At 33.7% G+C, this 57671-nt stretch carries 41 protein-coding genes and 3 pseudogenes (2 of these 44 only partly in view); 13 read left to right on the top strand and 31 right to left on the bottom strand.

Features of this window, described 5'->3' with window-relative positions:
• Nucleotides 1–405, top strand: partial view of a DUF1398 domain-containing protein gene (locus ACQQ6V_RS14575; protein WP_228407594.1) — the 3' portion only. 87 nt of this gene lie to the left of the window's left edge; only the last 405 of its 492 coding nucleotides appear in the window; its start codon lies off the left edge, out of view; the stop codon is at nucleotides 403–405.
• A 133-nt stretch (nucleotides 406–538) separates the two neighbouring features.
• The gene (locus ACQQ6V_RS14570) at nucleotides 539–1105 is read left to right on the top strand and encodes a hypothetical protein (RefSeq protein ID WP_068941790.1); all 567 of its coding nucleotides are present in this window, start codon (nucleotides 539–541) and stop codon (nucleotides 1103–1105) included.
• On the opposite strand, the gene ACQQ6V_RS14565 is transcribed toward ACQQ6V_RS14570, so the two are convergent.
• Nucleotides 1079–1279, bottom strand: a complete 201-nt coding sequence (locus ACQQ6V_RS14565; RefSeq protein WP_068941788.1) for a hypothetical protein — start codon at nucleotides 1277–1279, stop codon at nucleotides 1079–1081. The genes ACQQ6V_RS14570 and ACQQ6V_RS14565 overlap by 27 nt on opposite strands.
• Nucleotides 1280–1737: 458 nt before the next feature.
• Here ACQQ6V_RS14565 and ACQQ6V_RS14560 point away from each other — a divergent pair, with 458 nt between their 5' ends.
• Both ACQQ6V_RS14560 and ACQQ6V_RS14555 read left to right on the top strand, forming a co-directional pair.
• The gene (locus ACQQ6V_RS14560) at nucleotides 1738–2544 is read left to right on the top strand and encodes a Hachiman antiphage defense system protein HamA (RefSeq protein WP_448846155.1); all 807 of its coding nucleotides are present in this window, start codon (nucleotides 1738–1740) and stop codon (nucleotides 2542–2544) included.
• A 29-nt stretch (nucleotides 2545–2573) separates the two neighbouring features.
• Nucleotides 2574–5699, top strand: a complete 3126-nt coding sequence (locus tag ACQQ6V_RS14555; RefSeq protein ID WP_068941785.1) for a DEAD/DEAH box helicase — start codon at nucleotides 2574–2576, stop codon at nucleotides 5697–5699.
• A gap of 557 nt (nucleotides 5700–6256) precedes the next feature.
• On the opposite strand, the gene ACQQ6V_RS14550 is transcribed toward ACQQ6V_RS14555, so the two are convergent.
• From ACQQ6V_RS14550 to ACQQ6V_RS14510, 9 genes are all read right to left on the bottom strand, one after another.
• Nucleotides 6257–12094 (bottom strand): ATP-binding protein, encoded by a 5838-nt coding sequence (locus ACQQ6V_RS14550; RefSeq protein WP_068941783.1) that lies wholly within the window; start codon nucleotides 12092–12094, stop codon nucleotides 6257–6259.
• A 13-nt stretch (nucleotides 12095–12107) separates the two neighbouring features.
• On the bottom strand, nucleotides 12108–14051 hold the full coding sequence (locus tag ACQQ6V_RS14545; protein WP_068941781.1) for a hypothetical protein: 1944 nt from the start codon (nucleotides 14049–14051) through the stop codon (nucleotides 12108–12110).
• Entirely contained in the window at nucleotides 14038–15153 is a 1116-nt protein-coding gene (locus ACQQ6V_RS14540; RefSeq protein WP_068941779.1) for a hypothetical protein, read from the bottom strand. Before ACQQ6V_RS14540 ends, ACQQ6V_RS14545 begins: the two co-directional genes overlap by 14 nt.
• Nucleotides 15154–15349: 196 nt before the next feature.
• Nucleotides 15350–16105, bottom strand: a complete 756-nt coding sequence (gene istB, locus ACQQ6V_RS14535) for an IS21-like element helper ATPase IstB (protein ID WP_448843740.1) — start codon at nucleotides 16103–16105, stop codon at nucleotides 15350–15352.
• A 21-nt stretch (nucleotides 16106–16126) separates the two neighbouring features.
• On the bottom strand, nucleotides 16127–17695 hold the full coding sequence (gene istA / locus ACQQ6V_RS14530) for an IS21 family transposase (RefSeq protein WP_448843739.1): 1569 nt from the start codon (nucleotides 17693–17695) through the stop codon (nucleotides 16127–16129).
• Nucleotides 17696–18004: 309 nt separating this feature from the next.
• Entirely contained in the window at nucleotides 18005–18643 is a 639-nt protein-coding gene (locus ACQQ6V_RS14525; RefSeq protein WP_068941777.1) for an AbiU2 domain-containing protein, read from the bottom strand.
• A gap of 35 nt (nucleotides 18644–18678) precedes the next feature.
• A complete protein-coding gene (locus ACQQ6V_RS14520; RefSeq protein WP_068941775.1) occupies nucleotides 18679–21948 on the bottom strand; it encodes an SMEK domain-containing protein in 3270 nt (1089 codons plus the stop codon).
• Between the two features lie 43 nt (nucleotides 21949–21991).
• The gene (locus tag ACQQ6V_RS14515; RefSeq protein ID WP_448846154.1) at nucleotides 21992–22594 is read right to left on the bottom strand and encodes an alpha-ketoglutarate-dependent dioxygenase AlkB family protein; all 603 of its coding nucleotides are present in this window, start codon (nucleotides 22592–22594) and stop codon (nucleotides 21992–21994) included.
• Between the two features lie 95 nt (nucleotides 22595–22689).
• A complete protein-coding gene (locus ACQQ6V_RS14510) occupies nucleotides 22690–23475 on the bottom strand; it encodes an XRE family transcriptional regulator (protein ID WP_068941771.1) in 786 nt (261 codons plus the stop codon).
• Between the two features lie 55 nt (nucleotides 23476–23530).
• Between ACQQ6V_RS14510 and dinB the strand changes: the two genes are divergently transcribed.
• The 7 genes and pseudogenes from dinB (at nucleotide 23531) to ACQQ6V_RS14475 (ending at nucleotide 32116) form a co-directional block, all read left to right on the top strand.
• The gene (gene dinB, locus ACQQ6V_RS14505; RefSeq protein ID WP_068941769.1) at nucleotides 23531–24673 is read left to right on the top strand and encodes a DNA polymerase IV; all 1143 of its coding nucleotides are present in this window, start codon (nucleotides 23531–23533) and stop codon (nucleotides 24671–24673) included.
• 10 nt (nucleotides 24674–24683) lie between these two features.
• A pseudogene (gene dnaE, locus ACQQ6V_RS14500) lies at nucleotides 24684–26939 on the top strand (DNA polymerase III subunit alpha); the annotation flags it as partial.
• A 102-nt stretch (nucleotides 26940–27041) separates the two neighbouring features.
• The gene (locus ACQQ6V_RS14495; RefSeq protein ID WP_448843791.1) at nucleotides 27042–27953 is read left to right on the top strand and encodes an IS982 family transposase; all 912 of its coding nucleotides are present in this window, start codon (nucleotides 27042–27044) and stop codon (nucleotides 27951–27953) included.
• A 13-nt stretch (nucleotides 27954–27966) separates the two neighbouring features.
• Nucleotides 27967–28797, top strand: a pseudogene (locus tag ACQQ6V_RS14490) (helix-hairpin-helix domain-containing protein); the annotation flags it as partial.
• A 153-nt stretch (nucleotides 28798–28950) separates the two neighbouring features.
• Nucleotides 28951–29544, top strand: coding sequence for a hypothetical protein (locus ACQQ6V_RS14485; protein WP_068941765.1), 594 nt, complete (start codon nucleotides 28951–28953; stop codon nucleotides 29542–29544).
• 75 nt (nucleotides 29545–29619) lie between these two features.
• The gene (locus ACQQ6V_RS14480; RefSeq protein WP_068941763.1) at nucleotides 29620–30216 is read left to right on the top strand and encodes a hypothetical protein; all 597 of its coding nucleotides are present in this window, start codon (nucleotides 29620–29622) and stop codon (nucleotides 30214–30216) included.
• Between the two features lie 67 nt (nucleotides 30217–30283).
• Complete coding sequence (locus tag ACQQ6V_RS14475) at nucleotides 30284–32116, top strand: hypothetical protein (protein ID WP_068941761.1); 1833 nt, start codon at nucleotides 30284–30286, stop codon at nucleotides 32114–32116.
• 220 nt (nucleotides 32117–32336) lie between these two features.
• On the opposite strand, the pseudogene ACQQ6V_RS14470 reads toward ACQQ6V_RS14475, so the two are convergent.
• The 5 genes and pseudogenes from ACQQ6V_RS14470 to ACQQ6V_RS14450 form a co-directional block, all read right to left on the bottom strand.
• Nucleotides 32337–36296, bottom strand: a pseudogene (locus ACQQ6V_RS14470) (helicase-like domain-containing protein); the annotation flags it as partial.
• 68 nt (nucleotides 36297–36364) lie between these two features.
• Nucleotides 36365–37123, bottom strand: a complete 759-nt coding sequence (locus ACQQ6V_RS14465) for a Rossmann-fold NAD(P)-binding domain-containing protein (RefSeq protein WP_448846153.1) — start codon at nucleotides 37121–37123, stop codon at nucleotides 36365–36367.
• A 104-nt stretch (nucleotides 37124–37227) separates the two neighbouring features.
• Nucleotides 37228–38571, bottom strand: a complete 1344-nt coding sequence (locus ACQQ6V_RS14460) for an alpha-amylase family glycosyl hydrolase (RefSeq protein WP_448846152.1) — start codon at nucleotides 38569–38571, stop codon at nucleotides 37228–37230.
• A 414-nt stretch (nucleotides 38572–38985) separates the two neighbouring features.
• Nucleotides 38986–40587, bottom strand: coding sequence for an ice-binding family protein (locus ACQQ6V_RS14455; RefSeq protein WP_448846151.1), 1602 nt, complete (start codon nucleotides 40585–40587; stop codon nucleotides 38986–38988).
• A gap of 190 nt (nucleotides 40588–40777) precedes the next feature.
• A protein-coding gene (locus ACQQ6V_RS14450) for an IS3 family transposase (protein WP_394369357.1) occupies nucleotides 40778–42138 on the bottom strand; the annotation gives its coding sequence in 2 pieces (ribosomal slippage) (nucleotides 40778–41797 and nucleotides 41800–42138; 1359 coding nt in all).
• Nucleotides 42139–42259: 121 nt separating this feature from the next.
• On the opposite strand from ACQQ6V_RS14450, the gene ACQQ6V_RS14445 reads away from it, so the two are divergent.
• Both ACQQ6V_RS14445 and ACQQ6V_RS14440 read left to right on the top strand, forming a co-directional pair.
• Complete coding sequence (locus tag ACQQ6V_RS14445; RefSeq protein ID WP_448846150.1) at nucleotides 42260–43396, top strand: TonB-dependent siderophore receptor; 1137 nt, start codon at nucleotides 42260–42262, stop codon at nucleotides 43394–43396.
• Nucleotides 43397–43412: 16 nt separating this feature from the next.
• Nucleotides 43413–44126: a DUF4198 domain-containing protein gene (locus ACQQ6V_RS14440; RefSeq protein ID WP_273139962.1), complete on the top strand. Its 714-nt coding sequence runs from the start codon at nucleotides 43413–43415 to the stop codon at nucleotides 44124–44126.
• A gap of 62 nt (nucleotides 44127–44188) precedes the next feature.
• Here ACQQ6V_RS14440 and ACQQ6V_RS14435 read toward each other — a convergent pair whose 3' ends face one another.
• From ACQQ6V_RS14435 to ACQQ6V_RS14360, 16 genes are all read right to left on the bottom strand, one after another.
• The gene (locus ACQQ6V_RS14435; RefSeq protein ID WP_448846149.1) at nucleotides 44189–44605 is read right to left on the bottom strand and encodes an EamA family transporter; all 417 of its coding nucleotides are present in this window, start codon (nucleotides 44603–44605) and stop codon (nucleotides 44189–44191) included.
• Between the two features lie 10 nt (nucleotides 44606–44615).
• On the bottom strand, nucleotides 44616–45410 hold the full coding sequence (locus ACQQ6V_RS14430) for a phosphatase PAP2 family protein (RefSeq protein ID WP_273139960.1): 795 nt from the start codon (nucleotides 45408–45410) through the stop codon (nucleotides 44616–44618).
• 56 nt (nucleotides 45411–45466) lie between these two features.
• A complete protein-coding gene (gene traM, locus ACQQ6V_RS14425; RefSeq protein WP_448846148.1) occupies nucleotides 45467–46582 on the bottom strand; it encodes a conjugative transposon protein TraM in 1116 nt (371 codons plus the stop codon).
• Nucleotides 46572–46925 carry a hypothetical protein gene (locus ACQQ6V_RS14420; RefSeq protein ID WP_068941747.1) on the bottom strand — a complete coding sequence of 118 codons (354 nt, stop codon included), beginning with the start codon at nucleotides 46923–46925 and terminating at the stop codon, nucleotides 46572–46574. The genes traM and ACQQ6V_RS14420 overlap by 11 nt, the downstream gene beginning before the upstream one ends.
• Nucleotide 46926: 1 nt before the next feature.
• The gene (gene traK / locus ACQQ6V_RS14415; protein ID WP_034676585.1) at nucleotides 46927–47541 is read right to left on the bottom strand and encodes a conjugative transposon protein TraK; all 615 of its coding nucleotides are present in this window, start codon (nucleotides 47539–47541) and stop codon (nucleotides 46927–46929) included.
• A gap of 20 nt (nucleotides 47542–47561) precedes the next feature.
• Nucleotides 47562–48644, bottom strand: a complete 1083-nt coding sequence (locus ACQQ6V_RS14410; RefSeq protein ID WP_448846147.1) for a TraJ family protein — start codon at nucleotides 48642–48644, stop codon at nucleotides 47562–47564.
• A 166-nt stretch (nucleotides 48645–48810) separates the two neighbouring features.
• A complete protein-coding gene (locus tag ACQQ6V_RS14405; RefSeq protein WP_068941743.1) occupies nucleotides 48811–49641 on the bottom strand; it encodes a hypothetical protein in 831 nt (276 codons plus the stop codon).
• Between the two features lie 4 nt (nucleotides 49642–49645).
• Nucleotides 49646–50311 carry a hypothetical protein gene (locus tag ACQQ6V_RS14400; RefSeq protein ID WP_068941741.1) on the bottom strand — a complete coding sequence of 222 codons (666 nt, stop codon included), beginning with the start codon at nucleotides 50309–50311 and terminating at the stop codon, nucleotides 49646–49648.
• Between the two features lies 1 nt (nucleotide 50312).
• Nucleotides 50313–50993, bottom strand: coding sequence for a hypothetical protein (locus ACQQ6V_RS14395; RefSeq protein ID WP_068941738.1), 681 nt, complete (start codon nucleotides 50991–50993; stop codon nucleotides 50313–50315).
• A 10-nt stretch (nucleotides 50994–51003) separates the two neighbouring features.
• Entirely contained in the window at nucleotides 51004–51657 is a 654-nt protein-coding gene (locus tag ACQQ6V_RS14390) for a hypothetical protein (protein WP_068941736.1), read from the bottom strand.
• A complete protein-coding gene (locus ACQQ6V_RS14385; protein ID WP_185124654.1) occupies nucleotides 51644–54715 on the bottom strand; it encodes a TraG family conjugative transposon ATPase in 3072 nt (1023 codons plus the stop codon). The genes ACQQ6V_RS14390 and ACQQ6V_RS14385 overlap by 14 nt, the downstream gene beginning before the upstream one ends.
• Nucleotides 54687–55001: a DUF4133 domain-containing protein gene (locus ACQQ6V_RS14380; protein WP_068941734.1), complete on the bottom strand. Its 315-nt coding sequence runs from the start codon at nucleotides 54999–55001 to the stop codon at nucleotides 54687–54689. Before ACQQ6V_RS14380 ends, ACQQ6V_RS14385 begins: the two co-directional genes overlap by 29 nt.
• Nucleotide 55002: 1 nt before the next feature.
• On the bottom strand, nucleotides 55003–55323 hold the full coding sequence (locus tag ACQQ6V_RS14375; RefSeq protein ID WP_082811093.1) for a DUF4134 domain-containing protein: 321 nt from the start codon (nucleotides 55321–55323) through the stop codon (nucleotides 55003–55005).
• Nucleotides 55324–55442: 119 nt separating this feature from the next.
• Complete coding sequence (locus tag ACQQ6V_RS14370; protein ID WP_068941730.1) at nucleotides 55443–55985, bottom strand: hypothetical protein; 543 nt, start codon at nucleotides 55983–55985, stop codon at nucleotides 55443–55445.
• A gap of 20 nt (nucleotides 55986–56005) precedes the next feature.
• The gene (locus ACQQ6V_RS14365; RefSeq protein WP_068941728.1) at nucleotides 56006–56656 is read right to left on the bottom strand and encodes a ParA family protein; all 651 of its coding nucleotides are present in this window, start codon (nucleotides 56654–56656) and stop codon (nucleotides 56006–56008) included.
• Nucleotides 56657–56697: 41 nt separating this feature from the next.
• On the bottom strand, nucleotides 56698–57671 hold the 3' portion of the coding sequence (locus ACQQ6V_RS14360; RefSeq protein ID WP_068941726.1) for a relaxase/mobilization nuclease domain-containing protein. It continues 490 nt past the right edge of the window; 974 of the gene's 1464 nt are visible here — the last part of the coding sequence; its start codon lies beyond the right edge, outside the window; its stop codon occupies nucleotides 56698–56700.

Below are 57671 nucleotides of genomic sequence, written 5' to 3'. Positions count from 1 at the left end.
AAAAACAAAGAAAAAATGTTTACAGTAGAACAATTAAGAACAGCTCACAGCAAAGTAAAATCGGGTGCAGATTTTCCTGCCTACATTAGAGAAATTAAAGCAATGGGTGTAACTCATTATGAAACTTATGTTAGTGATGGGCATATTAATTATTATGGCACCGATAATTATGTTGCAAAAGTCCCCGCGAAATATGAAACAATAACCATCGCTGAAAATGCAGATATGGAAATGTTTAAAGCTGAATTGAAGGCTCATCAGCAAGGTAAAACAGATTTTTTAACATTTATAAAAATGTGTGCAGAAACAGGAATTGAAAAGTGGGAAATCTGTATGTATAAAATGACTTGTACATATTTTGACAAAGCAGGAAACGAAATTTTGTTAGAGGAAATTCCGCAATAAGATTTGAAAAAGAACGTTAGTCCCAAAATGAGCTAGGCCACTATACTATATATTTGGATGTAGCGAATCAAAAAATAAATCTTGTATATTCAAGTATATAGTTGCCGAAAATATTTTTACTAATCTCAGAAGTGTGTATGATTTCTTTTATCACTTTATTAAAATTTGCCTTGACGAAAAGCAGCTTAAACAATATCCGGGAACAGATTCGATAAATACCTTAGTAAGCTATGCTAAAAAACCAAATAATGCCAACAAATTACCGTCTGAAATAATAAGGTATTTGGAATATATTCAATCAGATTTAGACAATATTAAAAAAATCCGGGACAGTATTATTCACAAAGGAAAAGATATAATGCTGACTAGAGATTCCAGAATACTCTATATGAGCATGAATATCAAAGACTTATTTTCCAAAGACAACCTGTCGCCCAACATTTTAGAAGAAGAAAATCTTAACTATGATGTTGAAAAATACCTTAGTAAAATAATAAAAACGACATTTAGGAATATTGAGATATTAGGCGATGTTATTTACTCCGAATTACATCAAAATGAAAATTATAAATGGGGACTCTATGCCATCAGTAATTATTGCATAGATGAATTTAATGAATTTCTAATTTTGAAACTGAACGAAAGTTTTTCAAATCGATTTTTAAGGGAAAATTTAAATCGTCTGTTTTTTTCTTTCTAAATGATTAAATAAAATATTAAGTTCGGTAGACTTGCTTATTCCTGGATTTCCAAGTAAAACAATTCTATTATTTTGGCCTAAAATATCATATAAAGTATTTTTACTTTGCTCATCAATCAACTGAATTTCTGAATTATTCTTTTGAGTTTTTATATATCGTTGTTCGTAGTACATTGTATTTATTATTCGGGTAATAAATTTACTCTATATTAATAAAGTATTCTAAATTTTCTAGAATAGCCTTCTGTTAAAATTTAGCGGTCATTTGAAAGCTAAGAACTGTATTCATTATAAATATGTCTTTTTTTTTTAGAATCACATAATAGTTTCTGAAATAACCACACTATTTATTACTTTCATAAAAATATTTAAAATCAATTAAGAATTGGAGAACTTTCCACCCAAATTTATGCTAAACATCTGTAGATACAAAAGTCTTCATATTTAAGATTATTTAGCTAATGTTAAGTGTATTTATTGCATTGCATAATACTTTTTCAAATGAGTTAATGTTGGCTTTTAATTGAATTCACATCACTATTTTTAATATCTTTGGATAATAAAAAACTATTATGATTCTGATTGATTGTCAAAATCTACATAACTGAACGTTTTACTAATACTCATAATTGATGGCTCATAAATTCGTTAAGGAAGACATTTCTGTGACTGAGAAGTTTATAATGAAATTTTCGGAAATGTATATTAAACAACGATCTGAAACTAAATTTGAATATGGAAAAATTGATGAAAATTTATTATTTCAGAAACATGGTTTTGATAGTACTCAACTTAAAGAAGTCATTAAAAAGAATTCAGTCGCTAAAGATTTAATTAGAGAAGCTGGTAAAATACACAAGCCCGTAATAACTGATATTTATCGAAGCGACCTAGGTGAGCTACTTTTGACCTACTATTTCGAAGATAAGTTACCACCTGAGGAACGTTTTACTATCCCTTATAAAAATATCACTAACAGAGAATTAGCCGCTCAACCAGGTAGAGGGCTTGATGCGGTTGGATACCGTATTAATAAAGATAGAATTAGTCTTATGGTTGGTGAAGGTAAGGTATCAGCCCAGAAGAAAAATCCCCCTTATGTAGTAGATTACAACGATGATTCTATTTTTAATACCCAAACAAAATTTAAGAATAATCGTGATCTCCTGGTTAACAGATTATCAGATTATACTCGAAATCTCACTACCGAGGCGGCAGAAAAAATTGGATTAGTGCTACTTTTATTAGAGTTTGGCAAAGATGCTGATTTTGATCTTGTTTTTGGGTGTGCCTTGATACGCGATGCATCATGTGTTAAAATCAATGAGGATTATGGTAAATTTTTCACACAACAAACCGATTTCGACCCACATAACATTACATTTTGCGTCTTAAATTTCAACAAAGAGATTACCAAAACAATTGATCTTTTTTGGTAAAAAGTACAAGAACTTTGTAAAGCATAAAAATGAAAGACATTTTACAATACGTTTTACATGATGATGAAATTCGATCATATGTACAAGATCGAAAACTTGCCTTTTTAAAAGGTGAGCTTGGCTATTCTATACCTAACAACACACCAGATATTGATCGAAAGATACTTAAAATAGAATATTTATTACTGAATAAAGTCTTAACAGATTATACCGAATCAATAGAAGATTCTCTTTATGATATAGCATATTCACTTTTAAAATCATATGATATAAAAAGTGAATATTTTATCGATCTATTTGAAGAGTTTTTTGGTTTGATTAGTATAGACCCATATAGCTTATATTATTTTTATATCGCCTCACTAGGTCTTAAGGGTGATAATACAATAAGGGTTAGACTTGATCTTAAGGAATATATTGCTAAAGATTATGATGAATTTGAAAATTGGCAGGAGATTGTTTCAAATAAAACTTTTGAAGCCTTTATCTTGCTGGTAAGAAAAGATAATGGCTATGCTGATATTAGACATTCATTGGAACTTATAGCAGATTTAAAGACATCACAAAAAGAATTTGAATCAGAATATTTAAGGCAAATACATGACTATCCCGAAGAAATAGAATCCGCAGAACTTCTTTTGGGGTGGTATCATATATCTAAAACAATCACTGAAACTGCCGATTACCTTACTATGGGATATAGTTATAAAGGTAAATTGGAAAGTGAGATTAGAATTCATTCCGAGGTAGCCAAAAAGTTATTTAGTAATTATCCTAAGCTCCAAAGTATAGTCAATATAATGGAGTACAATTTAATTTTACTCCAGAATAACTCAATTTGGTACTCCACGGATGCTATTCAAATCAAAAAACTTAAAGATTTTTGTATTGCTAAAAGCCAGTCAGAAAAGGCAATAATAGATCTATTGCCATCACAAAGGGATGCAATCAATATGAGTCTGTTAGATATTGCAGCCAGCGTAACTGTTGTTGAAATGCCAACCAGTGCAGGAAAAACACTTTTAGCAGAGTTTAATATAATTGTAACAAAGGCTTTAAATAGTGATTCTAAAATTGTATATGTTGTTCCCACAAGAGCGCTAGTGAATCAGGTTTATTATGATCTAAAATCTGATTTTGAAGGTCTGAATTTCTCAATTGAAAAGACATCTGGGGCTATAGAGGTAGATCCTTCTGAAGAAGCATTACTGCAGGAGCGAATCGACATTCTGGTATCTACACCAGAAAAACTTGACCTTTTAATCAGAAGAAATCATCAATCTGTCAGTGATGTAGCACTATTTGTTATTGATGAAGCTCATATGATACAGAATGGTAGCAGAGGCACACGCCTTGAATTACTTTTAGCTATTTTAAAACGTGAAAGACCCAGTTCAAAGTTTATGTTTCTTTCACCTTTTCTAAAAGACTCTGCTTCAACAATTGCGGACTGGATGGGTGGAAATAAGATTAAAACCCCAATTAGGATAAATTGGAAACCAGCTGAAAAGCTTTTAATAGGAATTAAACAAAAAGGTAATTTCAAGAAATTCGAACAAACACTTTTACCTTCCGCCTACTCTCTTCTGTCAGACGAGAATAAATTAGAAGATGTAGAATTGGATTTTGTACTTACGGGTCAACCTAAAGAAAAATACATAGAATTTACTGCAAAAAGATACGGCGCAGCAAACAAGTCTATATTATACCTGTGCCAAGGTTCTGGCATGGTAGATAAAAGAGCAGAGTTCCTTTATAATACATTACCAGAAACCGAGGTTTCGGATTCAATCGAATTAGTAAGAAAATTTATTATCGACGAGGTTGGAAAGGAGACCATTTTAACAAAAGTTTTAAAGAAAAAAATTGCCCTTCATCATGCAGGCTTATCTGATGAAACTAAACTATTAATCGAGCATTTAATACGCAAAAAAGAAATTGAACACATTTTTGCAACAAGCACACTTGCTGAAGGTGTTAACTTTCCAGTTTCTGCAGTTTATTTTGATTCATATCGCAAAGGCGATACAAAACTTTCCACAAGCGATTTCTGGAATATTGCTGGTCGAGCTGGTAGGACATTAGTTGATAATTATGGTAAGTTAATATTTCCGTTTAACTCAAAAGGCAATATTGAAAGTGCAAAATCTTTAATTCAGGAAAGTTCTAAGGGTATTGCCAGTATGCTTTTAGAATTAATGATAAATGCCGATAATATTCTTGAAGCACTCGGAGCAGTCGAGAGTCAAATTTTCAAGCTTGCATACAAATACTCAAACTCACTGGAGCCATTGGTTCAATACTTAATCCATGTTCTAAATCACTCCGGAAATGAAAGTGTTTTGGAAATTAGTGACCTATTTAAAGATAGTCTCGGATATTATCAACTTGAAAGTTCTGACAAGCAAAAATTCATTGATATTTGTAAAATGATTTATCTTGAGTTACAGGAAAAATTTAATCCTGGAACTTTGAGCTTTGCTGACAAAACAGGGTTTTCAGTTCCTTCGGTATTAGAAATAATGAAAGATGAAAATCGTAAAAACCCGGCAATTGCAGCTCCAGAAAGCTGGAATCCAGACAATCTTTTTAATTTCAGAACCGATTATCTTAAAGAAAAAATCAAAGTTATTGCAAAATTAAAAGAAACTGGCTTAGGCACCGACTCACATAGCAACACATTTAATGAAGAGGCAGTAGCCAAAGTACTTATTAGCTGGGTAAAAGGTGATCAGTTATTTGAAGTTTCGTCTCACCACCCTACTTTTGCAAACAATACAGATGAGGCTGATAGAATAAATACCTTTGTAAAATATATTAATAATACAAGATTTAAAGCTTCTTGGGGGTTAGGCGCACTTGAAGGAATTGTAACAAGCAACAGTGATGATCTTAATGATAATTCATATATCCCCTCAATGGTCTATTACGGGGTAGATACTGAACAGGCATTATTAATGCGTATGGCAGGAATCCCACGAAGACTTGCAAAGTCTATATCTAAAATTATTCCTAAAAACGAGACATTAAGCCTAACACAAATTCGCTCCAAAATAAGCAATTTAACAACGGATGAATGGCAGTCGGTTGTGCCGGTTGGTTCTCGTCTCAATGGTGAAGATTGGAAAAGACTGTCTGAAATTTTAGTCAAGTAAAAATTCAACTAAAGCAATTTCATCATTAACTTATTACCTTACTTATCTTTTTCGGTGCTTAATACATTAATAACAGCTTTAAATATAGCAGTACCATATTTCACTTGACCTTTCAAGAAACAAGGTGGGCTCATACGGCATATGCTTCGAAAGATTTTTCTGCTGAAGAATTTCAGAGTTTGTATCTAAAAGGGATATAAATATAATAAATACTTATTATTAAAATGACTTCAATTGGATTATTGGGGTCATTTTAGAATATCGTTAATAATGATTGAAACTACTGCAAAATTTTCTCTTCCTCCAATTATAATTTATGTAATTGAATTTAATCAAAAACTAATTCCAACTATTAGATAATTAGTTTTTAGTTGATAAAATCTAGGTGTATTAATTATAAGATAGTAAATTTAACTATTTCGTCAGGCTAATCAAACTAATAATTTGATCTAATTTAAATAAGACAAACTCCTAGATTGTTTATTCTAATACTAGCCCAAAGAAATGTAATAAATATTAAGTCGGTAAATCAATATAGAATTATTATATATAATCATCTATAAATCAACAAAGTCATAAGTGATTTTTGTGCTATATTTTTCGTCGATACTATGGCTATCTTTAATTTTCAAATTTTGCCGTAAAATAACTGCCAATTTTAAATCTTTTTCTCCGAGAAATTTGTTTAAATAGCCCTTATCCATCATTAAATAGCTATTATAGGGTATGGGCTCCCCGAATTGGCTTGTATCATTGAAGTTATATAAGAAATCACCAAAGAAAGCAACCATATTATTTCTATTATCCTTAAATTGAATTTTGTTGGATATACAATCAAGTTCTAGATGATCCATCAAAGTTGGAGAAAGTAAAAATATACCATCATTCATTCTATAATACTGCCATATATTGCCTGGAAAAACACGTGTATGTTTCACTAAGGGTAAAACGAGATCTACTTCATTCGTTCCAGTAAAAATCAGTTTGCCCTCATAAAAACCGTAATATTCTGGATATTCATTATAACTATCCCAAACTCCTCTATTTTCTAAGTCGTCAAACAACATCTCAGGATCAAGATCAATATCATAGTTTTTAGGTATAGCAATAGCTATAGATTTAAATTGACAAAAAACAGTAGATCCATAAAATGATTTATCTGATGAGTAAGTTGCATTATAATATAAAGGAAATAATATATCTGAGTTTTTGAACCAATTAATTAAAAGCTGGCTATAATTCTGATGTAAATCAAAAGATCTAAAATTTTCAACATTTAATGAAAACCACCATTCTGGCCGGACTTCAAGATTAATTTTCAAAATTGAGTAATCAACCGGTAAATTTTTTAATGTTAACTGCCATAGATCAAAAAACTCAATTCTTTTTAAATTATATAAGGCATCGACAACATGCATAAAAGTTGATTTTAGTATATCTCCAAATATTGTTGTTCGACCAATCATTAAACTATATCTAGAAGTTGCAAAACTATCATCTCGGCTATAGTCGTATTTTAGGTCAAATTGAGTGCAGTAATCTTCATATTTTGTACACCATATTTTCCATATAATAAAAGAATCACCTACTTTACGCTGTAAATAATCTAGAAATCCAATATACGCATTTGTTAGATTATTATTAATTATCTTTCTAAAAGCTTCTTCATCTAAACTTGTATTTCCTGAACTTAAATATGATAACAGGGGAACATTTAATTTCAATTCAAATTTTAAAATTCCAGCAATATTTTTCAATAATAAATCCGTTGCCATGCATCTTATTGAAAGCAAGGAATTAAGAGTTTCTTGTGTTAAAAATTTGAAAGTTAAAGATTCGGAGTCCTGTAGAGAATTAATAAGTATTATTAGTCCTTCACAAGCTGCATTTTCTAAATCCTGAAATTTTAAATATTCAAAAAATACTTCGTGACAACATCCATCATTGTCATTCTTCAATAAGTTTGTAACTCCCTCTGCAGCTTGTGCTCTAACTATAGGGCTTAGCCATGTTAATCGCGCCATTAAAATATCAAAATTTGACACTTCAATTGGCTCAATAAGTGTTTCAGCTAAATCGAGCTTTACATTAGGGAATATATGAGGCAAAAAATCTAAATAATCCTGCGTTACATTTTCTGCTTTTTGTAGCCTTCCACAGTCCATATGAAATTGAGTACTTTTGGGGACAGGAATTACATAATCCTTCTGCAGTCCATACCTCAAACCAGTGTTTGTAACACTTTTTTGATAATACTCCTCTATTCTTTCAGGAAAAAAATCAATAATATTTCTCCATCTTTTTCTGGATTCAGCGATATTCCAGCGATAACTCGGTGCCCATACACCACCATTTGAACTCGCCCAACAAATACATAAAAAAGCAAACTCCCTATCAATTTCATAAGAAATTTCATAGATCAGATCTAAAAGATTTGCCGATATCGTAGAAAAACTATCATCAATGATCTCTTTTAATGATACTACTACTTTCTTCCTATCATTTGGATACTTGTGGAGTCGAGAAGTTATCCAAGATTGTAGAAAATAAGAATCATCATAATTTAATCGCCTACCGTTAAAATTTAATGTCTTGGACATATAATTTTTCAAATTCTCAGGAGTAATTTTTATAAGTTTTTGATCGATTTGTTTGTTGTCATTATCTTCTCCTTCTTTCTCTTCCTCCTTTTCCGGAAAAAGTCCAAATTTTAGTTGCAAGCTCTCAATAACATCTTGAACCGAAGATTGTTCTTTTTGAAGTTTACAAAGTGTTTGAAAGTGTGGCCCTATAGCCGTCTTCCCAACAGCCTTGGCAATGGGCTCCTGGAAATCTAGTGTCGATAAAATATCATCAAAGATATTTTCAACCATTGTGTAATCTCTCATGTTGATATTGTAAAAAAATAAATTGTACAAAAGCTGGGGATTAACCTTTGCCAAGAGATCACAGAAATAATTCATAAAATGGCGGGTCTCATCACCGTCAGTTAATGCTTCGATATTAAAGACGTAAGGAAAAATCTGCAATAAGAAATTGTTGGATTCCGATGATCCTGCTTTGATGCAAATTTCAATACTTTCTAAAATATTGTAAAGTAACATATCCTTATGATGACCGTATGCTAAAATATTAGAAGCTGCATTTTCGAGCAACGGCCTGACATTATTTTGATTCCCGAAATCATATGAGAGTTGAGCCATGTCTGTTAGAAAACTAGCGATTTCAGGAAAGGGAAACATCTCATTATTATTTTGGATTTCAAATTCAATATATCTTTCAACTTCATCTCTGTTAACAGATACAATCTTAGAGTTGATAATCTCCAACAACGATGCTTTGTTATAGCGCTTCGAATTACCCAGACGTAACAATTGTTCATAATTAAGTTCTGATGTAAATTGGTTCTTTTTATTTATTACAGCGCTCAGCCAGATAGCCAAATCAATAAAATAAGGAATACCAATTCTCTCATAATCATAAATATCATGATCTTTATTAAAATGTAGTTTCCTGAGGTTTTCTATAAACTTCAAAATGACTAAAAGGTCAATTTCAGATTTTTCACGGAATGCTTGCGAGAAAAATTTCCCCAGATTAAAAATACAAACATCTAGCTCAGACAGCCACTTAGAAGAATGATTACATTTGTATTCAAAATTGAGATCATTGATACAATTGATAAAAGAAAGAAGTACATTGGTTTTGATGAATTGTTTCACTAATTTCTCAGACGAATAATTGTTTATTTTAGGGGGTGGAGAATAATATGAAAATGCAGATTTGAAATTCTTTATATTTTCGCCATATATGATTTTATACAATGAAAAAAATAGGTTATCCTCTTTTGCCAACAATTTTTGAATATGTTTCTTCCACTTGCAATCACTCAGGTTGCCTTTCAAATCATCAAGTATCAGTAGTTCAGCCATCGCTATTTTCTCACTTTTCTCTAACTTCGTTTTAAGTATGGCATCAATTAAATGAAGAGGTTGTTTAGGGAAATCCAGCAATTTCTGAAGATAAAATTTAAAAAGATGCGATGCATCTTTTTCCTCATCACGAAATTGTTCTATAAAATTAAAAACCCGAGATGTGGAAGTAGATTCAAAGTGTGCTAAAATCTCTAACCAGCACTTGGCCACTTTAATTGTATCGTAGCGATTTTCTGTAAACAATTCATTAACCCTGTTAACGGCATCATCAGGAATTGTGTTGACAATGCCGGTTGCTTTGAGTGCTATAAGCATTTCCTTTAACTGATAATCAGTTAGAGTAGAAAAATTAGGATACTTAGGACGAAGAATTTTATTATTCTTGAACGAGGTCAACCAGAGATTCCGAATTGATTCCGAAAGGTTATCACTGCGATTTTTAAATAGGCCATATATAAGAGAGAAATAAATTATTTTTTGATCAACGTTATTTTCAAAAGCGGCCTTTGAAGCTAGATAAAGAATATTTTCAATTATTTCTTCATCTTTACTATCTAAATAATGTTTAATAACCCATTCGTTATCAATTGACAGCAGGAGTCCTGGATTTCCAAGATAGTATTCAACTTTAGGTAATTCCGACCAGCAAATTTCTCTTTGTTCGGCCTCATTCAGCCATTCTTTTACAATTTTATATAACTTTTTCTTTTGTTCCTTCAACTCTTTTTGCTGTTGGATAAATACCAAAAAACTATTGTGATATACAGAAATCCCTGATAGCTCGAACCTAAACAAATGACGTATTTGATTGAGATTCTCCGAAATTTCTTGAGGATATTGACACAGGTCTGCTGCTAGAGAAAAAACTTGCTCCTCCTGCAATTTAAAGTCTAAAACAGTTAGTGCAAAAGCCATCGTTTTTGCTAAAATAGTAAGCTGTTGCCAGAGCGCCTGATAATACTCTTCTATTTCATTATTGTAATGAGGAATAGTATCAAGATCATATCTTGAAATTCCTCTTCCATTATTTTCTATGGAAGTCAAAACATATCTTAAATGAAGAGGATTTCCTCCAGTTACCTGTATGAGCTTTGAAACAATTGAATCAAAATCGTAACTTAAAAGTTTATAATCTTGAGGGAAACTTTTGCACGCAATCTTTTTAACACTATCTCGCTTAAGGCCTTTGATTTCAATCCACTCATCTTTCGGAGCAAGCTGGCGAATCGAATTTGGGAAACAATGCGTCGCAATTTCCTGCGTTCCAAGAATCAACCAGTATCCTTGCTGAGGGAACAAAACTTCATTTAAAAAGTCAATCAGTTCATTTTGGCTATTTCCTTCTCGGATAACGTGATCCAAACCATCAATAATTAAAATAAATGACCTCCCGACTTCACGGCAATAGGAAGCTACCTGATCAATAAATTCTTTAAGCTGAGTCCCTGCAGTATTTTGTTCCCCTAACGACTTTATAATATCATTATCCTGTTTTTTGAATTCTGCTTTCAACCCTTCAATGACCCTTTCACTATTGAGTCTATCAGCATAAGAAACATCCTTAGGATTAAGATGATAATGATGTCTGAAAACTATAGCACCTTTCTTTTCCAACGACGAATACAATTTTGACAGATAAGTACTTTTTCCACTTCCCGGTTTTCCTACAATCACTTTTATTCCCCCTTCAACAGTACTGATATCCCGCAGAAGAATTTGGTGAATACCTCTGTCAAAAAACTCAAAATCAGTGGGAACATTGAAATTCTGATTAAGAGGTCTGGGGTTATCCCATTCCAAAAGATTACGTATAATGTCCAGAGTAAAAATGGTAGGGAATTTTTCAGAACCTTCATCTCCAATAAAGAGCAATAGGTTGTTTACGCCACCTTTCGTAACTTTTAACTGCTTATAAAGAATATTTCTAAGTGTATCTTCTAAACATCTTTTATTAGGATGGCCGAACTGAAATTCAAAATTTTCAAAGAAAGATAATGCATCTGAAGGATTAGAAAAATATGATTGTACAACAGCAAAGAATTCATGCTGATATTCTTTGACTTTTCCAAGATCAATATTTCTATGAACTATGCAGTCTTGAACATTTTTGTCCGGATTCCCATTGGTGATGAGGGAACAATACTTTCTTTCTTGATTAATTGCATGAAACGAATTGATCCATTTGTTCAATCCTTTATCAATGAGTTCGTCGAAAGTCCAAAGATCTGTATCTGGATTTTGTTTATGTTTAATCTGGTAATATTCAACCGTTCCATCCTTCCTGGTCGCTACAATATCATCGATTGCAAAATGCCTGATTTGAACATCATCAGGTTTATACTGCACACGAATATTTTCATACTTTTCAGGATCAAGCAGCCAATCTACAATTAGCTTTAACGTAAAAAGATCTTCGTATTTATAACCACTTCTTATCGAACTATTTGGATTAATTTTCATGAATAAATTCAGATTAACTAATATTAGAATTAATGATTCCCACTACAAAAGATTCCTTATCTTTTACTTTAAACTCATAAAATGTTCCTACTTCGATATTCAAAGAATTTTTAATAAGAGTAAGAGCTTCATCTTTATCCATTGGCGTCTGTTTACGGGTAAATGTCCAATTCTCAGGTTCCTCTTTATAGATTACTTCGGCTTCTTCATTCCGAATTGATTCTACTTCAATTTTTAATACCTGATTGAACCCATTTTCCAAAGTCCGGTATTCCATCTCAAAAGCTTTCTCAAAATCAGCAATTATAACTTTATTGGTGATTTCATCACTTTGACTGATATAGACCTCTACACCTTTGTAAGTTCCCATAAAAAACTTATCTTCCCTCCTATCTGGAAAATCATATTTTCTCTTAAAGTCAGGATTGTTAAGAAACTTTTGATCTTTAAAACTGTACGCAGCAGGAAGTAAGATAATTGAGGGGCTGATTTCCTTTAATTTGAGCTGTATAAAACATTCTTCAATCAAATCTGTGATATTGTCCTTTGTAATAAAATAAGCTTCTTCAGAAATAACCGTACTAAAAAAATCGTCATCAATCCATCTGGCTGCCCGACCACCAAAAATATCAATATTGTATATTGTCTGATAGTTCTCCTTTACAAACATTATCTTGCTATTTTGGAAAAAAGTTCTAAAACCGATAAAATTTTCAACAGCTTTATTTTCTTTCATATTCTTTTTTGACAAAAAGATAGCATTAAGGCTTGAATTAGCTTCCCATGATTTTGCGACATTAGCTTTGAAGTCTTTAATTTTTTCTGGGTCTAACTCCTCAGAAGCTATAGCTTGATCTTTTGCTGTGACGCTTTTATGCAGGAGGTTCTTAAAAAAAACATTTATTTTTTTACATCTGGCTTCAAACTCCTTCTTTGAATCTAATTCGAGTATTGACTGCCACTTATCAAAATCTTTATCAATAATTTTAATAAAATCCTTTATTCTTTCATACAAAAAAGGAATATCATTAAGCTGCCTGACATCTAAATTCTGGGTATCAAAATATATATCTTTGACTCTAAGTATATCGAAAACAAATCCAAATGTCAACCAATCATTAGAATTAGGAGGGCTATACGTTTTTTCTAAAGGTCTTTCCTTATAATCCCATACACTCCATTCAAAATAATTATAGTTTGGGTTATTTCTCAAAACAAGAATATCTCTAAGTAAATCTGAGTAATCTTTTTGAATCCTCAATTCCTTTAAAAAGATCACTGTTGTTTCAATTGGGTTATTTCCGACACTATAAAGAAAAATCGTCCAATATCGCAGTCCTAAGATAACGTGCCTTTTGTATTCATCAAAAAGTTTAACGTGCTTATACAATTTTTCCTTTTTTTCGATGCCTTCATCATTAGTTGTCAAATTCCTTAATTCAAATTTTAATTCATAATAGCTATTTTTTTTCAATGCATCAATATTATCAAATTCATTGAGTACATAGCTGAAAAATGTTTTATCACCATTACTAATCATTGAATATATTAATCTGTTAAAACTGTTGAATGTGGAATACAAAAAATCATTGTTCAAACTTAAATTAGATTCATTGATTTCCTCAATATCGGTTTTCTTATACACTAAAAAAAAAGTTATAATTTCCTTTAACTGTTTTGCGGAGGTTTCAACAGCATATCTGAAAAATTTATGAAACACTATACTTTCTTTACTTTTCGCAAAAGAAATGTAATAATAGGAAGCAGGAAAGTTGACATACTTATTATAATTTATGAGAGATTTATTTTGAATACTAACCACCAACACATCTACAACAAATCTATTTAGAACCTTAAAAGTTTCCAGACTGTTGTTCTCAACAGTTTTTTCTATAGATGCCCAGATTGTCTCCTCAATTCCATTAGTTATATCTGACGGATCGTTAAATATTCTCATTTTGATGTTGCATTTGAAGTTTATATAGTTCTATGAAGGCACTTAAAGGTTGAGAGAGGCTTTTATGTTTGCTTTCTTCAGCAAGTTGTAATATTTTGCTATCAAATTCTTTTCTATAATCGTCCGAAACTTCTTTCAGTACAGCTTTCTTTGAAGTATAAAAACATCTTTTCAGCAACCATTTTTTTAATCCTTCATATTTTTCTGCTTTAAAGCTGATAGGATTTAAACTTTTGACATTTACCAAATCACCAAGTGTTAATACATCATATTCTTTTATAAAATCAGTTTTCACTAAGACTTCTAGAATTGCGAGATTAACATTTTTTAAATATCGATTTTTAGTATTTGATTCCTCCGTAAATAAATCATCATTAGTAACATTTTGGGCGCTAAATAAGATGTCCAAATTCATATCATTAGTTCTTCTTTTCAGACCTCTTTCCGACATGAATTCCTGATAAATTTTAGAACTATATTTTTTTAAGAGAATAGTTTTAAGATTATTTTTAGCCTCTTTAATTAATTCTTTTGACAGCATAGAATTAATTTCCTTTTCATTTGTGTAGTAGATGATATTTCTAAAGAGTATACCTATTAATACTAAAACAAAAAGAGAAAGATAAGTACCCGCAACTACCGATTTAGAAAACGGATGCTGTGGAATCGTATCCCTGAGTGTAGATAAAACTATAAACCAGAATATAGTTGAAAGGGTCAGATATATAGTTAAATATAGAAGCGATTTTTTAAATAACAGTTTATAAGTTGTAGGAGATTTAACGGCAAGGTTATTTATTAAAAATCCTACAACTACAAGTGAGATACTAATGATTGTTGCAATATTAGTTGTTCTCTGGTCAACCAATATATTTAAAGTTTTTTCACTGATTGTAATGACATTTAAAAATTCACAATTAAATACTGCAGGAATGGCAAAGCATATCCCGACTAATAAAAAAATCACGTACCAATTATTTCTATTGGACAGAAAATCGGAAGATTTTCTGAAGTAAGTGCCCCTGCGATGGTCAAAAAGTTGAGAATGGTCTTTCCGTACCTTTTCAAATGCTTTACCATAAAGCCCAAAATACTTATGCATAAAATAGTGTTTAATTATAAATTTTACAAAAGACGATCTGTTGATAAGCAAGGACTGAAAAATACAGTCATTAGACAGTCTAAATGTAAAATCTTTACATGGTGTGAACGGTAAGTAAAAATGCAGAGTTTTTGGCAATTAAGAGTACAGAGTTTTTGGCAACAATGTATGCATAGCTCACCTCAAAAGTATATTTTTAATTTGGATTTTCAAATAGCATTGTCCGATTTTCCATTCTGAAGCTTTTTCCAGTAAGATTTATTACTTCACATCTATAAAGCAAACGGTCTAACAATGCGGTTGCAATGACTTCATCGTCCAACATTTTAGCCCATTCCGTGGGTTTTTTATTGGTGGTTATGACGATGGACGTTTGTTCATATATTTGGTTTATAAAGTTAAAAAAGGTCACTGCCATGTTTTTTTCAAGCGGAAAAAGCATAATATCATCTAGCACAAGCAAATTTGCCTTTAGTAATTTTTTGTATTCAATCATCTGTGATTTCATAAAATCTTTCGTTTTTAGCGTAGTAAGAATTTCATCCATTGTTCTAAAATAGACCTTATAGCCTGCTTTAACCGCATCCATGGATAGCCCTGCAGCCAGTGCCGTTTTACCAGTTCCACTAGGACCCATTAGAACAATATTGAAGAGTTGATCAATCCAGTTTAACTCCCGTAGCTGGGCTAGGCGCTCAGATCGAAGCCCGTTCCTATCGGCTTGATAGAGGTCTAGGTTCGAGTTTCTAGGGAGTCCTGCTACTTTAGTTCGTCTTAGTTCGTCTTTTTTGTGGCGATGATCCGCTTCTGCTTCGAGTAATTTCAAGGTGTATTGTACGAACCCTAACTCTTGTTTTTCCGCGTAAGAGATCACATCCTCCAGCTGTGTGCTGACTGCCGAGAGTCTGAAGCTGTTACATAACTGCTTGATTTGTTGCTTTTGTGTTTCCATTTTTGTAATTGTGGTTTTTGGTTATCTTACATTCAAGAAAAAATCATCATAACTCCCTAGCTCACTTCTCTGGGGATTCGTTTGAGCTAAAAGCCTGCTAGTACCATCCAGTGGATTGAGCGCAATGATTTTAGGGTCTAATTGTACGACGTCTTGCTGTTCTTTTTCCAGCATAAGCACTAGAGCTTTAAAGTCCCTCGCACTCAGTATGTCATTTTGATAAGCGTAGTCCAATGCTCGGGATACTATGGAGCGCTCCGTCGTATTGACGATCACTTTGAGCGCCTGTATTTGATCACGAATATATCTGGGCTTGTGTGCCTGTATACGTTCTATCCAAAGTAGCGCTAACAGCTTATTCTCCATAAGATCACATAACTCACTCATCATCTCCATAATGGCTGTGTTTTTGTCACGCTTGTGATCTCGTGCAATGATTTTTTGACCTTTCAAAAGACAAATTTGATGTCGACAGAGCTCTGAGCGTTGGTCATTAAGCACAATAAGTTCGGTTGCCATGACCTTTACTTCAACTTGCGTGTTAGTCCCTTTGTAGGTTCCAAATGGAAGGCTATAAAAGTTTCCCTTGTAGGATATTTTGTTGTCCTTATGAACTGTATACATAAGTAAGGGCTGCGAAGGCAGTTCAATTGGATGCCATGGGTCTAAAAAGGGTCTCTCGATGTTAAGCTCCTGGTACGGTATAGCTTTGGTTGTGCCGTGCTGCAATGCGTTCGCCGTACGCCCTAGCCACTCCAGAGCTTCTATATTTAAAACCTCTAGATCTTTAAATGAACGATTGTACAGGAAATTTTTCTTCACATACCCCACCACATTTTCAACCTTCCCTTTAGATTCAGGATCTGCCTTTCTACAAAAATAGGTCGTAAAGCCGCGCTCTCGCACGTATCTCCGGAACTCATTGGTCAGTACAAGATCACCTAAGTTTTCTGAGACTAAGAATAATCGGTCTTGGTCATAAACAATTTCTTTGGGAACACCGCCAATGTGCTGGAATGCCACTTCGTGTGCACGGATGACATCAAATGCGGTAAAGGGAGTGTCTTGGAATAGAATGTACTTATAGCGTGAACGAGAGAGCACAAAAGTAAAGTATTGCACTTTACGAACCTTTCCGTTTGTTGTGCGCATATTGAAAAAACCGAAGTCTACCTGTCCTTGTAAACCGTAGCCTAATTCTGGAACCATTACATACTCCCTCTCTTTTTCCTTTTTTAGAATGGTGTAAGTAGACCGTACATGATGTACAAAATTGAAAACAGTCTTCTGACTTACACGAGGTATGTCAGGATAATGCTCTTTGAGCCAATCGTGCATCTGAGCCGCCGAGGTTTCAGGATAGACTTCTAATCGCTCTTTGACAAACTGGGTGTAAACTTCTAAAACTTTCTTCCTACCTTTGGGCTCCGAGAGCTTAACTGCGAATTCTTCTTCGCTCTGGGTGAGATAACGTTTGGCGGTACGCCAATCCATGCCGAGAAAATCAGCAATTTTTGAAATGGAAAAGCCTTCTCGACTCATCCGATTAACTTCATGATAGATCATAAGTTTGTTTAAATAATAGTTCATAATTACCTTGTCTTTATTGCATGACAAAGGTGGTTAATTCCTATGGGGCTGTATGCCCCATAGGGTGAACTATGTATTCATTGTTGCCAAAAACTCTGTATTTGTTCTTGCCATTTATTCTGTAGTCTTATTTACGAAAAGTTCTGTATTATTATTTACCGATTACACATGGTTGAGTTTCTACCAAAGATAATTAAAAACTATTTTATTTTTATATGGAAATCCATAATGGTATTACTTTATAATATTTATGATATAAAATCAACAGACGGCTTTAGTATTGAAAAATACACCTGTTTCAATATAAATTTAAAGTTCATCAGGTTTTGCAATTCCAATATTTTTTAACATAACTTCTTCATAATTAGTATTAAAAAATTCAATTTTATTAAACAGATGTTCCAGACTGTCAATAGGAGTTGCAGTTGGAGAATCGAAAAAATAATAGGCTTTTAGAATTTCAGAATAAATTTTTCCCAGTATATCTTTAGCAACTTTAATTAGTTTAGAAATTTCCTCTATGGTCAAAATACCTAAATATTTTTTGTATTCCTGATCATTATGTGCATATACTTTATTCCTAAGATCCCGTAATTTTTCTATTACAACTTTTGATTGTTTTAAAATCAAATTAACATCTTTAAATAATTCTTCTGATATTTCTATTGATTCATACTTCTTTCCGGGATTAAACCTATTCTTTAAAGAATAGAAGGAATAGTAATCATCTGTACTTGGGCTATATAGTTTGAAAAGTTCAATAATAGTAGTTCGAAAGAAATTAACCTCAACAAATCGAAAGAAGTGATTCGACATCCGTTCGCGATTAATTAAATTAAATTTATTATGATTTTCATTATTAAAATAACGTACTACATCAAAACTAGCTTTAGCGTTTAAGATGATATGGCACATTACCTCTAGTTCTACTGATAACTTTTTTTCCATTACATTATCTAAATTTATTTAGATGATTTATATTTTTACTTATGAGAAAGAGTTTTTATTGCACTAACAGCTGCTGAACCATAAATCTGGTCATCCGTTAACTCAAATAATAACTCAATATCCATCTCATTTCCAAATTTTTCTACTAAAGAAATAGAGTACATTAATATTTCATTTTGTTGGCTGTGTAAATAAATTGTTTTTTGTGAAGCTGGATTTTGAATGGAATATCGAGCTAGCGTTAATATTCTTTTTTGGAAATAATCATAAATTGTATTAATTTCCTTATTTTGAAAAAGATTGCTCATTTTATATGAATATAAAGCCCTGTGAACTTGCCTAAGTAAATCAATCAAGAATTCGCTTTTTTCTTGAAATAATAAATTTAATAAATTCTCACAATTCTCAATCCTGCTTTCTATTTTCAAGTCAACCCTATTAAGCCAGTAGAATATTTTTCCACATGCATGAATAAGAATATCTACTTCATTTTTTTCACTTTCCCTTAAATCGTATAAGGAGAATTTGTAAATTCCCAGTAAAATATAACTCGTGATGCAACAACTCATTGTTTCTCGCGGCATGGAAGATGTGGAAAGAGGTTGATCAAAGAACTTTTTTAGATAATGACAACAGTCTTTTCCTAAAACATACTCAGCTTGCATCAACAGACTCATTCCAAATAAATCAAAATTAACCCCTTTCAAAGCCATTGTATAAAAAATTCTAATTTCTTTCTCATTTAATTTTGAGATGGCGAGACCGAAAGCATTTGAATAAGGATGATCAAATTGGCAATGGTAGATCCCATATACTTCTGTACAGTATTCTTCATTATCTGAATCTTTTAGGAATTTTTGTAAATCTGTATTTACAGTTTCTTCATAAGCGATTTCATCATCTTCCAAAGCTCCTATTTCTGATAATGAATCAAATATCATGCTTGACATAAAAACATTATCAGCATCACTATGAATTTCAGAAAGGCTTTCGATTAGTGCTTTTTTTTGAATGTTACCCTCATAACAAAAGGCAACTTTTTGCAAAATTTCTATTTTTAAGTGATAAGGTTTTTTCTTCCATTTATTTTTAAGAATATCACTGATAATCGGAAATAATAATTTTAACTTTTCATCACGCCATCTAGATAATAAAAGTAGCAAGAGCAATTCTCCATCGCTAACATTACCCTTTTTTACTACTTGATCAATCTGTTCTACAGAAATTCCATCTCCATCATTAAATGCCATAAAACCAGAATGAAGTGTCTTAAATAAACGTGATACTACTGGTCTAGGACCCCTACTTCCAAAATAATCTGCAAAGCAAAGAGAAAATCTTGTTGAGAAAAATTTATTAGAGCTTGCTTCTTTTTCTGAAATTATTTTTTTTGGATTACTACAAGTCTGATTCATTATTCGAACTATTCCAAGCATTTCTTCAAAGAATAGACCCTTTGCTAAAAGTTCCGGTATTGTAAGAACAAAAGAAAGTTCTTGAGACTCCCATTTAAGAAGGGATTCTTCCGACACGATAACTGGACAATTTTTATCGTCATATAATATAAATTCTAAATTTTTACTTTCAGATTCCAATTTAGAAATAACCTTGTCGAGTTTATTCTCACCCCACTGCTTCGCCAACTGACCGCACTCACCCATGACAATATCATAGATCATCTTTGGTTCTTCTATTATTTCGAGTACTTTCAAAAGTGTAGTTCTATCTTCTATACTTCCTAATATTAAAAGTTGCTTGTCTTTATTCTTAGGAAGCATCGTTTGATTAGCAAGAGATTTTGAACTTACACTAAAACGGCTAATACTGTCAGCTATAAAAAAGTTTAGTAATATTTCATGTGAAAAACTGAATCTATCAATTTTTTGCTTTAGTATTCCTGAACTAATGCACTGTTTTAAAATTTTGGAATCCAAATTATTATCTGCAAGAATAGATTCTATTTGCCTCCGTGAAATGGAAAATGTAATATTCTCAGAAAGAAACTCAGCAGCAGAAGATAAAAATACTACACAATGATTATTGTCCAAAAGTTTTTTTCTTACAAAAAGATCGAACAAATTAAAACGGCTTATTGTTTGTAAACCTTGAGAGCCTAATTCACCAATGACAGCAGCTTCAAAATTTGTAGTAGCTAATTTCAGAAGTGGCTCCATTTTATTGTCAACAAAACCAAAATTACCTGCAATTGCTTTTTTAGTTTCTAAATCGGGGAAATCAATTGAAATTATTGAAGCATTTAAGTCACTAAGCATATTATCAAAACTCTGAGTACTAATAATGAGCTTAGTATTGTACTGTTTGTTAATTTCCATCAGCTGAACAATTAATCTCGCTTTGTTACTTTCACTACATTCATTAAGTCCATCAATTAATAACAGTGGATTTTTCCCAATCGTTTTACAGGCTTGAAAAAACATACCCGCATTTTGGTAGCCTAATATTTTCACTTCTCTGTAAAGCAATGATTCTAAATCAGATTCAAAATATTTAGCTTCAATAAATACCGGAATATAGTTTTGGTTTATGGCGTGTAAAGCAAGCTTTTTAGACAGCATTGACTTGCCGAGCCCCGAACTTCCTAATATAATAATCTTATCTGAAGGCAAACCATTATCAATAAAATCATCAACATTAAAAGTCTGATTATTATATACACAGGTGTAAGAAATAAATTTTTCACAATCAGCGGCATGTATTTTTCTAAAAGCATCGTTATAAAAAGATAGTTTATGAGAAACATCTTGAAAATTTAAAAACGGTCTAGAATCTTTTTTATTTCCAAATTCTTCGTGAAGAAAATTATAAATTTCAATAAATTTGTCATTATTCGAATCATAAAGCTTTTCAATTTCCTTTATTAAATTAGTAAAATTTATTACATCTTTTTTTACATCAAAGCGTTCCTCATAAGCTTTTATCTGGCTAATATTTTTTTTTTGAATACTAAGTGAGAACAGCTTCATCCCATTTGGGTAAATTTTATCCAGTCCTTTACTATAAAATTTTTCCAGACTGTTCTTTATTTTTTTTGAATCCGTTTGGGAGGTTATTTGGATTGCTATTCCATTTTCTTCGTCACCAAGGTCAATCCCAGGAAAGTTACTTTCAATATGATTAAGATCTTTAAGTTTATAGCTAAAGACCATATTTAAAAGCTTCATTGCCGTCCCCTCAGAAACTTTATTAATATCGTAATAGTTCAGGGCATTATTACTCTGTATTTCACTGACCCACCTTGTTATCAGATTAATAATTTCGTTGATACTATTTTTTTTACTAGACATACATTTATCTATTTTTTAATAACCGTTTTTAAAATTATAAAATCTACAGCAGCAAGCGAAAAGTCAGGTTTATACGCTCTTTCATTAGTATAGTAGATTTAGCAATCCGATGTTCCCAATTTTCCTGGAGATCACCTTTCATAATAAGTAAAGATCCATTAGGAAGAGGTAGGCTGTATTTGCTTTGATGATGATCTTTTTTTCTAAAATCAAAATTTCTTGTTTGTCCTAAGCTAATGGAAGCAATTACCGGATATTTTCCATATCTGCTTTCCTTATCTCTGTGCCAGGCAACTGAATCATTGTTATCGCGATAAAGATTTAATAGAACACCATTAAATTGATAACCAAACTGATTCTGAATTTTTTCTTTTAATGATAATAATTCAGGAGTCCAAGGATTGGTACCAGATACATTTCCATCTAAATCATACGACTTTGAATCTCCATACCACGCAGTAAGACGTGGAGTCAAAACTGTTTTGTCGTACATTTTCTGTGTGCGCTGCTCCCAAGGAGTATTTTGGAGCAATTTATCTTTTAAAAGATCAGCTTCTACCTTACTCAGAAAATTTTCTTTGTATTCCAAAAGGTCTTTTGGAAATTCATAAAACTCTTCTGCATCAAATAAACTCAGCTGGCTCATTGTAATTTTTATTTAAAATATTTATATTTGGTTTATCCCATTTATTTGGGATTTTTTTCATCATTTGTGTTTTTACTTCCTTTCGGGGGAGTTTTTTATTGATTCATTTTTAGAATACTGCTTTCTAGATTACTGATACTTTTCTTCGCTTCCGCTACTAAATTTTTCAAATTGGCTTCATCAGGAAAAGAATATGGTTTGTAATCTTGAGGTAAAATTCCTCTTACATACCGCCATATTTCAGCAATATCTTCCAATGGAATATTATATGGCTCATAAAATGAATTATCCGCTGATACCGTGATAAATTTTTTATTCTTTTTCAAAAAAGTCTTGTAAGTAATTCCTTCATTGGTAACAAAAATATATTCCTTATTCGATTTCAGATCTTCAAGTTTTTCTACATACTCTCCTATAATGATGGATTGGTCTGCAAAAGGTGGCATTGAATCACCATCGGCCATAAATGCTCTGTATTTTCCATTTTTTAAAAAAGGTAATTGCATTTTTTGAAGACTCTCAATAAACTCAGGATCACTAAATCCTTTCAAATAGCCCATAGAAGCTTTTTGTGGCACAATTTCAATAAAATTATTACCTTCCGAATCTACTATTACCGGAAGTAATATCTTATTTCCAGGCAAATCTACCAGCTTGTCCAAAGGATATTTCCTTATATCAACCGTAACTAATAGATCAATGCTGATATTGTAGTATTTAGATATTCTAATTAATGCCTCAATAGGAGGCTCTGCATTCCCATATTCATAGGAAGCATATCTTGATCTTGTAAGGATAAGCTCATCGGCCAACTTATGCTGGGTTAAATTTTTTTGACCTCTCAAAAACACGATGTTATCTGCAAAAATTGATTTTGTCATAATTTATGACAACAAAAATACAAAAATTGTTTAAAAACGTGACTAATTTTGTCAAATGAATCGAGCAATTGCACATATGGATTTGGATACATTCTTTGTTTCCTGTGAGCGGCTGAGAGACTCCGTATTGGAGAAACAGCCTATCATCATAGGAGGTGGAGATCGTGGTGTGGTAGCCTCTTGCTCATATGAAGCTAGAAAATTTGGAGTACGTTCTGCTATGCCCATACGAATGGCTTTACGCTTATGTCCCGAAGCTCAGGTAATAAAAGGCGATATGGAATATTATTCCAATATGTCACATATAGTAACAGAAATCATTCAGGAAAAAGTACCTGTAATGGAAAAAGCCAGCATAGATGAATTTTATCTCGACCTATCCGGAATGGATAAATTTTTTGGATGCTATCAGTGGACGACGGAGATTGCTGATACTGTAATGAAAAATACTGGACTTCCTATCAGTTTTGCACTTTCAACTAATAAAACAGTTTCAAAAATTGGAACAGGAGAGGCGAAGCCTACCGGAAAATTAGAATTAAAAACACAGAATATTCAGCCTTTTTTGAATCCTCTTTCGGTCAAAAAAATTCCAATGGTTGGTGATGTCACTTTCGAATTGCTTTCAAGGCTAGGTATAAGAAAAATAGAAACACTTTCTAAAATGCCTGTTGATGTTTTACAGCAATTGATTGGTAAAAATGGTTCAGAGCTTTGGAAAAAGGCTAATGGTATTGACAATAATCCTGTTATAGAATATTCTGAAAGAAAATCCATTTCTACCGAAACAACCTTCGCAGAAGACACTATTGATTTTCAAAATATCAGAAGTATTCTTTCTGGAATGGTTGAACAACTCTGTTATCAATTGAGAAACGAAAAATGGCTGACTTCAACGGTCTCTGTAAGAATCCGATATTCCAATTTTGATACGGAGACTAAACAATGCAAAGTTCCATATACCTCAGCGGATCATACCCTACTGAAATATGTATTGGAACTGTTTAAAAAAGTATATACTAGAAGGATGAGAATTCGTCTTGTGGGAGTCAAGTTTACAGGTCTTGTTCACGGAAACCATCAGATGAATCTTTTTGAAGATACAGAAGAGCTGATATCATTATATCAAACTATGGACAAAATCAAAGATCGTTTTGGAATTAAAAGCGTAGGAAGAGCATCAGGTCTTATAAATTAATAAACTGCTTATGTTTCTAAATTGCCATACTTATCACAGCTTACGTTATGGGACTATTTCTGTTGAAGATTTGGTTCAACTTGCTGTTGACTATAAGCTGAAAGTTTTAGCATTAACAGATATAAATACTGTAACAGGAATTTATCAGTTTTATAAATTGTGCCAGGAAAAGAATATCAAGCCAATTGTCGGGGTTGATGTAAGGGTTGAAAATGAGCAATATTATATATGTCTCGCAAAAAATCCTAAAGGCATTGCAGAAGTTAACAGATTGTTGACCAATTATAATTGTGAAGGTGTTGAAATACCAAAAGTAAACCCTCCGATAGAAAATTGTTTTGTAATTTATTCTTTACAAAGTATCCCCGAAAAACTATTGGATCACGAGTTTATTGGAATAAGAGAAAATGAAATAAATCTGTTAATAAATCCTGAATTAAAGTCATTAATTCATAAAATGATCATCTTGCATCCGATAACTTTTAAAACTGAAGAGGAATACGAACTTCATAAAGTATTAAGAGCAATTGACGGTAATATTCTTTTTACTAAACTGATTGAAAAAGATTATTGTAGAAAAAATGAGTCTTTTATTGGTAAAAAAAAACTCTTGAATCAATTCGAACATTATCCTGAAATTATTGAAAATACTAAATATGTAGTCAATGAATGTAGTTTTGATTTTGAATTTAAAACCCCGAAGAACAAAAAGCATTATACTGACAGTAGGGAGAATGATTTTAAATTACTATCCCAGCTGGCATATGAAGGTTTGACTCGAAGATATTCTTATAGTAACAAGCAGGCAGTTGAAAGAGTTGAAAAAGAACTGGCTGTGATTGACCAACTGAATTTTTGTGGTTATTTTCTGATTACTTGGGATATTATTCAATACAGTAATAGTATGGGTTTTATGCACGTTGGCAGAGGAAGCGGTGCTAATAGTATTGTAGCTTATTGTCTTGGAATTTCAGATATATGTCCTCTTGAGCTGGACTTGTATTTTGAACGTTTTCTTAACCTTAACCGTAAATCACCTCCCGATTTCGATATAGACTGGAGTTGGAAAAATAGAGATACCATTTTGGAATATATCTTTGATAAATATGGAAAAGACCACGTGGCTTTTTGCGGAACTAATGTAGAATTTAAAAGAAAATCGAGATTCAGAGAACTGGGAAAAGTATTTGGTCTGCCTAAAGATGAGCTGGATCAACTTTCAAAACAAACTAAAGAACAACACAACCAGAATTCAATCGTGCATCAGGAGATTTATAAATTTGAGCAACTACTGGTAGGCTTTCCTAATCAAAGAAGTATGCACTCCTGCGGAATTCTGATTTCTGAAGAACCCATCACCAACTACTCTGCACTAGAGTTTCCACCAAAAGAATTTCCCATTGTACAATTCGATATGCATACTGCAGAAGATATCGGTTTAGAGAAGTTTGATATTCTTTCGCAAAGAGGGTTAGGTACAATTAAGGACACAGTAAATTTAATTGAAGAAAAAAGAGGAATCATTGTAGATATTGAGGATACCAGAATCTCAAAAAATGAAATAAAATGCAATGAATATCTAAGCATTGGAAAAACCATAGGGTGTTTTTATATTGAATCACCAGCAATGCGTGGGCTTTTAAGAAGACTGAAATGTGACAATTATAAAGTACTGGTCGCCGCTTCATCAATTATACGTCCTGGAGTCGCACAGAGCGGAATGATGCGTGAGTATATCTTTCGGCACAATCATCCTGGACAATTTGAATACTTCCACGAAGTATTTGAAAAAGAATTGGGTGAAACCTATGGCATTATGGTATATCAAGAAGATGTTATAAAAATTGCAATGCACTTTGGGGGAGTTTCAGCAGCTAATGGTGATGTCTTACGAAGAGCCATGAGCGGTAAGGGACGGTCTCTTTCTGCTTTACAAAAATTAAAAGATGACTTCTTTGAATCCTGTAAGAAAATAGGGCATCCTGAACAATTATCTCAGGAAGTTTACCGACAGATTGAATCATTTGCGGGTTATTCTTTCTGTAAAGCTCATTCTGCTTCATATGCTGTGGAAAGTTATCAAAGTCTATATTTAAAAGCATACTATCCTATTGAGTTTATGGTTTCAGCCATCAATAATGGAGGCGGATTTTACAGAACAGAAGTTTATGTTCACGAAGCGAAAATGGCCGGAGCTAAGGTTCATAATCCCTGTATTAACCTCAGCGAATTTCATACAACAGTATATGAAACGGATGTTTATTTAACGTGAGTTCGATGTAAGAAGTGATAAATTATAATAGAAAAAAGCGAAAAAATTAGTATATTTAAGCTATTGAAAGTCAAATATTTAACTAAAATTTCCGCTATGATTTCTGATGATAAAATTACAACTATTTATTACATTGTTGATGAGTTTTTTAAAGAATTTAACCATATTCTGAAAGATTACGCTCTGAAAGACCCCAAAATCAAGACCAGAAACAGAAAATCTGCGATGTCTCAAAGCGAAGTGATGACTATTATGATCCTGTTTCATTACGGTGCTTTCAAAAATCTCAAGCACTTTTATCAGGGCTACGTTCAAAGACATATGAAGAAAGAATTTCCTGTAACGGTTTCCTACAACAGGTTTGTAGAGCTCCAAAAGAAAGTGAATGTACCCATGGCAGTTTTCGTAAAAATGATGTGTCTGGGAAAGTGTACCGGCATATCTTTCATCGATTCAACACCCATCAGGGCTTGTCACATCAAAAGGGAAAAGCAGCACAAAACCTTCAAAAATATCGCTCAGAAAGGACAATGTTCTCTGGGTTGGTTTTATGGTTTTAAACTCCATTTGATTATCAATGACAGGGGTGAGATTCTGGATTTTATCCTGACAACAGGCAATGTAGACGACAGAGAACCCCTGAAAAGTATGGATCTGCACAAATGGATTTTCGGAAAACTTTTCGGCGATAAAGGCTATATTGGGAAAGATCTGTTTGAGCAACTTTTTATAGATGGAGTTCATTTAATCACAAAAATAAAGAAGAATATGAAGAATTGTTTAATGCTTCTCCAGGATAAAATTATGCTTAGAAAAAGGGCATTAATAGAATCTGTAAACGATGAGCTTAAGAATATTTGTCAGATAGAACATACCCGTCACAGAAGTTTTGACAACTTTGTTCTCAATATTTTGTCTGCTTTGGCAGCCTACTCTTTCTTTGATAAAAAACCATCAATCAATACAAATTGTGACATTATTGATCAAGATAGATTAATCGCAGCTTAACTCGAACTCACGTTATTTAGGATTAATGCATATCGAAAGACTGGAAGCATCTATAAAAATTTTTATTCCTGAAGAAAGAAAAGAAAACGGAAATTACAGATCACTTGAAGATTTTGTCAAAAGGATAAATATCGGTATTGAAACTTTACAAATATTAATTTTTGTTGGAGCTTTCAGATTTACTGGAAAGCAGAAACACGAACTATTGATTGAAGCGAGATTTCTTTTATCTAAGAATCAATATAAAACAAAGATTATATCATTGTTCGAAGAGCCTCAAAAAAATTATGAATTGCCTGTCATTGAGAGAAATCCTTTTGAGGATGCCTTCGATGAAATTGAAATATTAGGTTTCCCTGTCTCCTACTCTATTTTTGATTTATTGAAAACTAAATACAGAGGTCATGTTTTGGTTAAAGACCTCCTGAAATATCATAAGAAGCAAGTTAAAATGTTAGCATATCTAATTTCTCGGAAGCATGTTCCAATTCGAATGAAAAATCATCCGGGTAAGAAATATGATATGTATTTTGGAACGTGGGTTGACGCAGAAGGTCAATATTTTGATACAGCACATTTTCCAGATAGTTTAAGAAGTTTTCCTTTCAAAGAAGGTGGCATCTACCTTTTATTGGGAATAGTTGAAGTAGATTATCATTTTCCAACTATTACTATTACAAAAATGGCAAAGATGCCACTAATCAGTGATCCCAGATACTCTTTGGATGAGGATAGATCTAAAGAAGTTGAAAATAGTCTACTTGAAGATGTAAGCTTAACTTTCCGAGAGCCCTATCCGCAGGAACATGAAATAGGGCTGCCCAGAAAAAAAATAAATAATTAAATGCTATTATTAACATTAGAATTCAGAAATTTTTTTTTAGTAAAAGAGAAAATATTACTTTAAAGATTAGTTCAAGCCAAAGTTGAAAAATACTTGTGATTTTTTACTTATCTATCTAATTTTATCTACATAAATTTTAATAAAATATACAAAATGAATATTGAAAACATTGAAAGTGACATTAAAGCTACAAGTGAACACTTGGAATTAATGAGTAAAATTTTAACGACTTACGATTGTGTTCATGCAATGCTTACAGAGCTTGATGTTGAGCTGGCCGAAGATTTTAAAACTGAATTTGCAAATTTTCAATATATCCTTGTTTTAGCACAATTCGAGCTTTGTTTAGTTCTCAAAGCTATTCATTACTCTCAGAATGATCTTGAAAAAATTCATAGTATTAAAAGGGGGTTTCTAATTATTTATGAAACCAAAATAGCTCTAGACAAATTAAATCCTACTTTAAAAACTATAAAAAGTGATTTTCCTCAATTAGAGAATGAGTTTAAACAAGCGGTAAATTTGATAAAGGATATTAGAAGAATCGTTAATGATGATATTAGAATTGTAGAGGTACGAAATAATGTATCAGCTCATATCAATCCAAACTTTTTAGAATACTATAAGAATTTTGAAATGCTTGAACTGTCCAAGGATTTAAATCTAATAATGGATATGAAGAATAAATTATATTTAATAGAAAAATTTATAAGCACAGTTAGGGCTACAAGGAGCACAAAAAATTGATAAACTCATTTTTGAAAACGTATTAAAAAGATTTTATCAAATAAGTCTCGATTTCTAATTATGTATATTTGGTCAATGGATAAAGATCTTGAATATTTATATGATTTGTTCACTGCAATTAAAAGTATTGATAACGAATATTGCAACTGGCAACACAATGGCACCATTCAAAAAACCGAAAGAGTTTTTGCATACGAACTTTATTATAAACTAAGACTTATTTCAAATCTCAAATCGGAAAAATATAAAGGAATAAAGTTCAATGGAGAAATAGGAAAAAAAACTTATGAAACCATTAGCAATCTTGGAACGCAATACACTATTGAACAGAATGATTTTAATCCGGATTTAGTTTTACATAAAAGCCAAATTGACCGATTATCAGAAAACCAAAAACTTATAGTCGAAATTAAAACTAAGAGCCAGCCAGATGAAATGGTTGCTAAGGATATTATCAAACTCAACCACGGTATTAAATTTCTTAATTTTCAGTTTGCCATTTTTATATCTGTAAATACGAACGTCAACCGGACTTTTACAAAAATTAAAAATATTTTTAACATACAAACATTCTCAGATGATGAAGTTACTAATTCCAAATCTATTATTATTGTAAACTATAATAACTGCGAGCTTATTACCGCTACTTTATATAAAATATTAACAACTTAAAACATTAATAAAATATATTTTTCTGAAGAGTGTTCAATTATGTATATTAGTATCATAAACTAAAATCATGAACAAGGAAGAGGAAAAAAAATGCTCTATTAAGGATCTTTTTATTCAGTACAAGAACCACTTATTTTATAAAATATATCAAATCATACATTTTGACTTTAAAAGTGTGATTTATATTGATTTGAAAACACTTTGCATATTTTTATTGGTGATTGCGATAAATATGCTCTGTAATCTTACAAATATTGGATTTCCAAAAGAATTCCCCCCGATTTCTATATGCATAGAAATTTTAGAAACATTAGTTCGTTCAATAGTAGTATTACTAAGTATTATATTTTCATTTACATTGCTTTCCTTTCAGATCTTCAACAAATATTTTGGAAGATTTGCTTTTACAGATTTTTTCAGAAGAAAGCATCTTAAGGTAATGTTTACACTTTTCATTCTTAATGTTTCATTTTTAATATACACAATCTCTTACCTAAAATCTTGTGTTGAACCAAATATTTTTCCTGTATACGGAAAAGTTCTATTTATTGAGGGTATTCTATTTTCAATAATACTTATCTTAAGCATTTTTCCGGTAATGATTAATTTGCTGTCTTCATCTCAAAGCAGACATAATATTAAAGCTATATTTGACTCAGTTGACAAAACCAGCTTTGCTTCTTATCGATTTTTTGATGATAATATTGACGATGATGAGTATGAAAACAATGCATTCAAAGTTATTACTGAAATTGGACTAACAGCAATTAAAGAATTTGATCATACAACATTTGAGATTGTACTTAGAAGCATTAATAAGAAAGCCATATCTGTTTTTAAAAGTAATGAAGACGCAAGTGATAAACTCCAATTGTATGCAAATTTCACCGATAATTTGAAAGATTTTTTCTCTTTTGCTGTAAAAGAAAAAAATAATTCTGCACAACAAAGGATTATACAGACACGTTGGGTTTTAGAAGATGAAGGTATGAAGCATGATTTTCTGAAGTATAATAGTCCGCATTATAAAGGAATTGACTTTATTACTGATATAGAAATTTACTTTAATAGAGCTGTGCAAAATAATGAAGATTTTATAGCGGCAGAAATCGTAGATACTTTCATCGATTATTTCGCTACTGTCATTAGAAAAATTTTACCCGCTACTTTTAGATATAATTATGACCATCCATATAGTAACAGCGAGGATGTAAATACCATTTTTAGTTATTATCGACTGATTGATTCACTAACAACACAAGCTGTGGCAACTAAAAAAATGCCTGTATTAAAAAATCTTTCAAATCTATTTATGACATTAGATACAGTAATTGTTGAAAGTACAAACTCCACCGATACCAAGCGATACTTACTCCAGATAAATAATCTTCAAAAAGAAAAGTTGCTTAAAAACATTGTTGAGAATGCGCAAATAAAAAACATTGAATCACCTTATTTTCCATTTGGTATAGGAAATACACAAGAACTGCATAAGCTCAAGTCTTCCGTGATATTGAGAGCGGAATTGAAGATGATTGATTATCTTTTCAGCAAGAGGCTGCTAAATAACTATATTTTGAATGATTTAAAAACTGCAGCTTTTATAATAATCGAAAATTTTTCTGAAGACACAGCTACAGGAAAAGTTTTCTTAAATTTAATTGTGGATAAGTTTGATCATATTAGAGGACTAATCACTACAACCTCAAGCAATGAAGATAAAGACCTTTATATCAATCTTCATATTTTTCTTGGCTATATCATTAGCAAATATACTTTAACAGGTATAAATTATGAGATGGATGAAAAAATCAGGGATATTATGAATAGATTTCCATATTTGGATGACTTTAAAGAAGAACTTAAAGCAAATGGCTTTATACAAAACACGGGTTTGTAGTTTCTATTTCTAAGAAAAAATGAATAGTTGAGTAGTTGAAAGTCTACCTTTAAACTATTTTTACTTGAACAAGAGCGGGAAAAATCCCGCTCATAAAAAAATATGTTCATAATAAAATAATTGTCATTACTGATTTTTACCGCATAAACTATTCTTTATTAACAACTTCTGGAATCTAGTTTTTTAACGTTATTTTACTTCACTTCAACAAATTTTTAAACTATCTTCTCCTAAATATAGTATTACTTTGTAACTTCAAATTATTTTTATTTTTGAGTTGTTGGTCATTCATAATATTTGTAACGTCATTTTTTTTAACACTCTTTAAAAATAAACTCGAATTTTCCCCTGACCTTTCTTTTACATTATCTACACTTTGATTCAGCCTCAATTTTTCTTCTTTTTCTCTCTTATACTGAACAATTAAATTTTCTTGAATACTAGGAAGTTCTTCTATTTTTTTATCTAATTCAGCAATTTTTTCTTCGGTGGTTAAGGATTGAACTTCTATTTCTGCAACATTGATTCCTTTTTCAGCTAATAATTCTACTGTTTTTTGAACCTCACCTTTAGCCAAGTCTATCGTTTTTTGATAAGATGGAAGTTGATTTTTCCAGTAATCAGTATTTCCATCAACATTTTTAGAATAGCCAAGGATTCTGTTATATGAATCTTCGGCTTTAGTCACCATCTCCTTGACTTTTAGAAAGTCATTGTGTTTTCTGAGTACAAATGCAATATCTGCAAGATGCTTGTTCTTTTCAATTTCAATTCTTTTCTTTAAAAGTTCAATTTCAATATTTGCTCTGGTTTCAGGGTCAGTAATAATAGAGGTCTTTAGTTCCTGCGTACTTATATCAGAAACGTCTAATACATTTGCCCCTTTCTTCATCGCTTCTAAATATCGTGCCTGCTTAGATTGTAACTTTTGAAGCATAAACACATCGATACTGTCATTAGTAAGCATAAAATTGATTCTCACATTCTCAAACTTATTTCCCTGTCTCCAGGCACGACCTTCAATTTGTCTCAAAGTTGTAAAGTTGTATGGGAGAGAAAGCATGTATAAATCAGTGGTGTTTTCCTGAAGGTTCATTCCTTCTTGAATAGCTTCACTACCAATAATAATTTTAATTTTTCCCGAATTAAAATCATCCTGAATTTTCAATCTGTTGGGCTTCCTTGTTGATCCCATAATGATACCCACCTCCTCAGGCTTATAGCCTACTTCAGTTACAAGGTACTCCTTCATTTTAGGAAACTCTGAGACTGCTAATTCAGAATAAATGATCTGACCTGATTCAGGAATATCAATTTTATTCTGTCGTATCAGATTCATTGTATCAATCAATTTTGGAGAATTCTCAATAAATTCGTTTAGTGAAGGTAATTCTCCATCATAGTATGGTGACAGGTACGGCGAGATTGCAATAAGCCTAGCATTAAGAATATGAGTTAAAATTGCTCCTTTTTGAGTTTCTTCGAAATTTTCTTTCAGTAAATCGTATTGTTCTTGAGTTAAATCATTCTGCTCAATCTTGTACTCTTTATTGATTTTGTTAGGACGGATCAATTCAGGATTATCCTCTTCTCCCTTAATATCAATAAACTCAGATAAAAGCTGCTGAAACAAAGAATTATTTTTAAACCTCCGAACGTTCGCTTTGAACTTCACATCTCCCCTTGCATCAATCTCCATATCAGTATCCGCCTCCATAAAGGTTTCAAAGAAGGTATTGACATTAAAGTAGCCTGATTCTTCCAAGCGCTTATTAGCAATCAATGAGAGTATTGAATAATACTCCAAAGGTTTATTGGTAAAAGGCGTAGCAGAAAGCAAAGTAACATTTCTGCCATTGTACTTATTCTGTATATATTGCGAAGCCATCCATGCATTGATACCGAGTTTGGAAGTCTGTTGATTTTGGCTTCTAAAATCTGAAGCAAATCTTCGGTCCTCAATTCTCACCTTTCCTACAATATGATTGGCGTTGTGTACTTCGTCAAAAGTCATATGATCAAAATCAAAATCTTCCCAATCGTAGATTTTCCCACGTTTCATTTTACCCTCCAGCTCCCTTTCTTTTTCTAATTCTATCTGAAAATCTCTCTCGCTGATAGAGTTCACACTTCTTAATTCGCTTTCGGATATGTAAGAGAATTTTGAAGCTAAATCTTGAGTAATGTTTTCTGAAAAGCCGATATTGTTGAATCCTTCATAGGTAACAATGGTTATTTCTCCGTCTTTGTTATCAAATCTGGATAGATCATAATCCTTTCCAAGATTGCCCAACACATTTACTTTTGCATTTGGAATGGTTTCAAAAATGGTTTCCACCCATTGTTTTAAAATGCTATCATTAGGAACAACAATCAATGGTCTTTTTGCATTCCCGCGCTCCATTGCTTCGTGCATTGACAATATTCCGGAAAGTGTTTTTCCAAAACCAACTTCGTGCGCCAATAAGCCAACTCCTTTTGTCGTCAATCTTCCGATTCCGGCTTTTTGAACTTCTGTCAATCTAAGTTCTTTTCCCTTAAAATTTTGATAGATTTTAGAAAACAATGGAAATCTGGAATAATCCGGAACGTAAATACTATTGAAATTTCTATTAAAATCTTTTACAAAACGTTCCCTCAATTCATCCGACAATTCTTCACGAATGAATTTTTGAAAAAGATCATTAGCTGCAGCTTTACGTCTTTCACGAACTAAAGCATTTCGTTCTTTATCACTTCCTGTTACAGTTTCATTATCTACAAAACTTTTAACCTCCCAAGCTGAAGAGCCTGCAAAAGCATCATTTGATAAACTCCCAACAAAATCTTTAAATTTTTCAGCAAGATTGTAATCAACAAAGACAGTTTCCACAAGTCTAGTTGCACTATTATATTGTTCTTTTTCTACCTGACCTAGGGTAAATTGACGTACAAATTCATGATTGGGACTGACTGATATTTCATCCAAAGATTTTGGAATAGGTACAACTTTCAGGAGTATATTCATTTGCTTATGATACTGCTCCTCAGTTCCATCAACGGCGTACTTATCAACAAAGTCTTTTTCCAACTGCTCCAGTTTAGCATAAATATTTCCTTCTGCATAATAAAAATCGTGTACCCACTTTCCATTAATAAAATTGGCAAATTGATAGTGTTTATCATAATTATTCAAAGTCCCATCATAATCGGTGTCACGAAAAGCTTCAATTTGCTCTTTGGAAATCGATGAACTGTTTTGAAGAGAAGTATTTACTACTTCATCAGATTTGGAAAACAGATATTTTAAAATCCCTTTTTTGATTTCCGGCTTTGTCTGAGTTCTATATTCTGAGTCTTTTCTTTTTTGTGTTTGAATTATTTTTTCGGATTTATCATAAACCTCCTTTAACATTTTGGAATTAAATGATTGAGCAGCTATTTCTATCTGTTCTTTGACCTTAGAATATTTTTCAATTTCTTTGACAACAGCCGGAGATTTAAATTTGATTTCCTGTAAGGTTGAAAGAACTTCAATAATTTTGTCTGTAACATCATTCAATGCTACTTTGCTTTCGGTTTCATTATCTATTTCCGTTTTATTATTGACTATACTTTTGTTTTCCGCAATAGTACTCTCAGGAAAAAAATCTTCAAACAGATTTCCAATTCTTTCTGTCTCATTTTTATTTTGGAGTCTGTTCAGAATATGTAAAGCATTATCCAAATTGCCGTGGACATATTGCTCCATCCTCCCGAAACGATTGCTTTTTTCTCGAATTTCTCCTAAGATATTTTCAGGATTTTTTTCAAAATAATCAGAAATATCCTTAGTGATTTTTAGCGATGATTTTTTAAGGATAAGAATATCAGTTCCGATCTGAGTTCCGGCAAAAGCTCCAGATGGTAATCTGTAGGCGTTGATAATATCTGCATTTTCTAACTTCTTCTGCCTATTAAGCCAACCTGAAGGAAGTACCATTGCCAAAACACCATTTGTTTTCAAAGAATCTAAAGAACGTTTGACAAAATAATCTTCGTACTTATTAATTTTAGGTTCTTCACCCAATCCTTTGTATAGACCACGATGTTCTCCATAAGGTGGATTACCAATGACTAGATCATACTTCTCAGCAAATTCCTTAGTGTCTGTCTTGTAACCTTTTTCGTTTATAAATTCAGTTTCAAAATGATGACGATTTCATAATAATGTCTTTTTATGGTAAGATGCATTTTCCACTCCAAAGGTTGGAAAGTACCTGAAAATATTTACAAATGAAAATACCGCGGATCCGGATATTGGAACTCAAAGTCCAATTCTGCAATCATCTTCTCGGGAGAAATGGTTCTGCCTACAGTGGTTCGTTCGCCGGCGTAGGGTAGGTCTTTCTGCGCATTGATGACTTCCTCTTTATTAGGATGAATGGGCACCACGATGTTGTAGACTTTGGATCGTGATTGGTTATCCAACATTTTTTCTACGACGGAACAGATGTCGGCGTAATGGATGTGGTTGACCAAAAGATGAAGGTCAGATATATTGTAATTCTTCAAAAGCCTTTCACCACCCATCAGTCCGGCCAATCTCAGGATGTTGGTCTGGGGGAATTTTTCCAAAATAAAATTTTCGCTTTCTACATTTTCGGCAGGTTGATCGTCCTCAGCAAATTCTTTTTCGGTTTGAGGATAGACGCCCGTGGAGCTCATCAAAAATAATTGACCTTTGTAATCACCGAGGAAGTTGAGGAGATTTTGCCTTTTGTCATCCATAGGAATTTGAGCACCTCTGATTCCCGAAAATGGGACGCTGATAATGATGGCGTCTAGGTCTGACGCAAATTCCCATTCCTTCATTGCTGTATCCAACTCGTTAGGGAAACTGACCAAAGTGACGTGATAACCTTTAGCGTTGAGGTCTTCTGCTTTGGATGGTGTGGTGGTAGTCGAAAAGATCTCATATCGATTTGATAATCTTTCTGCAATATGGTTTCCTAACCAGCCGTAACCAATGATTGCTAGTTTTTTCATATGTTTTGATTTTAAAAAAACCTTCCAATTTGAGCTGAAAGGTTTTTATGGATTAGATGAATGAAGTTAAAAAAAAACTCTATTATCTTAAAGTCTAATTAAGACTATTTCTCGTAAACCAAGTATCCAAAGGCTTCAAGGCTTACATCAGAACCTTTAATGAGTTCGGTTTTAGATTTTGAAAACACATTTTTGAAGCTTCCAACCGAGTTGTCATCTTCCAATTTGAAATTGACAGGATCTTTGGTGGTATTAATTAAAACCAAAACTTCACGTTCTCCATTTTTTCTAAGGTAAGCCAGGATCTTGTCATTGGAAGTGGTGTTCACCCAGAAAGTCGTTACCGCTGGGTCGCCGCCTCTCAATGCTGGATTTTCGGACTTCAAAGCGAAAAGTGTTTTGTAGAAATCTTCCAATTCATATTTGCCTGTCCAAGGGATCGGGTCTTTTTCAAAGAACTCCAGACGTTTGGATTTCATGGGTAATTCCTGACCGTTGTACAACAATGGGACACCATTCCAAGTGGCAGAGAAAACGGCCAATGCTGGAGCGAAGTCGCCATACTTTTCATATTCTGTTCCGTTCCATGAGTTCTCGTCATGGTTACTTGTGAACCAGGCTCTCATAGAGTTGTCTCCGATCTTTGAATATTGTTCCAAAAGATTTTTCAGGTCAGAAAGTGGCAAATGTTTTTGGTAGAAATCTTGAGAAAGGTGCATCCATTTCCAGCTGTAACTGGCATCGAAAACTTTCCCGTATTCTGGCGCTTCCAATTCGTCAAATTCGCCTAGGAAGAAGAGTGGTTTCAGTTTTTCCACTTCTGGTCTTGCCTGCTGCCAGAAGTCAACTTCTACCCAGCTTGCAAGATCGCAACGGAATCCATCGATGTTGGTCTCTTTGACCCAATATTTCATCGCGTCGATCATTGCCAGACGCATTTCTTTATTAGAGTAATCAAGTTCGATGATATCATCCATTCCGCTGGCTTTGTGGAAGCTTCCGTCCGCATCTTTCAGGTAATATTCAGGATGGGATTTTGTCCAAACGTGGTCCCAGCCAGTGTGGTTTGCTACCCAATCGATGATCACTTTGAAGCCCATTTTGTGAGCCTCGTCCACCAGATGTTTGAAGTTTTCCAAGGTTCCGAACTCAGGATTGATGGTCGTATAATCGTAAGCCGCATATTGGCTACCCAAAGTTCCCTTCTTGTTGAGCTGTGCAATTGGGGTGATCGGCATGAACCAAAGGGTCTCTACACCCATCTTCTTCAATCTTGGAAGTTCTTTTTCGAAAGCGGCAAAAGTGCCTTCCGGCGTGTATTGTCTTACATTGACTTCATATATATTCGTGGTTCGTTTCCAATCTTGCGGGTTTTCCATAGTTTGAGTCTGGGTTTTACAGGATAATAATAAAGCGGCGATTGCCGGAATAAGAATCAGCTTTTTCATCTGTTAATTTAATTTTTGGTCAGATGGAACACTTTCTTACGAGCATTTCATTCTAACAATAATTTCTGTTGAGCTTGCGAATTTTTTGTCTATTCTGTAAATGTAATAAAAATAAGAAAGCCCGAAAAATGTGTACTTGTTAATGTTTTTATAAAAATGGTTTGGTGAGATTGATAATCATATAATATTGTGGATGTAACAGATTCATTTCTGTAAGTGATTATTAGAAATTATAAAAATAAAAAGGCCACAGATAAAAATCTGTGACCTATTAATAGTTTTTAGAAGCCGTTCAATTATTTGGTTTTATTTATTTTGTACCCATAATAAAATATAAAAATTATTGCAGTGATAAATAATATGAAATCTACAGCTAATATTTGAACTATCATGATTTATTATCTATATAGTTTCCTATGGTTTCGAGATAAGTTTACCACTTTGTTGCTTACCATCTTTGTTTTTCAACTGATAGAAATAAGTTCCTATCGGAAGTTTCATCTGCAATTTGGTATTTTTATCAGACAAATTTTTGTCAAGAACTTTAGATCCAGCTGCGGTGAAAATCGTAAGATTAGATCCTTTATCGGAGTCATCCAGAGTTATATTAAGAACAGAAGAGAACGGATTTGGATAGAAGCTTGCTGGCTTAGTCTTAGTAGCACCAGTTGCTAAGGTTGCCGGATCGCAACCTCCAGTGGATGTAACATTGACACTTGCAGTAGCAACAGCGCCAGTCGTACTAAGAACACGTCCTTCTATTACAACACCTGTATTCAAATTAATTGCACCGTTATTGCCAATTACAGTTCCTTTGAAGTTTGCATAATCATTAAGACTTACTGCACCGTCAACTTTCCAGAAAACATTCTTAGCTTGTGCTTGATTTACCAATACAACATTAGCATAAGTGCTTGTAGACAATGCACCAACGATTTTGATTACGAATACGGCGTCAGGATTTCCTTGTGCATTTAGAGTTACGGTTCCGTTCAAAACTGTAGCTGCATTCAAGAGGTAAGTGTGCGGCGTAAGTACCAAGTTTTGACCAAAAGCTGCTGGATAAAGCAATTCGATATCTACTGGTAAAGTGTTTAGGTAAGTGTAAACGTTTCCAAGATCTAATGCGCAAATAGCGGTTGCATTGTCCGGATTAGTATGGATGGTTCCAGTTACGTCAAGAGCATTATAGCCAGTAGTAAGTCCTACATTAGAACCAATATCACCCACAACCTTAGAAATGCCTGTGTTGGTAACTGTTCCACTACCTGTGAAAATCGCAAAACAAGCGACAGATCTTAGAACTGGTGCTGCTGGACCAGTTAAAATTGGAGATCCACAACCTACTGGTTTTCTTACTGTAACGCCTGATACTGTAATGGCGCCAGTTGTAGAAAGTGCACGTCCTTCAATAGAAGCACCACTGTTTAAAACGATAGCTGCGTTGTTGGCAACCACGGTTCCTTTCATTTCTGTGTTTGTTGCAAGATCTACAAGACCTTCAATTTTCCAGAAAACATTACAAGCTACAGCACCATTTGTAAGTACTACTTTTGATCCGGAAGTAGAAGAGAAAGCGCCCTGTATTTTAAAAATAAAGACTGCATTCGGGTTTCCGCCGCCATCAAGTGTCAAAGTGTTGTCTAGCGTTGCACTTTGTCCGATAGAATAAGTTCCTGCGGTAAGTGTTTGACCATTACCCAAAAGTGGTGCCGGGAAAAAATTAGGAGTTGCAGCGTTTAGCTGATTGTAGGCAATAATCAAATCGGCTGCAGCAGTTGCGCTAGAGGCATTTGAGTCAGTCATCACGCCGTCTACGTTTCCGAAGTTTGTACTTGCGCCAACATTTGTACCTACATTACCTGTAATCTGCGACAATCCTGTGTTACTGACTGCTCCATTGGAGGAGAATAGCGCAAAATTCGCAGTGGTTCCCAAAACCGGAGCTTGGGCTAATGCGTGGGATGAAAATAAAATCGAGGTAGACATAACTACCATGTGTAAAAGTTTTTTCATAAAAACAAATTTAAATAATGAATTTTAATAATTTTATATTAATACATTCTTACTAAAACCATACCATAAATTAATTATCATTATTTTATCTGTATGTCTTCAAAAGAAAGTGTACTTTTTCTTAGAGAGTGTTTTCTGTTTCAAATATAGAATTTAAAGTTTAGTTTTTTGCTTTTAAAAAGAAAAAAAATTAGGTTTCGATTAATTTTCTTTTGTAATATTCCTTTTTTCTTCTTTTTAGAGTTTCAGATTTTATCTGCTGTCTTATCTTCAAGACTTCGTTGGCTCTTCCAAAATACACATCCGCTGGAGTGAGATTCTTCAAAGATTCGTGATAACGCTCATTGTTGTAGCGGTTTACAAACACTTCCAAAGCGGCTTGCAATTCATCCGGACTGTAATAATGATGCAGTTTCACCACATTTTTCATCGTCCTGTGGTAGCGTTCAATCTTGCCTTGTGTCTGTGGATGAGCGGGTTTTCCGTGGATTTGCTTCATGCCGTGATTATCGTGTAAATAATCCTTTAATTCCTCGGTAATATAGCAAGAACCGTTGTCCGATAGAAGTTTCGGAACTTGTCCTTTTCTTAAACCTGCTTTCTTCACAGCTCGGTCAATCGTTCTTTGAACATCATTCACCTTCATATTTCGGCACAATTCCCAATGAACGATATAGCGGCTAAAATCGTCAATCACCGTGCTTAGATAGTACCAGCCCCAACCCAGAATTTTAAAGTAAGTAAAATCCGTCTGCCACATTTCGTGAACAAAATTGGTTTTATCCTTAAATTCATTCGAGGCAGAAATCAGGATATGCGATGGCGCGGTTATCAGCCCTCTTTTCTTTAAAATCCGATAAACACTGGATTCTGAGATGAAGACGCCCTTCTCATCGGTGATTTTATGAGCCAGTTCTCTGCTGGAGAGTTCAGGATAATTCAAAGCGATTTCTACCACCAGATTTTTCTCTTCTTCAGGAATGCTGTTCCACTGCCTTCTGCCAGAAGAAGGGGAAGAATGAAATCCCGCTTCACCTTTCTCAAGGTACAGATTATACCACTTGTAGAAGGTGCTTTTGTGAATGCCAAGTTCCCTGAGCGTCCTGTTGACGCCGATTTCACTACGGGTAACCATTTGGATGATTTCCAGTTTTTCTTCAGGTAACAACCTCATATACTTTCTGTATTTTTCGGTTATTCCAGAATTTCCAAACTTTTTTTTATAATGTCGTAGCGGATAACGAGGTCGGCGACCGTCTCCTTGAGTTTTCGGTTCTCTTCCCGAAGGGCTGAAACTTCTTCGGAGGTTGCCTGGCGGAGCGTATCTCCGGAGAGCTGCTTTTTACCGGCTTCAATGAACTCCTTATTCCATTTGTAGAAGGTAGATTCCTGAATAGCGTGCTTGCGACAGAGTTCGGCTATGGAGGTTTCAGCCCGAAGGGCTTCCATCACAATGAGGATCTTTTGTTCCGCCGTGAAAATCCTTCTGGTTTTTCTGCGGATGTCTTTTAAATAATTTTCAGGATTACTGATTGGTTTTTTGGCTGTCATAATAAATCAAATTTAATTATTTTTTTGTTCTGTTTATTATGAAAACACTATCTTAGTTCTGAACTAAATCAGTACACTTTTTGCTGACGATTTACAATCTGACACTACATTACAGGCCAGTGTGATAGTAGGAAATACAAATTTTATTGCAACTAATTTGCAACAAAACTTTATAGGAGATTTCTACATAGGGAAATTTCGTAATAGAATGGTTGTTGGTTTAGATTACTACAACAATTTCAATAGCTTTGACAGAACTAATGTGAATGCACCGGTTGTTGATTTCATCAATACACCGACCACATATAGAGTGACGCGAGATATGCTGGATACTCTTACCAATACAGGAACACCCAGAAAAGAAAAAAGCAGTGATGATACCTATGCTGCCTATATTTCTGATGTATTTGATATTACAGATCGATTGAAAATAATGGGAAGCCTTAGAGTAGATAACTTCCACTATAATGGCGTTTATAACATCTTAACAGGCGAAACATCAGGAGGGCTAAGTGTAAGCGGATTACAGGCAGGACCTTACACGCAGACAGCTCTATCTCACAAATCAGGATTAATTTATGAAATTGTAAAGGATAAAGTTTCTCTTTTCGGAAATTATTTAAATGGATTTTTCAACATCAGCGGAGTCGATAAAAACGGAAATAATTTTGTTCCTCAAAAAGGAGATCAATTAGAATTCGGAGCAAAAGCAGATTTGTTCAATCACAAACTTGTCGGAACTATTAGTTACTATGACATCAAGGTTGACAATGTTTTACGAACAGATCCTGATGATGCGAATTTTTCAATACAGGATGGTTCGCAATACAGCAAAGGGGTTGAAATAGACATTACAGCAAATCCGGTTGCAGGACTAAATATTATTGTTGGATATGCTTACAACGACAGCAAATTTACAAAATCAGATGCTTCAGTTTTGAAATTACGTCCTGCTGCTTCAGGGCCTCAGAATATGTATAATTTTTGGGTAAGTTATGCCTTTACAAAAGGAAAATTAAGTGGTTTGGGAGCAGGTTTCGGTGGAAATATTGGAAGCATGTCTTATCAAACGAATACGCAAACCGCAAAGGTGATTATTCCTTCTTACAAAATGTTTGATGCAAGTATTTTCTACGACAGACCGAAATACAGATTAGGTTTGAAAATCGACAACATTACAAGTGAAAAAGCATGGTCAGTGAGATTAACACCACAAGCTCCGATCAGATATTTAGCGTGTATTGCTTTAAAGTTTTAAATAAAATTTAATAATAGTGATTAAAGTTTTTTATTTCATATTCTTCCTTCTCATCAGCAATTTGGCTTATGCAGACGGATATTGGCTGGAATTGCAGGGCTGCGGGAAAAAGAACGATACACTTTCTATAAAAATCCGCTATGGCGGTGTTAATGATAATAAAGAAAGATATATCAAACGTGGTCACGATCTTGATAAGATGAAGGATTTTCAATTGACAATCATCGATCCAAATGGTAAAAAAACTGATATTCTTATTCAACAGAAAAGCGATTTCTGGGTTGGTCATTTTGTTCCAAAAACAGACGGAACGTATCAGATTTACGCTATCAACAATGAACTTCCCGTTGTGGAAAGAGAGAATCAAAAGCAGAATATCAAACCGACTCAATATTTACATACAAGTTACGTTGTCAACAAAAATACAGCGCAGAAAATTGAAATGCCTTATTTAAATTTAGATATTAAAGTTAAAAATAAACAGGCAACGGTTTTTGCTTATATTAATGGAAAACCTGTGAAAAAAGATACTCAGCTACGGGTTTTTCTACCGAATAATCAGGATATTAAAATAGATACTGACGAAAATGGAAAAGCATTAATTCCTATCCTTACAGAAGGTCAATATCTTATAAGATTAGATAAAAATATTCAGCACGAAGGTCTGTTTGAAGGTAAAAATTACTTTGCAGAACGACATCGATGTGATTACAGTCTTATTGTAAATTAAAATCAAAAAAAGATACGAATGTTGAGGTTCGTATCTTTTTTGTTATTTAAAATCGTTGTCAATTATTTTAAAGCAAATAATATTGTTCCGCTAATAATTAATAAAGCTCCGATTGCGGTTTTCAAAGTCAGCGTTTCTTTAAAAAATAACACTGCAAAAATAATGGCTATTGCCACACTTAGTTTATCAACAGCTGCAACTTGTGAAACTTTTCCGATCTGAAGCGCTTTGAAATAAAATAACCACGACAATCCTGTTGCAACGCCTGATAATACAAGGAAAATAATATTAAATTTTGATAATGAGCCAATATCTTTCGCTTCTCCCTTGATGAAAACAACACTCCAAACTAATATCAGGATAATAATAGTTCGGATGCCTGTCGCAAGATTAGTATTGATATTCGAAACTCCTATTTTAGCAAAAATAGCCGTGAATGCAGCAAAAAGTGCTGACAGTAATGCATAATAAAACCACATTATTCAAGTTTTAAAAATTCTTAACCAATCCTATCCCAACTGATTTATTCTGATAAAAAGGCATTACCATAGCAGAAGAGTTTTTATTTTTTCCGCCCAAAAGATTATTGATTTTCGGATAAAGCCAATATGCCAATTCGGTAGAAAGTATACCAAATCCCGCTCCTCCAACCACATCTCCGAACCAATGCTTATCATTCAGCATTCTATAAACTCCAGTAAAAACAGCGAATGAATAACCTGAAATTCCCAACAGAAAATTCGTGTCTTTATATTCTCTGAACATAAATTGTGCAGATGCAAATGCAATCGCAGTATGTCCTGAAGGAAAGGAAAGATTATTAGTTTGGTCGGGTCTCTCTTCCTTTGTTATATGTTTTAAAGGAAGTACAAATGCAGATGTAATGAGCATTGATGTCCCGTAAATAATACTTCTGTCTCTGAAATTATGTTTTCCTTCAACTCCGAATGCATTGAGTCCATAAACCAAAGCTGCAGGAGCAAATTGCGTGTAGTTGTCTAATCTGATATGGTCAGGTTTATGTTCATTGATTTCGTCTCTGGTAGAGAAATTCAATTGTTTTAATCCATTAACGCTTAAACTTGCCACTCCATATCCGATAAGCGCAGTCGGAATGATTAATTTTTTATAGCTCAAGGTATTTTTTTCTGTATTTAAGACAACGGTGCTATCTCTTTTGATTTCCTGAGTTTGGATTGAATCATTATTCTGAGCGGAAAATTTTCCGCAAACTGATATTAAAATAAAAAAGCCGATTTTTATTTTATGACTATAATTTGACATTTCTTTTTGGGTATTAAAATTTGTTAGAAGAATTCATCAACTGAATATTTACATCTTTAAATTTTTCCAGAACGTCTTGTCCGTATGATGTAAAATAATGCTGATGTTGTAAAAAAGTATGGTTCTCCCATATCCATCTGAGTTCCCTGAACCGAATTGCTTCCCATTTCACGAATCATATCTCTGAATATACTTTGGGGAACATACAAGCCTTTCATCCCATCAACATCATAAATTGAAAGGTTGATTGGAAAAATCTCTCCTTTCGCAAATACTGAGATGATTTTCAAATCAACTCTCTGCATTGTAAATCCTGAAATCTGACCATACAAAATGGAACCTTTACTGATTTTCCTATTTCCAACAAAAATGTCTTCCAACAATCGAAATCTGATTCTGCTCCCTAAAAATCCTTTGTTGTTTTCATCGATGACGGCTTTGATAAAACTGTTTTCCTTGTCTTTATAAATTGCATTGAAGTCATTATTGATACCTGACTTGCTGACATTGAAAGTAGAATTAAGGAACTCGTCCATCTTTTCTTTATTGGCTTTTAGCTTTTGTTCAGCCGCCAGCTTGGTTTGATATTCTGGATCTCTAGCTTTCTCTAAAGAATCCATCACCAGCATTTGCTGCTTCAGATATTTTACAGGATCCTGCTGTGCATTTTGTTCCTTTGTTTTAGGCTTTTCAGTCTGAATATTATCTTCTGCTTTTCCGTAGGAATTGTCATTTAGCATTTTAATAATCTCAGTCGATCTTTTATAGTCCTGATCTTCTTTACCTTGTTTAGCGTTATAATAGGATGATGGATTTCCATTTGCCTGATATTGATTCTGCCTTGAATTGACAGCTTTTAAAGAATCAATTCTTCTTTTTTGAGCTAATGACAATTGGTCGTCATAGCTTTGCAGACTATCTTGTTCCTTGTCCAATCCACCAAGCATTGTTCTGTTATCATCCTTTTTAAAGAATGCATCATAAGCATCATTCTTGGTCATAATGGAATCCTGCGATTCACCAAGTGACAGAGAAAGCTCTTTCGGTTTATCTGCAGGTTTATCTTCTTTCATAAACTGAACCCCAACATATGCAAACAACAAAACGAAAGGCAGAGCAAGGAGAGGCAGAACATATTTCTTTTCTTTAAAGTTAATTTTCTTAATGTCCATTTTTTAAGTGTTGGTATTGGTTAAACAGATATTCTATTCTCAGGCTGTCCTCTTTCCGTAATTTTTGCTGATCTCTTTTATCTTTAAGTGATTGTAGTTCATCCACTATTTTTTTCATCTCCTTATCATTATTTTTCAAAATATTTTGAGCCACCGAACTTTTGGAATAAAGCACAGGGGGCTTGATTTTAAATGTCATATCAGAAGGAAATAAGATTCCTTGCATAATAGAAATGATGAAGGAAACTGATAGGAAAGCCATCGAATACATAAAAAATCTCTTCGGATTTTTGACTGCCCAGACTAACCATTTCTGTCCGTTTTTTTTAACAAAAGCATTCATTTTAGTAAGAGTTTTTATTTTGATTAGACAGTTCTTCGTTATTGATGATTCGCCAGTTTTTGAGAAGAACACCGTGCGGATTGTTTGGGCTTCTTATGATGTCATCAAAGAAACCTTCAGTAAATAATTTACGCGTAATGACAGAAGATTTTCTTGTAATCATCTGCTTTCCGAAATACTGGAATTTCTTGTTTTCCATATTCAGAGAAATGGAATCGGTGTGAATACTGACCATAGAACTTGAAGCAACGATCTGATTGTAAAATCCCTTTTCTCTTAGGTTGGTGTACTCCTTTTTTCCACTATCATCAATGAGGTATAATGATTTTTGAATGTTTTCTTTGATGTAGGAATCATCAGGAGCCAAAGTGAAAAATAGTCGGTGGAATAATTCGATCTGTGCTTTATATTCCACAGGTCGATTCAAAAGCACATCGGTCTGTTTGGCAAGAATCGGAACACCGTTATCCAAAATGTAGATTGACTTTCTGGAATCCTGAATCATTCTGTAAGCAAAGAAGAAACCTGCAATGATGATGAAGACAGCAAATGCAATAGCTCCCAATGAGACCACTTTGTTGATCTTAATTCTCTGTTCTATGTTTTTAATAAGCATTTTCAATTATTTTTTTCAGATTACTTTCCATTTTTCATAGCATCATTAACTCTTCCAGATGCAGAACCTGCAGCAGCGGCCTTTGTTGTCGCAGCAACTGCTGAAGCACCTCCCGTTTTCGCAGCCAAAACCGCTGTTTTTGCACTACTCGCCATTTTACCTGCTGCACTTTTCATTTTGGTCATCGCTCCTGCTCCGCCCGCAGTTACAATCGTATCAGCAATGGTTGGCGTCATCAGAACTCCAACGCCTGTGACGATATAAGCTACACAGGTAAAGAGTTGGTTGTAGATCATTCCGGAATTTGAAACATAGACCATCAAAGCATCCAAATTGGTAATGGTTCCGTTGGTTAAAAGAGTATCATATCGTTCAATTTCCATTGTATAGCCTGATGCAATCAGCTGTTGTCCAATATTGATAATGGTATATGCAACAAAAGTGTACAGATTGATGTTAATGAACTTGGAAACCCAACTGTATAAAGAATTTTCAAATCCAGGTATTAGTGCCATTCCGACTGCAATGGGACCAAGAATAATTAATATATATGCCCAGATCTTTTGGATAAAGAAGATGAGATAAACACAAATTCTGAGAATGGATAAACATACAAACTCAATGATTTCTGCAACTAATTTCTGTAGCTGGAATTCCATCCTGATCTGCCATTCTTTGATAGGCTGTAATAATTTGTCAATCCCATCACTGATATCAAACCAAGAATCGTCTGCATCTTTACTTGTATTATTGATAACTTCCTGCTTGGCATCTTCTTCAGCATTGAGCTTGATGACTGCATCCAGTAATTGCTGCTGTTTCTTGAACCTTTCAATTCTGAGGTCATTTACCTCAGATTCAATATCACTAAAGATGGCTATTCCCGGTTCCGCAATGGCCTCAAAAGGAGCTTGCAGCATATTGACAAATCCCATCCAATAAATGAGTGTAAACCCGATCAGAATAGGTTTGAGCATCGGGATAATTTCCCATTCACGATCTCCGGCTGCCATTTGCCATCCCATATATCCGAGATACATTAATGCTCCCAATCCGCCTATGGCTCTTCCAACCAATGCTGAACCTTCCGCACTGTCCTGCACACTATTATCAAGTTTAGTAAAGACTTCCATAAACCATTTTTCAAAAGCGCCATCACCTTTTAAAAACTGTAAAAGATTACTGTAATCACTATCCGTCTGGGCAAAACCCAACACCGGTACTATCATAGCCAAAAGACAAAAAAAGTATGTATATGTTTTATTCATATTAAAATTTGTGTTTGTATTGCTGCATTACATTTTGAACAATCTGTTTGTCTGAAGCAGGTGTCCATTGCGTTGGTAAAGCTGTGGGTAAATGGCTATTCAGTATATTTTTGTAATCCAGCAACAAAGTCGTTTTGTTATTATGCTTTCTTAATTCCTGAACAAATTTTCTCCATTTGATAAGGGTTTCGTGATACATTACAAAGCGCTTCCCCCTTGGCATATCCATTGAGCGGGACATTGAATATTTATCTTTAATTAAATCCAGTTCTTCCTGAAGCCTTTTTAATGTACCAGTTGTATTGAGCGTTTCATAAGTCTGCTGATCTTTCAGTCGCCATTCGATAAAATTCTGTGGTGTATCCGGAAATTCAGTGATTGGTTTCAACATTCGCTTGTAGTAAAGAAGCCAGAGAGGGTCGGCATCGACAGTCGCCGAAGTCCAATGGGCAAGATCTTGCACGCTTCTCTTATAAATGGTATCCGAAGCGGCTTTGATTTTCTTAGCTTCATCCTCCTGAAATTTCAACTGGACGAATCGTAGATTCTGTTCTCCGGTTGGTTTTAGTGGTCTTATATCGTCACCGTCTTTATAATCTCGGTTAATTTTAGGAGCCCACATTCCCCAAACCGTTGCGTAAGCAAAATTGGTTTGAATACCAAGAAAATATTTAGGATATGGTCGCCAGTCGCCCCAGCTTTCAAAGGTCATCCTCTTATGCTGTGCAACAATAGATGGGTCGTTCAATCTCTTTACACTGACTTGCCCAAAAACATTTGCAACAGCAAATAGTAAGAGGGAGAGTTTTGCTATTTTTGATAGATTTTCCATAGGTCTAATTGAATAGGTGTTTGTATTTTTGAATGATATCACCGACAATAGCTTTGTCAATATTGAGATAGTTTCTGAGTACAGGGACTTGGAACAGGTACGGGATTTTTTTGGCGTTCTCCAATCGTAAAATGATATAAAGAATGTTTCCATTGATATTTCTTACCCTGGTAAATACTTTCTCAATCAGCATTTCTCTGTCCATTGCATCCATCAGGAAATCTTTGTCTTCGTTCAAGACATCCTGGGTCACTTCCTGTTGGAGCTTAGTGACTTGTGTTCCGATTTCAGAATAGTATTTTGAGACCAGAATTGCATATTCAGGATGTTGAGCAGACAGATCCAGCATCTTGTTGGAATTCGTCACAATCTTTCCTAAATACTGATACAGATAGATTAATTTTTTGCTTTGTGTAAGCGCTGAATTAACATTTTTAAGCTGTTGATAGATGTATTCCTGAATCGCAATAACTTGGGTGGTTTTATTGTTGATATCATCGTACAGCTCCTTTTGTTTTTCATAAGAATCCAAGAATGCCTGCTCACTTGCCAACCGAACACCGTGATTGAGCGTGATCTGGGATAGAAGTTTATCATTGATGACAATCTGTTGGCTCTTTACAAAAATGCTGGAGAGCGCAATGATTCCAAAGGTTAATATTTTCTTCATCTTAAAAGGATTTGAAATTGTTCATTATACTTTCTACAACCTGTTTATCTCTATTGACATAATACTGGAATGCTCTTTTGTTTCGTAAAACCTTTGCCTTGATATCTTTTATTTTTAAAAGCATATGCGTAGAATTTCTGCTGATTGCTTTGACTTCTCCCAATGCATAATCCAGTAAAATTTTACGTTCCGATTTTTCCATCTGGTTGATAGCTCCGTATGACAGGATGATCCCTGCCACTAAACGAGTGACCATTTGGAGGTCATCCACAAACTGTACTTGCGAAGGCAAAACGGTTATGATAGAATATGGCGCGGTGCTGATCTCATTGATAATAGCGGTCTGATTATCCGTTATCTTCGTTATCTCTCTGCTCATAGAGATTCCTGTTGGTATTGACTGAACAGCAAATGAGACAATACGAAGCCTGTCCTGAACTTTAACAATTTTTTCCTTGAAATCTTTCCATTGTGATTGATTAATAGTTTCCACCGTAGCATTTACAGTTTGCTTCTGTCTCATTTCTTTTTGTCGGTCGTGCTCTTTCATTGCTGCATTGATCTCCAGGTCCATCATTGGAAAAGAAACATTTTCCTGTTGCCACGCAGGTGTAGAACCACCACTTGAAGAAGTGATTAAGATGTAAATAGGAATAGTCAGGATTAGAAAAATCTTTTTCATCTCTTGATTTTTAAAAATTCCTTTTATACTTGTTCATTATATTCTCCACAATCCCTTTATCGGTATTGATGTATCCTGCAAAAGGATTGATGGAATTCCAAAACCCCAATCGGTTGGCTTTTTCCAGTCTTAGCTTTATTGCCAAAAGCCATAGTTTCAGATTTTTCACATTGCCGGAAATATTATGCAGGATTTTATAGCGGTCTCCTGCAGTAGCCAGATTCAATTCTCCTGATGCCAGAATATCAGTGATGTCTGTTACTATTTTCAAACTTTGCTCGTAGGTTTTTTGTGAAGCCTTAGTTCCAAATATGGCATATTGAGGATGCTGCGAAGCCAATTGAATAACCTGAGCAGAATAATCATAACATTTGTTGAGCTCAGTGTAGATCTGCTGTACCTGAATGCCGTTTTGAAGTGTTCCGGAAACCTCTTTCAGGCCCTTTAATATTTTATTCTGAATATCATTGGCGGCTACCATCTGGGTTCCGACCCAGGTTTGAGCATCCTTTAATTTGGATGTTTCTTCAATAACTTCATTTTGTTTGGCTTTTAGATTTTCTGAATACAGAATCATTGCAGCTGTTACCGTAGGATCGATATAGGTATTCTGAGCAAATAAAAAACTGCCGAATCCTAGAAAAAATAGACTAAGTTTCTTCATACTGATAATTTTTAGTGATTAATTCTGAAAAACTGATTTGATGGTCTTCGAGCTCCTGTGAAATAACTTTGAAAATATTTTTCCCTTTGTTTTCATTTTTCATCCTGCGGTAATAGGAAACAATCTTTTGGTCTAAGGGATTTTGATACAGATTGACCAGCGAAACAAGATTTTCAAGGCTGTCTCCAAAAACTTTTAAATCAGAGACAATCTTCATAAGGGCTTCATCATAGCTTCCGTACTTCTGTACATAATACTCTACTGCCGATTTTTCGGGTTTCTCTGTCGTGTAGGTTAAGTACTGCTCTATTGAAACTTCGTTACCATAGACTTCTCCCTTAGAACCTCGCTTCAGATAAAATTCTTTGAATCTGCTTCTTCCGAATTTGTTATTGAGGTTGTTGATTGTAAAAATCTTGTTCTGCTCGACTTTATTCAATGAAAGTAATGCGGCTATCCTATCGAAATTGTCCTTGAATTTGGTCTGATCAAGAAGAATGAAAGTGTCCGAATTGTTGATAATGGAATCTTTTACAACTGCATTTCCAATGATGTCATCCAATTCCTGTGTTACCACCACTGCTTCTCCCCAGAATTTCCTTACCGTTTTATAGAGGTATAGAATGTAACCTCCCATCAACTTACTTGCGATTGCTTTCCACGCTTCTTCAATAATCAGAGCTTTTCTTCGGTCTTTTCTGAGCCTCATTTTCTGAATAAAGGTGTCCATTATGATGAGTGTTACAATGGGAAAAAGTTTTGGATTATCTTTTACATTATCAATCTCAAACACGATAAACGATTCGTCAAACAAAGTATTATCAGCAGATTCATTGAGTGTTGTTCCATATCTTCCACCTTTATAAAAATCTCTCAGAACAAATAGAAAAGTTCTTAGGTTAAATTCTCTTTCTGTGATACTGTGTTTCTTATTATTCAGATAAAGAGGAAGAAATTTGTCACAGTAATCATAGAAACCATTAAAGGAAAGTTCTTTTGCATCCAACTTCTCTTCAAGTTCTTTGATTTTTCTGATGATGGCTTTCCTAAATGATTCATCCCAGTTTTCTTCCGTTTTATCCTTTTTGATGATTTCATTGGATTTAATAAGAATCAATTGAGTTTCATTGTAAATTCTTCTTCTATCTTCATCACCCAGCGTTTCATAAGCCTCGTAAACGGTATAGAATTTTTCATTGTCATAATCTGGATTATTGATGTTCTTGTCAGGATGATAGAACTTCAATAGTTTCCTTCCGGCTTCCTTGATCTCTTCAGAACTTGCATCAAAGGAAATTCCTAAAACATCGTAGTATGTCCGCTGTTCGTTAACTTCACTCTCATATTGAGCATAAATATCTTCTTCGTGAATGTTGTATTTATTCAAATAAAGAAGTAATTCTTCTGAACTTTTATTCTCATACCATTCAGTTCCCGAATTGAAATACTGATGATAATAGGACATCAGCACATTGTCCAATATTGATTTCTGCGCAGATGACATTGAAGCATCAGGACCTTGCCAGATCAGGAAGATCAGATTCGTCAAAAATTCTATTTTTTCAATATTGAATTCTTTCTTATCCATCAGAAAAGGATTCATTGTGATTGGCTTTTCTTCAGTGTATTGAATATATCTTCCCCCTTTGTATTTGCAGGTTCCTGAATAAGAATCTCCTGTATCTACGATGACAACATCATAGTTATAGGTGAGATATTGCTCAATGATATTGTTCATTAAGAAACTCTTGCCTGAACCACTTGGTCCGAGAACGAACTTGTTTCGATTGTTAATTCTGCCAATTTTCATAGGCAGGTCAGCAGGGTCAACTTTTAATGGAACTCCCTGCCTGTCCGTAAACCTCAGATAGAAATTAGATTCTTCATTCACGGGGTAACTCTCTTTAAAAAAAAAACACAAGGCCGCTTCGCTTGTCGTCATAAATAGATCGTATTCCCTAAGCTCCGTGGCATTGCCAGGAATAGCAGACCGGAAGAGCTCCAGCTGATTGTAAGCATTCTTGGAAACAATTATTCCTTTCGTGAAAAGCTTATTTTCAATCATCGATTGGATATTCTCCATTTTTTCTAATGTGCCTGCTGAAAACAAAATTGAAAAATGAGCATTCACAACCAGTTGCCCATCTGTAGCGATATTATGGAGAAGAGTTTGGATTTCTTCTGCAATGATGGCATTGGACGGAGAATTATTGGCTGCACCCTCGTGCTTTTTCTTTTTCTTATCGAGCTCTCTTTGCTGTTGTGCCTGTAGTGGGATGGTAATAACCTGATTGTAGACAATTGTTTCGTAATCTTCCAGTTCATTGATAAATGTAAAATTATCCACAGCTGTTTCCGATGCTGCACCATTCCCTCCAAGTATAGAATAGGGGTCTATTTCGGAAGGCAGATCAATATTTTCGACATCGACGTAGGAAATATTCTTGACGAAACGATTTCCGATCTGCAGGTACTCATTGGTACTTTTGATATTATCAAAACTTGGTATGTCAGAAAACTGCATTGACAATACACCGGAAATGCAATGTTCAAAATCCTTTTCAAATAGAAATTGTGGTTCGCAATCACTTTGTCTTAAAAGCATAAATACCTTTTGGCATTTATCTCGAAGCTCTTTATAACTTTTCTCAGAGAAATTATAATGTTTTGTTTTCTTCTTTAGCTTATCATCTACAATATCTGTGAAGAAAAGTAACGTTTCTATAGTTTTGAAAAGCCTGCCATCAAAATGCTCTGAATATTTTTGCTGGAGAAATTGATTGGATTCTTCAGCTTCGTATTTCTTTTTTGAGAAAATATCAAGCTTTTGAACAATTCTACCTTCACCAATAATAGACACTACTTGATTCAAAACCGTATGAAAATTCAGATATTGATCTGGATCTGCAGAATATTGTTCAACGGCATTTTTTATTCTAATTCCGATAATAGGATTTCCGTATTGTCCAAATAAAACATCAAAGTCCCACCCGAAATCTTTTCCGTAATCAAATCCGATAAAAGGAATATCAAATGTTAGTTTCTTTATTTTGGACATAACCTAAAAGTGTTTTATTGTTTATTTTTTTTGGGAAAATCAAAACTTGGTTGAAGTTTTTGGTCTTAGCGTACAAACCATATTTATCCTGTCTTTTGAAAATGAAATAGACACCTCCTCCTGTAACTGCGAGTCCCAAAAGAGAACCCAGCAATCCGAATTTGGATAATATGAGTGCTGCGATGACACCAACTCCAATTACGCCAACTGCATAAAAGATGTATTTGCCTTTGAGTCCGAAAAATACAAGGGGTTTTTTAAGCCCCTTGTAGAGATAGAATCCCATATTAAGCAAAGAATGCTGTTACGAATTCCGGAACTACCAATAAGAATATCATAGCACCTCCGTAGCCCAAGATTTCCTTGTTGACATCCTGGTCACCATTTGTCCATTTGTTATACACTCTTAGACCGCCGATGAAACCGACCAATCCTCCTACTGCTTTTAGAATAAGCTTGATTGGATCCCAATAATCCTTGATGTCATTGGCAGCATTGGAGATCGCTGTTGCACCACCCTGTCCAAATGCCGGGGTAATAGCCAAGAGAATTACACAAGCAGTTAATAACTTTTTAACCAGCTGATGTCGTTTAGATTTGTAGTTCATAATAATTGAAGATTTATGTTAAGAATTGTGTTTATTTTGCTCAGAAATTGGCATAAGCGGTGTGCTATCCGTCATTTATTGGCGGATCATTTTAGATTTGAAATGTGTGGATTAATCTCTTAGATCATTGACTGATAGACCTTATAGCCGTCAAGATCAGAAAGAACCTGAACGTTGGTTTCGGCGAGGTTTAGAAAGTTCTTAAACTGTCTATGAAAGGATTTGAGCTTAGGTGATTCTGCTTCTTTTTTTTCCTGATTCTGATTCTCAATTTTTGCAGAATCAAGACTTGCAGTTTCATTGTGATTATTTTCTTTTGTTCTCTCTGATATTTCTGGAATATTGTTATAGTCATCAATATCCTGTTCAGATTCGAACTTCTTTCGAAAGTGATCAAGGTCACGGGTTTCATCCTGTATCTCTTGATTTGCCTGAGAAAGCTCTTTTTGATTAAAAGAATTAGGAGTATTGATATTTTCCACATCATCGATTCCAACTTGTTGTATTTCGTTTTTGTCTTTTTCTGAAAATTCCGTCAGGGAATACTCTTCAGTTTCTTCCGGTCTTCCAGAATTATCTTTTTTCAGAAAAAGATCGTAGACCATATTGCCTGCGTAATAAAGCAGATAAACGGCTATGATAGTGGTAATTATTTTGATCATCTTTAGTAAAGTATTTGTGGTTACAAAGTAATTTCAAGGCAATTATTAATATGATCTATTAATTCTACGAATGGGTTTTTTACAGCATATTTTTGTTCATAGGTCAATTTCCTTGTATCAAGGATTTGGAGACAATTTCTTTTGAATACAGGACTTTTCAGTAAGATTCCATACCTGCTGATTTCGGTATCCATTCCATCCTGATTAAGGTATTTGTAGCCTTTATCATATTTCGAGCGGATAAATATTCTTTCGGCCTGGCTTTCCAATAGTCCCAAAAAATTAATGAAGACCAACGTTGATTTCGCAGAGACATTGGAATATTCAAAAGGAATGACAATGAAATCACTATAGATAAGAAGGTCGCTGTATTTCACGTCCAATGTTCCTGCAAGGTCGAATATGTTTATTTCTTCACTTTCTTTCAATTCGATCAAAGTTTCAAAATCCGAGAAAGGCTGTTCGTTTTCTTCATCGATGATTTCAACATCATATAGTTTTGGAATATCCAGCAATTCGTCTTCTTTCCATTTATGATAAAATGACTTCTGAAAATCGAAATCGAATACATTGACCTTTCTCTTGGAATTAACAGAAATATAATTGGCAAAAGCAATGGCAAGCGTTGTTTTACCGGTTCCTCCTTTCTGTGTGGCAAAAGTGATTATCATAATTTTCTATATCTTTTAAATAATTGGAAGCTACATTTTACTTATCTATTTCTTTTTTTTCTTCGTTTTTTAAGTTCATTTTCAGCAGGATCCCTTGCAGTCCCAGTACTTTTCATTAATTCAAAAAGCATTTCATTGACAGCTTTTTTAAATTCACCCCCTTCCTTATTTTCGCTTTGGTGCGCCGTTTTTAATTGAGGGTTTAGGAATTCCTGATATTTCTTTTCCCCAATCATTGGTTCCAATTCTCCGATGTAATGAAGTCTAGAATGAACGATGTAATATTTTCCATCCTCTGATTTGATGATATTAACATCTTCTTTATTTTGGCTTTTCAGGTATTCTTTTACATCGTTTCTGATTGCTGTTAATATTTCCTTATTTTTCAGCTTTTTATTCTCAAAAAGCATAAAGTCTTTTATTTCATTTTTTGAATTTCTATCTTTTAAAAATCTTTGTAGTACTACTTTAGTGTCATCATTTGGAATATTGTAATCCTTAAGACTTTCAAACAGTTTCTTATCCATTTTCTCCGAAGTGAATTCGAACAACTCATTCATTTTCATTATTTCACTTCCTTTATAAACTGAGCCTGTCTTGTGGTCAATGACCGTATAACCAAAAGGTTGCAAATCATCTTTATGATGGAATATTAAGTCTATCCCAAAAACATCTTTCAGCTTTTTCTGAAGTTCACTTTCGAATTCAATTATTGGTGTCCAATCATCTTTTTGCTGCTCTTCCGGAAGCATTGCTTCCTGCCTTCTAAAATCCTCGACTTTGAAAACCTTATTGGAGCAAATATCTTTATACTTTGAAAAAATGGCTTTCAGCTGTTTTGTCCTTTTCTCATTTTTTCTACTATCAAAAACAATTTGGTCTCCTGATAATGTTCGCTGGATTACTCCGTTTTTTAAAATGGTCAAAGATTTTGCATCATTTGTGTTTTCACCCAGTTTATAGCCATTTCTGTTAAGTAAAGTTTCAAACTGATGGAGGGAACTCATTTTGTATT

The sequence above is a fragment of the Chryseobacterium electrogenes genome, assembly GCF_053553015.1.
The sequence above is the reverse complement of the archived record's forward strand: the minus strand, read 5'-3'. Positions and strand labels throughout refer to the sequence as shown.

Coding starts and splice junctions, on each gene's coding strand:
- ACQQ6V_RS14565 (WP_068941788.1), bottom strand. CDS start 1,279: ATGTACTACGAACAACGATATATAAAAACTCAAAAGAATAATTCAGAA.
- ACQQ6V_RS14560 (WP_448846155.1), top strand. CDS start 1,738: ATGGCTCATAAATTCGTTAAGGAAGACATTTCTGTGACTGAGAAGTTT.
- ACQQ6V_RS14555 (WP_068941785.1), top strand. CDS start 2,574: ATGAAAGACATTTTACAATACGTTTTACATGATGATGAAATTCGATCA.
- ACQQ6V_RS14550 (WP_068941783.1), bottom strand. CDS start 12,094: ATGAAAATTAATCCAAATAGTTCGATAAGAAGTGGTTATAAATACGAA.
- ACQQ6V_RS14545 (WP_068941781.1), bottom strand. CDS start 14,051: ATGAGAATATTTAACGATCCGTCAGATATAACTAATGGAATTGAGGAG.
- ACQQ6V_RS14540 (WP_068941779.1), bottom strand. CDS start 15,153: ATGCATAAGTATTTTGGGCTTTATGGTAAAGCATTTGAAAAGGTACGG.
- istB (WP_448843740.1), bottom strand. CDS start 16,105: ATGGAAACACAAAAGCAACAAATCAAGCAGTTATGTAACAGCTTCAGA.
- istA (WP_448843739.1), bottom strand. CDS start 17,695: ATGAACTATTATTTAAACAAACTTATGATCTATCATGAAGTTAATCGG.
- ACQQ6V_RS14525 (WP_068941777.1), bottom strand. CDS start 18,643: ATGGAAAAAAAGTTATCAGTAGAACTAGAGGTAATGTGCCATATCATC.
- ACQQ6V_RS14520 (WP_068941775.1), bottom strand. CDS start 21,948: ATGTCTAGTAAAAAAAATAGTATCAACGAAATTATTAATCTGATAACA.
- ACQQ6V_RS14515 (WP_448846154.1), bottom strand. CDS start 22,594: ATGAGCCAGCTGAGTTTATTTGATGCAGAAGAGTTTTATGAATTTCCA.
- ACQQ6V_RS14510 (WP_068941771.1), bottom strand. CDS start 23,475: ATGACAAAATCAATTTTTGCAGATAACATCGTGTTTTTGAGAGGTCAA.
- dinB (WP_068941769.1), top strand. CDS start 23,531: ATGAATCGAGCAATTGCACATATGGATTTGGATACATTCTTTGTTTCC.
- ACQQ6V_RS14495 (WP_448843791.1), top strand. CDS start 27,042: ATGATTTCTGATGATAAAATTACAACTATTTATTACATTGTTGATGAG.
- ACQQ6V_RS14485 (WP_068941765.1), top strand. CDS start 28,951: ATGAATATTGAAAACATTGAAAGTGACATTAAAGCTACAAGTGAACAC.
- ACQQ6V_RS14480 (WP_068941763.1), top strand. CDS start 29,620: ATGGATAAAGATCTTGAATATTTATATGATTTGTTCACTGCAATTAAA.
- ACQQ6V_RS14475 (WP_068941761.1), top strand. CDS start 30,284: ATGAACAAGGAAGAGGAAAAAAAATGCTCTATTAAGGATCTTTTTATT.
- ACQQ6V_RS14465 (WP_448846153.1), bottom strand. CDS start 37,123: ATGAAAAAACTAGCAATCATTGGTTACGGCTGGTTAGGAAACCATATT.
- ACQQ6V_RS14460 (WP_448846152.1), bottom strand. CDS start 38,571: ATGAAAAAGCTGATTCTTATTCCGGCAATCGCCGCTTTATTATTATCC.
- ACQQ6V_RS14455 (WP_448846151.1), bottom strand. CDS start 40,587: ATGAAAAAACTTTTACACATGGTAGTTATGTCTACCTCGATTTTATTT.
- ACQQ6V_RS14435 (WP_448846149.1), bottom strand. CDS start 44,605: ATGTGGTTTTATTATGCATTACTGTCAGCACTTTTTGCTGCATTCACG.
- ACQQ6V_RS14430 (WP_273139960.1), bottom strand. CDS start 45,410: ATGTCAAATTATAGTCATAAAATAAAAATCGGCTTTTTTATTTTAATA.
- traM (WP_448846148.1), bottom strand. CDS start 46,582: ATGGACATTAAGAAAATTAACTTTAAAGAAAAGAAATATGTTCTGCCT.
- ACQQ6V_RS14420 (WP_068941747.1), bottom strand. CDS start 46,925: ATGAATGCTTTTGTTAAAAAAAACGGACAGAAATGGTTAGTCTGGGCA.
- traK (WP_034676585.1), bottom strand. CDS start 47,541: ATGCTTATTAAAAACATAGAACAGAGAATTAAGATCAACAAAGTGGTC.
- ACQQ6V_RS14405 (WP_068941743.1), bottom strand. CDS start 49,641: ATGGAAAATCTATCAAAAATAGCAAAACTCTCCCTCTTACTATTTGCT.
- ACQQ6V_RS14400 (WP_068941741.1), bottom strand. CDS start 50,311: ATGAAGAAAATATTAACCTTTGGAATCATTGCGCTCTCCAGCATTTTT.
- ACQQ6V_RS14395 (WP_068941738.1), bottom strand. CDS start 50,993: ATGAAAAAGATTTTTCTAATCCTGACTATTCCTATTTACATCTTAATC.
- ACQQ6V_RS14390 (WP_068941736.1), bottom strand. CDS start 51,657: ATGAAGAAACTTAGTCTATTTTTTCTAGGATTCGGCAGTTTTTTATTT.
- ACQQ6V_RS14385 (WP_185124654.1), bottom strand. CDS start 54,715: ATGTCCAAAATAAAGAAACTAACATTTGATATTCCTTTTATCGGATTT.
- ACQQ6V_RS14380 (WP_068941734.1), bottom strand. CDS start 55,001: ATGGGATTCTATCTCTACAAGGGGCTTAAAAAACCCCTTGTATTTTTC.
- ACQQ6V_RS14375 (WP_082811093.1), bottom strand. CDS start 55,323: ATGAACTACAAATCTAAACGACATCAGCTGGTTAAAAAGTTATTAACT.
- ACQQ6V_RS14370 (WP_068941730.1), bottom strand. CDS start 55,985: ATGATCAAAATAATTACCACTATCATAGCCGTTTATCTGCTTTATTAC.
- ACQQ6V_RS14365 (WP_068941728.1), bottom strand. CDS start 56,656: ATGATAATCACTTTTGCCACACAGAAAGGAGGAACCGGTAAAACAACG.